The sequence below is a fragment of the uncultured Aquimarina sp. genome (assembly GCF_947492405.1).
In the GTDB taxonomy this organism is placed as follows: domain Bacteria; phylum Bacteroidota; class Bacteroidia; order Flavobacteriales; family Flavobacteriaceae; genus Aquimarina.
In genome coordinates this window covers 115343-173013 of sequence record NZ_CANLMP010000001.1, presented here as the reverse complement: position 1 = coordinate 173013, position 57671 = coordinate 115343, and the positions used below count along the sequence as shown (strand labels likewise).

27 protein-coding genes and 3 tRNA genes (2 of these 30 running past the window's edge) are annotated in these 57671 nt (G+C 34.0%); 7 read left to right on the top strand and 23 right to left on the bottom strand.

What is annotated here, in order from left to right; translation table 11 throughout:
- Positions 1-1348, bottom strand: the 5' portion of a protein-coding gene (locus tag Q0829_RS00715; protein ID WP_298538777.1) for a hypothetical protein. Its footprint begins 248 nt before the window's first position; only the first 1348 of its 1596 coding nucleotides appear in the window; its start codon is at positions 1346-1348; its stop codon lies beyond the left edge, outside the window.
- A gap of 284 nt (positions 1349-1632) precedes the next feature.
- Between Q0829_RS00715 and Q0829_RS00710 the strand changes: the two genes are divergently transcribed.
- The 3 genes from Q0829_RS00710 to Q0829_RS00700 all read left to right on the top strand — a co-directional run bounded on the left by Q0829_RS00710 (position 1633) and on the right by Q0829_RS00700 (position 1941).
- A tRNA-Ser gene (locus Q0829_RS00710) sits at positions 1633-1716 on the top strand.
- 60 nt (positions 1717-1776) lie between these two features.
- Positions 1777-1851, top strand: a tRNA-Pro gene (locus Q0829_RS00705).
- A gap of 16 nt (positions 1852-1867) precedes the next feature.
- Positions 1868-1941 (top strand) — tRNA-Arg (locus Q0829_RS00700).
- 133 nt (positions 1942-2074) lie between these two features.
- Here Q0829_RS00700 and Q0829_RS00695 read toward each other — a convergent pair.
- The 21 genes from Q0829_RS00695 to ccsA all read right to left on the bottom strand — a co-directional run bounded on the left by Q0829_RS00695 (position 2075) and on the right by ccsA (position 53055).
- The gene (locus Q0829_RS00695; protein WP_298538776.1) at positions 2075-2959 is read right to left on the bottom strand and encodes a glycosyl hydrolase family 17 protein; all 885 of its coding nucleotides are present in this window, start codon (positions 2957-2959) and stop codon (positions 2075-2077) included.
- A 25-nt stretch (positions 2960-2984) separates the two neighbouring features.
- Entirely contained in the window at positions 2985-4421 is a 1437-nt protein-coding gene (locus Q0829_RS00690) for an MFS transporter (protein WP_298538775.1), read from the bottom strand.
- A gap of 10 nt (positions 4422-4431) precedes the next feature.
- Positions 4432-5913 carry a glycoside hydrolase family 30 protein gene (locus tag Q0829_RS00685; protein WP_298538774.1) on the bottom strand — a complete coding sequence of 494 codons (1482 nt, stop codon included), beginning with the start codon at positions 5911-5913 and terminating at the stop codon, positions 4432-4434.
- 5 nt (positions 5914-5918) lie between these two features.
- On the bottom strand, positions 5919-7214 hold the full coding sequence (locus Q0829_RS00680) for a glycosyl hydrolase family 17 protein (protein ID WP_298538773.1): 1296 nt from the start codon (positions 7212-7214) through the stop codon (positions 5919-5921).
- Positions 7215-7220: 6 nt separating this feature from the next.
- Positions 7221-10685, bottom strand: coding sequence for a hypothetical protein (locus Q0829_RS00675; protein WP_298538772.1), 3465 nt, complete (start codon positions 10683-10685; stop codon positions 7221-7223).
- A gap of 122 nt (positions 10686-10807) precedes the next feature.
- Complete coding sequence (locus tag Q0829_RS00670; RefSeq protein WP_298538770.1) at positions 10808-13072, bottom strand: PKD domain-containing protein; 2265 nt, start codon at positions 13070-13072, stop codon at positions 10808-10810.
- 18 nt (positions 13073-13090) lie between these two features.
- Positions 13091-13945 carry a glycoside hydrolase family 16 protein gene (locus tag Q0829_RS00665; protein ID WP_298538769.1) on the bottom strand — a complete coding sequence of 285 codons (855 nt, stop codon included), beginning with the start codon at positions 13943-13945 and terminating at the stop codon, positions 13091-13093.
- 11 nt (positions 13946-13956) lie between these two features.
- Positions 13957-15414 (bottom strand): glycosyl hydrolase family 16, encoded by a 1458-nt coding sequence (locus tag Q0829_RS00660; RefSeq protein WP_298538768.1) that lies wholly within the window; start codon positions 15412-15414, stop codon positions 13957-13959.
- Between the two features lie 10 nt (positions 15415-15424).
- A complete protein-coding gene (locus Q0829_RS00655; protein WP_298538766.1) occupies positions 15425-18613 on the bottom strand; it encodes a glycoside hydrolase family 2 TIM barrel-domain containing protein in 3189 nt (1062 codons plus the stop codon).
- Positions 18614-18966: 353 nt separating this feature from the next.
- Positions 18967-21753: a triple tyrosine motif-containing protein gene (locus tag Q0829_RS00650; protein ID WP_298538765.1), complete on the bottom strand. Its 2787-nt coding sequence runs from the start codon at positions 21751-21753 to the stop codon at positions 18967-18969.
- Between the two features lie 396 nt (positions 21754-22149).
- On the bottom strand, positions 22150-25995 hold the full coding sequence (locus tag Q0829_RS00645) for a hypothetical protein (RefSeq protein ID WP_298538762.1): 3846 nt from the start codon (positions 25993-25995) through the stop codon (positions 22150-22152).
- A 494-nt stretch (positions 25996-26489) separates the two neighbouring features.
- Positions 26490-31403: a glycosyl hydrolase gene (locus tag Q0829_RS00640; RefSeq protein WP_298538759.1), complete on the bottom strand. Its 4914-nt coding sequence runs from the start codon at positions 31401-31403 to the stop codon at positions 26490-26492.
- 140 nt (positions 31404-31543) lie between these two features.
- Entirely contained in the window at positions 31544-35467 is a 3924-nt protein-coding gene (locus Q0829_RS00635; RefSeq protein ID WP_298538758.1) for a family 16 glycosylhydrolase, read from the bottom strand.
- Between the two features lie 320 nt (positions 35468-35787).
- The gene (locus tag Q0829_RS00630; RefSeq protein ID WP_298538757.1) at positions 35788-36543 is read right to left on the bottom strand and encodes a glycoside hydrolase family 16 protein; all 756 of its coding nucleotides are present in this window, start codon (positions 36541-36543) and stop codon (positions 35788-35790) included.
- A 143-nt stretch (positions 36544-36686) separates the two neighbouring features.
- A complete protein-coding gene (locus Q0829_RS00625) occupies positions 36687-38324 on the bottom strand; it encodes a glycoside hydrolase family 16 protein (protein WP_298538756.1) in 1638 nt (545 codons plus the stop codon).
- A gap of 51 nt (positions 38325-38375) precedes the next feature.
- Entirely contained in the window at positions 38376-40463 is a 2088-nt protein-coding gene (locus tag Q0829_RS00620; protein WP_298538753.1) for a hypothetical protein, read from the bottom strand.
- Positions 40464-40482: 19 nt separating this feature from the next.
- The gene (locus Q0829_RS00615; RefSeq protein ID WP_298538751.1) at positions 40483-41949 is read right to left on the bottom strand and encodes a RagB/SusD family nutrient uptake outer membrane protein; all 1467 of its coding nucleotides are present in this window, start codon (positions 41947-41949) and stop codon (positions 40483-40485) included.
- Positions 41950-41954: 5 nt separating this feature from the next.
- Entirely contained in the window at positions 41955-44993 is a 3039-nt protein-coding gene (locus tag Q0829_RS00610) for a TonB-dependent receptor (RefSeq protein WP_298538749.1), read from the bottom strand.
- Positions 44994-45245: 252 nt separating this feature from the next.
- On the bottom strand, positions 45246-48053 hold the full coding sequence (locus Q0829_RS00605; RefSeq protein WP_298538747.1) for a triple tyrosine motif-containing protein: 2808 nt from the start codon (positions 48051-48053) through the stop codon (positions 45246-45248).
- Complete coding sequence (locus Q0829_RS00600) at positions 48054-49700, bottom strand: solute:sodium symporter family transporter (RefSeq protein WP_298538744.1); 1647 nt, start codon at positions 49698-49700, stop codon at positions 48054-48056.
- A gap of 148 nt (positions 49701-49848) precedes the next feature.
- Complete coding sequence (gene ccsA / locus Q0829_RS00595) at positions 49849-53055, bottom strand: cytochrome c biogenesis protein CcsA (RefSeq protein WP_298538740.1); 3207 nt, start codon at positions 53053-53055, stop codon at positions 49849-49851.
- Positions 53056-53187: 132 nt separating this feature from the next.
- Between ccsA and Q0829_RS00590 the strand changes: the two genes are divergently transcribed.
- Genes Q0829_RS00590 through Q0829_RS00580 form a run of 3 tightly spaced genes read left to right on the top strand, consistent with a single transcriptional unit; the run spans position 53188 to position 55072 of the window.
- Positions 53188-53952, top strand: a complete 765-nt coding sequence (locus tag Q0829_RS00590) for a Rossmann-like and DUF2520 domain-containing protein (protein WP_298538736.1) — start codon at positions 53188-53190, stop codon at positions 53950-53952.
- Positions 53936-54460 (top strand): HAD family hydrolase, encoded by a 525-nt coding sequence (locus Q0829_RS00585; RefSeq protein ID WP_298538733.1) that lies wholly within the window; start codon positions 53936-53938, stop codon positions 54458-54460. The genes Q0829_RS00590 and Q0829_RS00585 overlap by 17 nt, the downstream gene beginning before the upstream one ends.
- Before the next feature lie 39 nt (positions 54461-54499).
- Entirely contained in the window at positions 54500-55072 is a 573-nt protein-coding gene (locus Q0829_RS00580) for a non-canonical purine NTP diphosphatase (RefSeq protein WP_298538731.1), read from the top strand.
- Here Q0829_RS00580 and Q0829_RS00575 read toward each other — a convergent pair.
- Positions 55069-55728, bottom strand: a complete 660-nt coding sequence (locus Q0829_RS00575; protein ID WP_298538729.1) for a CPBP family glutamic-type intramembrane protease — start codon at positions 55726-55728, stop codon at positions 55069-55071. The two genes, Q0829_RS00580 and Q0829_RS00575, sit on opposite strands and share 4 nt — an antisense overlap.
- Before the next feature lie 1197 nt (positions 55729-56925).
- Between Q0829_RS00575 and nhaC the strand changes: the two genes are divergently transcribed.
- On the top strand, positions 56926-57671 hold the 5' portion of the coding sequence (nhaC, locus tag Q0829_RS00570) for a Na+/H+ antiporter NhaC (protein ID WP_298538727.1). It continues 739 nt past the right edge of the window; 746 of the gene's 1485 nt are visible here — the first part of the coding sequence; its start codon is at positions 56926-56928; its stop codon lies beyond the right edge, outside the window.

The window sequence follows — 57671 nt, the reverse complement described above, 5'->3', positions numbered from 1 at the left end:
AAGATCTTTTTAAGTTCGTAAAATCATCTATGTGGAATAAGTAGTGTTTGCCTTTATTCTTAAAATTAATATATGACATACTTCGTTTTCCTCTGGCTCCTGTTTGGTATTTAGGCAACCTATGGAACCATTTAACAGCTCCTTCGGGAGAAAGTTTTGAAGTAATTATATCTCTATAAAAATATTTATAAGTCGTTCTTGAACCTGAAGAACTAGATGTAGTAAAAGATTCTACATATCGCTGTTCTCCATGGATTATAATACTTCCATCTTCATTATAAACCACATCATTTACTTTTAAGCTTTCAAAATCTTTCTTATCCTTTTCATCTTGAGTCCCTTCATTTATACGTTCTTCTCTTTTTAGAGCATACTGCTGAGCTATTTCTGAAGGAATATCGCTTTTTAAAACAGAATTAACAAGTCCTGTTTCATCTAAATTAGCGGAAAACAGACCTGTTGCTTCTAATTTATTATCATTATTTACATAAAAGCCAGAAACCCTTACTTTTCCTTGTTTGTCTAAACCAATAACCGCATCCATAATCGATTTACCTGCCAGTTCTATTTTACTTTTAACAATCTCCTTAGGATTTTCTTTAATTTTAAAAACTTCTGTTTTATATGTATTCTCTAACTTATTCTTATCTTCTGCCTGAGAATTAAATACAGAAGCAGTCATATAAAAGCTTCCTTCATTATCAATTGCAAAATCTTCATTTTCTAACCATTTACTCGCATAAGGTAATTTTACTTTTCGACTCCAAATTAATTTCAAACTAGAATCATATACACTAATCCCTATTTTATCTGCTTTATCGTCAGCAGTTTTCACTCTAAATAATACCAACAATTTTGTTCCATCAAATGATTTTTTAAAAACAAACTTGTTGATCCTTCCACCGGCATCAAAACCATATGTACTTTTAAAACCTACATCATTATTAATATTATCCTTATCACTACCTACAAGAACTGGTTTCTCTGCGATAATACCTGTAAGTGAAATTTTTTGCGCATATGCTTTATCTTTTACGGTATAAAACACAACAGCTTTTCCATTAAGGTTCATTACTGTCTGAAAATCTCCTTTATCTTCAATCACCTGCCTCTTTTTTACATCTTCCTTAAGATCTTCTAAAGAAAAACGTTGAATAGTCATATCATTCCGTCCTTTTTTAATAGCGACCATTCTGTCTCCAGAAGCAACGTAATATGAGTTAGCGCTTCTAATTCTTTTATACTTTTCCCCAATTTTAAAATTAAATTCTTTAGAAAGAACTGGTTTCTGTGCATATGAACATACACTTATAAAGATTATAAATAGAAGAAGGTACTTATTTTTCATTGTAAACGATTTTTTATCTGAGTGCATAACATTTATAATTAGGTCAAGTAACACAAATATATGATTCTTGATTGAAACCTGTATTTTTCAAAAGTTTTATACCTATTTTAATTTTTTTATAGATTTTTTTAAAAATGAAAAAACTGATTTTCAACTTTTTAAAAACACAACTTGTATAAAACGAAAATAATGATAAAAAAATGTTGCATTGTAGTCCCATAAAAGCTACATTTGCATCCGCATTTGAGATATTAATGCGGAGTTCATAACAAATTTTGAATTTAGGAGAGGTGCCAGAGTGGTAATGGAGCAGATTGCTAATCTGTCAACGCGTAAGTGTTGCCAGGGTTCGAATCCCTGTCTCTCCGCAATTATTTCAATAATTCTTTATATTTTAGAAGCGTTGAAATTTTTGAATAGTTACACTTCGGGGTGTAGCGTAGCCCGGTTATCGCGCCGCGTTTGGGACGCGGAGGTCGCAGGTTCGAATCCTGCCACCCCGACTAATACTAGAGTTACGGGCTCGTAGCTCAGCTGGATAGAGCACCTCCCTTCTAAGGAGGCGGTCATAGGTTCGAATCCTATCGGGCTCACAAAAAGTCTTACTTTTATAAGTAAGACTTTTTTGTTTTAAAGAAATATTTTTGCCCTATTTATTCAAATATTATCGTTAACCTGAAGAAAAAAATCTAAATTCTATATTCCAGATAGTTAACACTACTCTTTTTAATATTTCGGTTTTTCATTTTTATCCCAAATACCCCAATACGCTCCTACATCTCCTTCTGAACCCACTTTCCAGGATTCATCAAAGGATGAAAAAAAGAATATTTCGATATCATCTTCTTTTGACCATTTTTGTGTGTTCATAAAATACTTCATAGCATTTTCATGAGATGGAAATGCTCCCTCCAGGTTTGTTCCCTCACTTGGCCAGCCAGTTTCTGAAATAATTACCTTTTTGCCATTACCTGCACGAAGTGCTCTTTGATACATATCTTTCATATATAATAAAGAATAGTCTAGATCACAACCTTCCCAAAAAGGGTAACAGTTCGCTAGTATAATATCACAAGCATCGGTAATTCTAGGATGATCCACAAACTCATAATATGCATCTACATAACCCACTGGCACATCTTTTATTTTTGATTTAGCGTAATAAATATGATCTAGCAATTGTTGTTCAGTTAAGTCTCCTCTATACATGACTTCATTACCGACGGCTGCTATATCAACATAACCTTTTTCGCATAACTCAATAAGATTAGTAACTTCTTTTTGGTTTATATCTTCATCATCTCCTAGCCAAGCCCCAACCATTGTTTTTATGTTATATTCTCTAGCAATTTTGGGTATTAGTTCGTTTCCTTCTGTAGTAGAAAATGAACGCACCCATTTAGTATATGGCGCAATGATTTCTATTCGACGTCTTATTTGTGTTTCGGATAGTTGATCTCCTGGTTTTTGTCCTTCTTCATATGGGCTAAAACATAATCCGTGCATACCTTGAGCTAAAAACTTCTCAAATAAAGCTCTTAAATCTTCTTTGCTTTTACCTGCATAATCTATCGATGCTAATGCTAAAAATTTTTCAGTTCTTATTGACATTACTTTGCTCTATATTTTGAAAGGTTTATAACTCGCCTCGTCTCTTTACTAACTCCACTTTAATTTCTCTAGCCCTATCTTCAGTTAAGGTATATTTCCACATCACCCAAATCGCCAACGCTGCTGTTAGCGCAGGCAATACTATATCTGTAATTCGCATTCCTGTTAACGCTTCTGCAGTTTGAACAGAAGCCGTTGGGTCATACCCTAATACTTTTAAAATGATTCCGGAAAATACTAATGCAATACCTTGACCCACTTTTATCATCCACCAATAAATAGCCCCAAAAGTTCCTTCTTTTCTTGGCATTCCATTTTCCAGTTCGTCTAAATCACAAACATCAGCTGTCATAGACATCATCAATGTAAACAAGCATCCCATACCAAAAGCCATTAAAGGTATTGGTAGAAATATCATATAATAGTTTTCTGGATCAAATCCCCACCATTTTAAAATATATCCAATTATAGAAATTAAGGTAGCATAAATAAAGGCTTTCCGTTTTCCAAACTTGTTAGCCATCCAATTAATTATGGGAATTGCAATAAATGCTGTATATGCAGCTGTAACGGCAGGGAAAAGCGCTACCCACCATTTGGATGCTCCCCAATCACCATTGAACATATAAAAATTGATAATAAATACACCAAACTCTGCTACAATTTGAAAACCATTAAATACTAAAAATGTTGCTAAGCATAATTTAACAAATGGCTTATTTTTAAGAACCACTTTAATTCCTTTGAAAATTTTTCCTGTACTTTTGAAAACACTTTTAAATGAAATCTCTTCTCGACCTTCCATTTTACTGGCATCAATTCCGCGACAAAAGATAGCTGGCAAGATTCCTAAAATTATAATTACAAATCCAGCAATTAAGGCTACAGTACGCACTCCCTCTGGTTGAGAAGCGAATAGATCACCATCCGGTATTAATACATATAAAAAAGGTACTAACATCCAGGCAATTTGGCCAATTGTATTGGCAAAACTCATTAATCGAGTTCGTTCGTTATAATCAGAAGTCATTTCATAACCTAATGCTATTAATGGTGTAGAAAAAATGGTGTTTCCAAAAATTAAAAAAATGGAAAAAATGAGAAGATACCAAAAGTTGTACATTTCTGGATTGGTATCATGAACTTGCCATAAAATCATGAATATAGCACCTGATAAAATAGCTCCAACAAAAATATAAGGTCTTCTTCTCCCATATTTTGAACTTGTATTATCAGAAATATATCCCATAACAGGATCCGTAATAGCATCAAACAATCTAGGAACACCAACGATAAGACCTGCCAACACCGTATCCATACCAAAACCATCAGCAGATTTGAGAATTACCACAAAAACACCTAAAATACCGGGTATTAGATTATTTATTAAATGTCCTGCACCAAATGCAGCTTTTTGACCTACAGGAACTTTATCTTTTGTGGCAGTTTTAATATTTGACATAATTTTAATTTTAGTTAGCAATTACTATTGTTTGAATAGCCTTTGCATTAATTGAAATATCCTTTGATTTTTCACCTAAGATCAATGAAAACGGTTTTATATTCTCTGTAGGATTAAATAACACAATAACAATAGAACCATCCGAGTTTTTAACAGCAGTAATCATCACTTCATCATCAGAATTCTCAACATTTATCACTTTAGCTTCTGGACGAATATATTTACTGAAATGCGCCATGGTATAGTATAATGGTGTAAAGTATACCTCATCATTATCCGGATCTACAATAACTGGTGCGATACACCAATTTTTAAACCAGTTGGGACCTCCTTGTTTATCCAGTACCATATTCCAATCTACCCATCCATCTACCCAGTTATTCAAGCAACCAATGATATCTCTTGCATATCGATAAACCGGCACATACTTGGGGTGTAAATGTTTCTGATCTTCTGGAGCCCAATCCCATCCCCAATCTGTCGCTTCTTTAGACCAATACCAAGCATCATCTTTCCATTTAGGTACTTCTGCATCAATACAGGCTTCGGTTTGAATTAAATATTTATCTGGTGCTTTATGATGAGCATACTGCAATGCCTCAGGAAAAACTTCAAAAGTACTTTCATACCAATGCACAGCAGTACCATCATAATATTTAGAAGATGCTTCGTTTTCATACATTACATCCACCCATTCTTTTAAGCCTTCTCTGTTTTGATCATACCCTAGAATTTTAACATCGTCTTTACCATCTATTTCTAGTTTTGGTCCTAAATGATTTTGTACAAAATCTGTCATTTCTTTTGGCGTAAAGTGCATACTCTCCCAGTTATCACCATTACCATGAGGTTCATTTTCGACAGTAAATCCCCAAATATCTATTCCCTGTTCTTTATAGGCATCTATATACTTAGAAAAGAACAATGCCCAAGTATCATAATACTCAGGTAATAGTTTTCCACCGACCCAGTGTTTGTTATCTTTCATCCAAGGTGGTGCTGTCCAGGGAGAAGCAAAAATTTTAAAACCATCTTCTGAAACTTCCATGGCTTCTTGAATCATAGGGATTAAATCATCCATATCCTCTTTTATCGAAAAATCTTTCAGTTCTTTATCCTCATTAGGTGTATATGAATATTGACTTAATGAGAAGTCACAAGAGTTCATATGTGTTCTTGTGAGCGAATAATTAGCTCCTTCTTTTCCAAAGTACGCCCTGATGATCTTATTTCGATTTTCTTTACTTAACTTATTAAGCAAATAGGCAGAAGATTCTGTAAAAGCTCCTCCAAAACCTGTAATTATTTGATAGGTTTTATCAGGGTTTAACTTAATACTGGTTTTGGTTCCTGATGTAAAAAACTCTGACACTTTTACCATCTTATTACCACTTGCCGAAGTTTCATAAACCACTGCTTCTAGGTTTTGTTCACGTACACACCCAATCAGGGTTAAAACAACAATTGGCGCTATATACATCGTATTTTTCATCTTTTTTAAAAATCAGTAGCCGTTACTTTTTTTACAACAGGTAGTTCCACATTTTTCATCATTTCAATTTTATTACCCTTATAGGTTTTGATTATGGCATTACCTCCTCTGGTTAATCCTTCAAAACTACCTTTATCGACCAAATCCCAAAGTGCATATTTTGCTTTACCATCTACTGTGATTAGTCCAAAATGATTTTCTGAACCTTTCTTATTATGAGCATCTTTCCAGGGTTCATCAAATGCCTCAAAATAAAAGCAAGAAATACCTTCTTTATTAGTCCACTCTCTCATGTATTTGTAATACAATGCTTCTTTAAACTCATCGGTAGCTTTGGATCCATTTGGTCCATAATGTCCATTAGATACAGTAGCCCAACCGGTTTCTCCTATATGAATTGGTTTTTTCACACCTAAACTCTCCATATAATGTACTACCGCTTTATATTGGCTCTGTGCAAATTTTAAAGCTCTTTGCATAGCAGCTTCTATTTTTTCTTCTGAAGACAAGCCGTTTTCATCATCGCTAATTCCCCAGAATTCAGGGTTATAATGAGTATTGTGATATGGGTATGTATGCATAGATATATAATCAACTGCTCTGATCAAATCTTCTAAGTCTTTAACTCTATAACTTTCTTCTCCTCCTCCCCAGGATGCAAAATCATCAGAAGAAGTAATCCATAGATCCTTAGAAAGTTTACCTTCTTTCTTTAAATTCTGTAAATAATTAACCCATTTTAATATCACATTTGGTTCTACATAATAGCTGGTTGCCCATTTAATCATAGCTTCATTACCCACTGCAATTACTTTTACAATATCAGGGTACTGATTTGCCAACGCAACGGCTCTATCTATCTCATCTGTATTTTTCACACTTTCTGTAGTATGATCTGGTTCTTTATCTGTCCAAGCATTTTTGCAATCAATCCAAGCACCAAGCATAACATACATTTCGAAAGTTTCATCTTCTGTTTTTAGTTGTCGAATAGCTTTTAACAAATTAGAAGCTTGAGCTAATTGAACATTATAGGTTCTCAAAATTTTGATATTCATCGCCTGCAAAATTCTCATATCTTCCTTAAGCTGTAAAATTGTAGGCTGAAACTCTCTAGATGATTTACGATAACCTCCATAGGATATCGCTAAGTAGTTTGGGTTACCTAAAATATCTTCTGCGGTTATGCTTTTTTTAGGTTGCATAGCTAATTTTGGATTGGATTTGGGTTTATGTTCTTGATTGCAAGACAGCATAAGCATGGTAAATACTACTACTACTATGTTGCGTCTTAATATCATTTGATTTTACTTTAAAATAGTTTTCTCAATATTTACTTTTATACTTTCTATTTCGCCAGTCCTTTTAAATAGTTTTTTACTAATCAAAACATCCAGATTTAAACCAATATGTGAAACAATCGAGCCATCGATATAGGTTATTTCTATACTGTTCTCTCCCGATAATGAATACACCACAGGCACTTGGCAATATGTAAAAGCCAATTCGTGTTTGTATAATTGTAATTGTTTTTTATTTTGATTTATATCCGTATAGTGAAACATTTTCGGATCTTTTAAGAACTCACCTATTCTTAACAAACATGGATTAAATTGCAGCTCACTATTTTTAACTGACACACCTAATTCTCCTAAACGACTTAGGATATCTTCTTTTACTTGCCCTGTCATTCCCGGTTGTTGTGCTCCTTTGCCTGCTGGTGTATGTGAGTAAGGATCCGTCGGGAAGGCACCATACAATTCTGGAGATTTATGAACTCCAATACCTTCGTTAATTTCATAATAGTGCTCTAATAACCTGCCTACTACTTCATCTGATTCATTATTATTTATTGCTACTAAACAACACTCTTGTACTGCTAGTAATAGTTTTGAAACCATATGCCAATAAATAGATCCTAATCCTTCGTAACCGTAAAACGTTCCGGAACGACCTGTAAAGGATTTATGATTAAATACTTTTTCGAAGGTATCTAATACCAAACCTCTATATTTTTCGACTAAAAGATCATATCCCTTAGTAGATAGGTTTTCTAACTCCTGTTTTAAACTTTCTGCATTATTAAAACTTCCATTAAAATGATAATTTCCGTTTACATCTTTTTCAATGATTTGTGTATTGTTATCTATAAGCAATTGCTTTAGTAATCTTGAGTTTTCTACATATTCCTTCGGAATGATATTCTTTTCCGTGAATTTTGGCAATTCTTTATTTGGATATAACAAGTAGCTATATTGATCTTGCCTAAATAAACTACTATTCTTCATAGCATCTAACAGACTTAAACTATCTTTTGAGGATAAATACCCAGAACTTAGCACTGCTACCTGACCTTCAAGCATTTCATCTAAATAGGTAATAGAAATTTCGTTTTCATTTTCTACTGTCATTAGATTATATGCCTGATACATATGATCACCCCTCTTATTTGCATTTATTGAATGATTTAAATATTTCAATGTCAAATCAATAAAAGCTTTTAAATCATCTATCGCGAGTGTTTCTTTTTTTCCAGAAAATGCATCCTCATAAATGTTGGCTCTATAATTACCTCCAGCCATTCCTAAGTCATCAAGGATTTTCTTTCTTTCTCTATTTGATAAATTTTTGGATAAAAGCTCTTCGTGATCTCTGAAGGTCTTATTTATATTATTGTAAAAAGTTAAAAGTTCTTTAGAAACTTCAATGTCTCTATCTTCTATATTTTTAAAAACATTTTTAAAGAATTTTAGGAACCGTCTCAAGTAATAAAGTGTTACCATAGACACTCCATTTCCTACCAAAGCATTATTGGCATCATTCCATTCTGGACGCTGCGTATTTAACCAAATTCCTCCTTCAGGGATAAAATTAGATAACTTAGCTAATGTTGTAGCCAATATCTTTTCTATAAAATTCACCTTATGAATGAAGTTGTTTTTGTCTCGTAGCAATACTCCGTCTGCTCCAAATTCGGCACGTTTTTCTTGTATCTTTTTATCTAGATTGTAATCAAACTCAATTGTATCTTTAGGGTTCTTTAAAAGATCGTCATAGGGTTTGATTTTATAAGGCACATTAGCATATACAAACATGTCTTCATTAAGGAAGTTTTTCAGTCTTTTTGGATAGTGATCCTGAAAGAATTCTAAGAATTTTAATAAATAAATAATTTGATGATCCCCCCAATAACCAATATAAGACCAAGGATCGTGCTCCTCAATAACTTCCCAATCTATACCTCCTTTTGTAACTCTATAAGGGTTATATCCATCAAAAGTACTGGCGTTTAGAAATTTGTGAATCATATTTTCCACAAACTCTGGATAAGAATGTGCTAAAGCTTCCCAATTTTGAAAAATATCCCTCCAGTTACCTTCATAATCCAAAATCTTAGATCCATCTATTTCGCTTTGGGTATTTATTGAAAATTTATTCCAAGGGCGACTTGGGTCACCGTGGCGTCTACTAAACTTAAGAGGCATATACTCTAGCGCTAATCTTCTAAAATTTTTATCTTCATTTTGGTGCGCTATTTCTCTAAGTTCAAAAAGTGTAAAAGTATCTGGAAAATCTTTTAATAATGCCTCATTCTTACTATATACTTTCTTATTAGCGGATGCGAAATAATTGGTGAAATCTTGTTTTTCTATTGTATAATTGATATCAAAAACACCTCCTCTCATGATATTGAATAAGGTGTTCGCGTAATGTCTTGCATTCCTTCTTTTATCCGCAGTAAATTGGATTCCATCCGATGCAGCTACTAAATTGATCAGACATTCTGTTCCTAGTTGAATATCATTATTAACCTTCTCGATTAAATTGTTATCATTTTTAAGTTTTTCTGAAATTCTGATTACTTGAGAAGGTCCCTGATTAACATTAGCTACTACTATCCAGTTTTTTATTTCTGTTGGTTGAAGAGAAATATTACAATTAACAAAATATGCACCTTTTTCTGCTTTTATATCCACTTCTTCATATGTGTCTATTCCATTCCTATAATCATTCAACTGTAATGTTGATAAGAGGTATTTGGAGTTTTCTAAACCTTTAGACCAAACAATATTTGCCTTTAAAGCTTCGCTTGGTTCCGCACGATCCACTATAATAGCACTAAGGGCGTAAATACCAAGTTTACTATCCTGTAGAAGCTCACTTCTTTTATAAGCATCTACTAAGTTACTTCGTATTCCTTGCAAATCTGTATTGACTCCATAAGGCATAATATTTTGCAATCCATCTAATATTTCGACATCTATTACTTCGTTGGAGTTATTTGTTAATCTGCTTTTTCTAACAAAACCATACTCATTACTTGAGCTCCACATATATGTATAGGTCAACCCTATATCATGGTTTATTTCTTCAAATAGAATTTTATTTCCATAAGCATTTTTATAAATATTCCTAGAATATTGGTACGTCCCCGAATAACGCTCAGAAAAAGGTTCCCATATGAATAGTCTCCCATTTTTTCTTATTCTAAAAATGGACTTACTTCCTGTAATATCATAGGATTCGGTAATCTTATCATCTGTATAATACGGGAATATTGCGTTATCTGAATCTTTTCTACCTGCAGATATCCCTCCATTACTAGATATAAACATCCAATGATTAGAATCGCTAACGATACTCATAAAAAAAGGACGCATTACATCACTATTAGAGATCATATAAAATGTTTCATTATCTATAGTAATGTGTTCAAGTTTTACCTCTTTATTCTTTATTTTTCCAGATACTAACACAGAGTCGTTTATCATTTTTTATGTGCTTCGGTTTAAAAAGTTGCTTCTTAAAGCATTTATTTTTCAAGCTTAAAGAGATTGAAGAAACATTCAACCTCTTCTAATTTTTACGAGTTTAATAAGTATTCAGATGTAAACTATTCTAGTCTTATATCATCAAAATAATATGTACCTCCTGCTGTTATTGCGCTATCAGTCTGATCATTATCTGGTTTTATAACTAAATGATTATATGTTGTTGGTGATGCTGGTAAATTGATAAATGTAAATTCGACTTCCGTCCATTCATCTGCATTCGCAATAGTTACAAATACCGGAGCTGGATTACCAATACTTCCATCGTTAGGTATTACAGCTAATTCAAAACGCATTACTACGTTTGCTTTAGTAGAATAGACTTTAGCTTTAAAAGTCATTGTTGTAGTCAAATCAAAATTATCGAACGTATTTTGAACTCCTGCAAAAAAATCTGAACCAGTAGGTTTATCTACTTTTAAAACAAAATCAGAAGTATTAATACCTGTTTGAAAAGGATTTGCGACGAGTTCTGAAGTAAGACCTGCTCCAAAATTAACATCTGAAAGAAAAGTTTCACAGCCTTCAAAATCTAATGGAAGAGATGTTGCTGCAACTAGTGTTGCGGTACATCCTCCACCTCCTGTACCACCAGAGCTGTATAGTCTAAAATCATCAATAAAATAAGTCTCTGTTGTATTTGTATTTAACTCGAAAAACAATATGATTTTATCATACTTTCCGCTTTCTCCACTTGCAAAATTAAACGTCAATTCTTCCCAACCGCTAGCTACTGTTGTAACAGCTCCTACTTCTACATTAATCCCACTGTTGGTCTTATCTTCGAGTTTTACCAAAACATTTGTGCCTGCATTAGGAGACCAAACTTTTAACTTAAACCCTGAATTCGCATTAAAATCAAATTTAGCATCAAAATCAATTTGATTGTTAGCAAATAATGCAGCTCCAGATCGATCTATTTGACCAACTTTACATGATGTGTTTACATCATTATCAAAATCCGGATTATCAACCCAAGATAAACCTGCATCAAATGAGCTTATACTGGCAGTTGGATCCGTTTGGAATGTTAAATCAAAATCTGATGCAGCTAATGATTGGCTAGTCTCTGGAGTGCAAGGATCTGCAACTATTACTGAAACTTGCTCAATATCATCCAGATAAAATATACCGGCTGCAGTACCAGGACCGTCTACAAAAATGACCATATCGTTATAAGAAGCTGATGAGTTGAGTGCAAACGTTAATTCTTCCCAACCAGAACCTCCATGGTTTTGTGCGTTCTCCACAGGTGCTTCTGTGCCGTCTTCAAATTTTAATAAAATTGGTAACGCTTGATTAGAGAATATTTTCATTTTAACTCCTTTATCAACAGAAAAGTCAATCGCAGTATCTAGGTTAAAGAAAGCATTCTCAAAGTTAGCACCTACATTTGTGATCTGCCCAACCATCGTAGGTTCACTATTGACACCAGATAATTCTGGATTATCTACAACAGTAAACGATACATTACCAACAATTTTAGTAGTGTAGTCAATTCCATCGCAGTCAAAATCTATTGGAATTTCTAATAAGGTATCCGTACAAGGAATATCTGCTGTATTAATTTGAGAAATATCATCTATGTAGAATGTTCCTGCCGTAGTGCCTGGTCCATCAACAAAAATGGTAAGTTTTGAAAATGCATCAGAAGAATCGAATGTAAAGTAAATTTCCTCCCAACCTGTTCCTCCATGACTTGCAGTTGTCTCTATAAAAGTACTTCCTTCTTCGAGTTTTAATAGCACATCAATCGGAGTATCTGACCAAAAAATAACTTTTATAGACTTTTGTTCGGATAAGCTTAACGGTTCTCCTAAATTAAAGACAATACCTTCAAACAATGCTCCACTATTAGTAATAGCACCAACATTAGATGCGCTCGTATTTGCTCCCGATAAGTCTGGATTTTCTACAACCTGAAAAGATGTACCTTCAAAAACTTCAGCCTGATAATTAACATTCTCCACATCAAAATTGATAGGGAATGTTACCGGTACCGGAATGTTTATAAATATTTCATCTTGGAAAGTACCTTCTGCACCAGCTACATTTTTTGCGGTTAATATTACAGTATAGTTACCCGTTGGATATGTTTTAGTTGGATTAACTTCGGTAGAAGTTGTACCGTCTCCAAAATCCCAGATATAGGTATCTGCATTTTCAGAAAGGTTAATAAAAGACACTATACCTGTATCTGTATTTATGGTTTGTGCAAAAGTTGCAGTAACCGTTGGTAAGTTGGTATCATCATCTTCGCAACCAAAAAAGACAACAGTTGCCACTAAAAGCAAAATTATTTTGGTTCTTTTGATAAATAGTTTCATAATTTCTTAATAATTAAATTAGTTTACTCCGTTGGTATATACTCTTACATAATCTACGACCATAGTTTGGGGAAAGACCGTTTCTTCATTTGGTGGTCCAGGTAAGTTACCACCAATAGCCAGATTTAAAATAATATAGAACTGCCTGTCATTAAATACCCATTCACCCTCTCCATCTGTTTCTTCATCTACATCTTCAGGAGTTATCTGGTTATACAGTACGTTATCTATATAATAGTTTATATAGTCTGGTCCCCATTCTATTCCATAAATATGGAAATCCGTATCTACTCTGCTATTCTCTAATGTATACGCTTTTGATATTGAATTTTCGCCTGAGTATACAGGTCCGTGGATAGTGCCAAATATTTCTGTTGGTGCATCACCTGTATTCTCCATAATATCTATCTCACCTATCTGTGGCCAGATACTACCATCACTATCGTCTCCTAATAACCAAAAGGCTGGCCACATTCCTTGACCAAAAGGCAAACGTATGCGGGCCTCGAAACGACCATAGCGTTGCTGGATTTTTCCTTTAGTCTGCAATCTTGCAGAGGTATACTGTGCTCCGTTAAAATTCTCCTCGCGGGCAGTGATCAATAAAAAACCATTCTCTACAGTAACATTTTCAGGCCTGTTCGTATAGAATTGTAGTTCATTATTCCCCCATCCTGGAATACCTTGTTCTGAACCATCGCCGATGTCAAAATTCCAAAAAGAGGTATCAATTTGGCCGTCTATATCAAAATTATCTTCTGCTACTAAATTATTGAAAGTGGCTACTGTTTGAGTATCATCAGTTCCGCAACCAATCATAAAAAGGCAGGCAATAAAAAGAGATCCAATTATCTTATTTAAATTCTTATTCATTTTTTATTTTTTTACTCTCTATAGAAATATATATTATCAATTACGAACGAACTCCCATTTGATATAAAAGCTACTCTTGCTACGTTATTCAAGTTAGGAGACCCTGGAAACCCTCCTCCTGTTGGTTCTGTAAATGAATTTATTGGTATGTCTACGCCAACCCAAATACCTTCTGAAAGTTCTGAACTAGGAACAGTGAATCCGCCCCCTGTATCATCTACACCTCCATCAGAATTATCTGCTCCAAAGTCAATTAGCTGAACGGTGAATAGCGGATTTGTTGGACTACTTAATTGTACGTCTACGTGTAGATGTGTCATAGTAGACACATCATTTGTTCCATCCCAGCCAAGCCCTACAAAACCTAAATTTTCATAGGTAACAATCTGATCTCCATTAAAATTTTGTGTTTGAACCTGTACATTTGGATCATTGAATATGGCAAAATTCAAATTAGTAACACTGGTATATGCTTCACTAAATATGGAGATAACATCTGCAGGATCTCTTGATGGCGGTATATCTGCACTAACAAAAGCACCCCCTACTTCTAAACTCAAAGATCCTTCTGCCAGCACACCATTAAGTTGTCCAGTAATGGTTGTAGTCCCCTCACCAACGATTTCAATTGATCCAAGTTCATTAACAAATGCTACATTCGTATTAGAGGATGAAAAATCGAAATAGCTTGGTGCAGGTACAACTGTAATATTTTCTCCTGTTGATCCATTAAAAGTTGCTCCTAAATCAGTAACTAGTCTTGTTGAACCTACAAAACCTTGCTCCATTAAATCCTCACCAGAAAATATAGATGGTCTTAATTGGGCTATTGTGCCTAAGTTCTCAAATCTTAATTCATCCATCCAAAAGGTAAAGCCTATCTCATTTCCGTTAGGCACTGAATCGATGATATCTAAACCTCCGGCTGAGAAAATAAACATACCACTTTCTTGAACTAATTTTGAAGGATCCGGAATTGGTACAATGTATTTTCGCCAATCTGTAGATAGCTGAATATTTGATCGTTCCACTGCAAATTTATTCTCTCCAAAATCAGTCCCAAAGCCCACAAGTCCAATAGTTGCTGTAATGGAGCCTTTTGCCCAAAAGGATAAAGCTGTATATCCTGTTAAATCCCTTCCTTCTCCTCTATCTAGAAATATACCTCCTACAAAACTTCCGTTTGGGTCATTTGGAGCAGGAACATCAATTCTTATCGAAGAGTTTCCCTCAAAAGCGACTTCATCATCCGTACCAAAAGCCTCTGGGTTTGCTCCAAGGGCAGGGTCAAACGACACAAAAAATCTATCTGTAAGACTTATTGGACTATCTGTAAAAATATCGGCAGTATTTGGAAAGGTAGCGAAAACTGCTTCGTCTGAGAGATCTCTATCACAACCAGATAGGATTATCATAACCAATATTAAAGAGCATATGGTTTTTAAATTGATATGTTTTATATTCTTCATTTTTATGGTATTATTTTCCTATGTTAATGTGTACGTATGTTCTTATCTCCCATTCACTACCGTCATCAAATCCTACTGGACTTAATACTGGTTCAGGGGGAAATGTGTTTGGTGGTACCGCTATTGGTGAGTAACGGGGAGAGAACTCATTTAATGAACGCCAAGTACCTCGAATCCCGATTCTGGTAGTGGGTAGAACGAACCAATCTGGTTTACCGATAGATGTTGATATATCTAACATTAATTGCACTGGATATGTCAAGTTGAAATCTCGATGATAATCATATGGTCCCCAATCATTTATTTTGAAAGTATGTTGAAATTTCCATTTATTATAAATCACACGAATGTCTCCTCCAATCCTATCAATTTCTCTAGAATCGCTCCCATTCGATTGACCATTTCCTGCAAATAAATTGGCTATTAGGGCTAAATCAGGGGTCATTTTAGATACAATACGTGAATTAACTTCCCATAAATCCGTAGCAGGTACGGAGTTGGGAAACGCAAAAATGGTTCGATCTGCTAAAAAACCAATATGCGCATCCATTGTTGTTGGAAGGTTCCAGTATACAAATCCTAAATTAAATGCAAGTTTAGCATCTTCTGATCTATCGTTATCCCATTGATAAAACCAAGAACCTGGTGTAGGGTCATAGGTTAATAATAATTCTCCAGCTGTTGTTTTTCTATTTGCTCTTACTACAAAAGGATCTGCCAGTATGTTTCTTAACCTTGCAGTTCCACCCGCATCATTTGGTATGGCATCTACTAATGGCTCTTGCCATAGAAAGTTGGGAGCTATTTGCCAATTTCCGACGGTATATGTAAAACCTGTTAAAAAACTATTTTGGTTTCCACTTCCATTGTCTCTTAACTTCCATCCTGCAAATGATTGCGTTTGATCAGCTCCTCCATTCGCTACCAATCCAGTGGTAGCACCTTGGGCATACCAATTAAACTTTCCTTTAGAAAAAGTAACCTTTGCCTTTGCTCCCCAATTATCGTCAGAATTTACTTTATCCTCATATACAACATAATTTCCTGACTCTCCTCTTATATCTTGATATGCTATATCATTTAATGGACTACCTGCCCATATTCCTCCTAGTGTAACCCCGAATGCGCCAAAGTCTCTATCTACCACTAGAGTAGCTCTCTCTGTAGGCCAAGGTGGAATTACACCACTTCTTACTTGATTTGCATCTAAAACACGACTTCCACTTTCATCTAAATCTATACTAGTATCAAAATCCCTATGATAAATACCTGTGATATCGAACTTTTTTATTTTGGTACTATACTTTAGTAATGCAGTAGGGTTAGCACCCCACCATACTTGCGGCCCAAAAGCAGCTTTTAAACCATTTAAACTACCCTTACCGTTAAGCTCCATCCCTAAAATTTCACCATTATAGATATCTAAGTTTGGACCATAATTAGCCTCTGGATATAAACCAAAAAAATCACCTTCATATCCCCAATGGTAATGCCCTGTTCTATAAAATCCTTTTATATCAACAATTTTGGTGTTCCATTCATATTCTGCGTTATAGACACGTAGTCTATTAAAATCTGCTATTTCGACATCTAAATTATTTCCTCCTTCTACCCCTTGGACTACCACTGGTCTACCAACACTTTCATAAAATAATTCATTAATAGGATTCTCGGCTACATTGCCCAGAATATTAAAATTAACATTGGCTCGCATACTTGGTGTAGGCCTTCCTTCTACACCAATGTAATATGACTGCATATGATCAAAACCTAATTGATTAGGAAATACATTTGCATTTGGATCTTCATTTTTTGGAGTTGTAATCAATTTACCTCCTGTATTAAACGTAGTAAACTCCGCTCTTAACTGACTTATTCGTATTTTTCCTGTACTCTCGGATTGCAATGCAGCCTTATCTCCTCTTGCTCTTAACATCCCATCCATTATTTGAATGTTGTTAAAATAATTATCTATAAAGTCAAGGGTCATTCCATTTTCATATGGATTCAATCTATGCGCTTCTTTTAAAGCGTAATACGCAGCACGTGGATATAATTCATAAAGCCCTCTTTCATTAGTTGGTCCTTTAGCACAAATACCAAACCATTCTTCGTTCATATTATTATCGCTTTCTTTAGCCTGATCTCGGTTATAACCTCCATTAGCCCAGGAGGCAGCATTATCATGAATATCTAAATTTTCAGTTTGTTTATATTTCCACCATCCGTCACTAAATTGAAAAGTAAAACCACCAATAGAATTATTGGCTTTTCCCAATCCTGCAGCATTTTTATAAATTTCTTTCCAATTACCTAAATTATAGTAAGCCTGAGAGTATTGATCTTCCTTATTGTCTCTTGCATTAAAAGCGTCTGCTCCAAATTCGGAAAATAAAACAGGTAGATTTAATTCATCCTTAACTTTTTGAAACGCATCTCCAAAAGAAATTCCGCGATACATATTAGTTCCATAGATATCGATATCTGTACATTCCTCTTTTACAATATCTAAAAAGCCCAAATCACCGTTACAAATAGCTACTGGAATATTAGGATCTATCTTTTTAACTTCTTTAGTCGCCTCGTTAAACGCTCGATACAAAAATCGAGCAGCTAATCTACCTGTATCTCCTTTATCTGCAATAGGTATATCCTCTGTTTCGGCACCAGACCAAAACAAATGATAGTTATTCTCATTACCTAACATATAAATTAACAATCCAGGTGTCCCTTTATAAGTATTTGCCATATCTCTGGCTTCTTTCATTAAGACTTCTTTTGTATTGGGATCAGCATAATCTGTTTGCGGAACCCAAGCACCATTTATGGTTAGTCCATATGCGCCAAAAGTAACATTGAGCATGGTGTAAATACCATAATTCTCGTAGATGTATTTAATCCACTTGGGTTTAAGATTGTATGTACGAATAGCGTTAACCCCCATATTCTTCAATAAGGACATTTCGCCATCTATTGCTGCTTTGATGATATCATCGGACTTTGCCCAAATTCCGGGATCAGTTATGGTAGATCCAATTGGAACATAATCCCAATTAACCCCATTGATCACAAAATCTTTTCCATTGACAACTAATTTTATCCCTTCATCATTATTTACTATTGATACCTGATTAGTCTGCGCGCTACCTGCAATCGTAAACAAGAAAAAAATTATTAATTGTAGAAAGTTATTTCTCATTATACCTGTTGTTTTTAAAAATGACTGTAAAAAATGTGTAGAAACTTTTATCCTTGTATTTGCCCCAAATACTACTTAGCATTATTTAATAAATGTTACATTAATAAGTAATTGATTGTATTGTGTTTCCCGTTTATTGACTTAGTAAACTTATTTTAAAAAACTGCGATATCTTCAAAAAACACCTCAACAAAAAACATACATGGCAACAGAAAGGTTATTTTTTTGCACTTTTACTACTTTAAAGCCTTTTACTCAAAGGTTTTAATAAAAGATTAAACAAGCGTTAAAAAAGATTATTACACAGTTTTGTATAGGTAATGTTGAGGTGTCAAAACTTTTTGTATAGGTAGTTATAGTTCCAGAATATAGCTCACCAGGTTTTCTTCGTGTTGTAGGTTTAATTTTTTACGAAGTCGATAGCGTTTAATCTCGACACTTCGAGCTGATATATTAAATAATGGTGCTATTTCTTTAGAAGATAAATTAAGACGTAAATAAGCACATAGTTTCAAATCATTTGGAGATAAATCTGGGTGTATTTTTTTAAGCTTTTTCAAAAATTTCCTATCCACATTATTGAATGCTTCTTTAAACATTTCCCAGTTGTCATTATGATCAAGACTCTTATCGATAATACTCATTACAGGTGTAACAGAACTTTTATCCGAAATTTTAGAAAGTTGTTTTTTAATTTGGGTAAGTAATTCATTCTTTTTTGCAACATCTATTGTAGACGCAGCTAATTCTTTACTCTTGTCTTTAAATTCTTGCTTTAATTGTTCGTTCTTAATCTTAATAATTTCTTTTTCATTTTGCACTCTGGTCAGCTCTAGTTCTCTTTTATTTTTTTCAATTAATTCCTCTTGTTTCTTTCTATAATATCGCTTATACATTATATGCATGAAAATTGAAAACAAAATAGTCGCTAATAGATAGATTGCCAACATTAAATTAGTAAAATACCACGGTTTTTCAATCTTAAATGAATAACTAGCCGTATTATTAGATACTTTGTCCCCTATTCTAGATCTAACATTAAAAGTATAATTTCCAAAGGGGAGATTTTCAAAAAATGCGTTAGGATTTTCGGACCAATCGCTCCAATCATCGTAAATCCCTAATAATTGAAATTGATATTTTGGTTTGATAAACTTATTAAACTCTGGAGCATAAAACGAGATTTTCAAATTATTTTCTGTACTCTTAAAATCCCCTTCTATATTCTTATTTATAAATTTTATTTGCTCTTTATTTTTTTTAATACTACCGTTAGTAATATTATCTATATGAACTGTAAAATTCTTAGACTCGAGGTTACTAATATCTACGGTAATATATCCTGAGCTTGTACCGAATAAATACGTGTTTTTATTATCAAAGCGCATGATACTTTCATATCCAGCTACACTTTTACGATCTTCTTTTGTTAACGGTATCTTGTTAATCTTTGATGTATTTGTAAGCATCTCTTGAGACACAAAACTTATATTAGAATTTGTAAAAACCCACAAATTATTATCCTTTTTATCTAAAATTATTTTTCCTGAAACGTATTCTCCACCAGAATAAATTGTACTCAAAAGGCTGTCTTTGATAAATTTTTCTCTGGACTTATCATATTTTAGAATTCCTTCCTTATAAGCAAATAGTAAATTATCATCATACTCTGTAAGCCCTGAATTAGACCCTCTTATTGATGTATCTATAACAACATTTTTTGTCTCAATGAAATTAGTATCTACTCTTATTCTAAAAACACCATTATACTCGTGATTTACAAAAATTTCATCTTTAAAAACCTCAAAATATCGAGACGAATTATTAAAACCTTTAATCTTATTTCTTAATTGCCAATTGTTATTTGCTTTTTCTAAAATATAAAGGCCATCATAATTCCCTTGCAATAAAACATTTGCATTATCTTTTAACTCATTTATATTCCAAGTTCCAGGAATATCAGAAATTTTTTTTGCTTGATCTTTCTCAATAACAAATGTCCCTTCGTTGTGTCCACAAAACAGTGTCTGATCGATTTCACGCAGACACCAAACTTGCCCCTGAGTACCTTTTATAAATTTAAAGTCATCATTACTTTTTATTTTCTTATAGAAAAGTCCTTGATTTGTTCCTAGATATAAATTGTTATCATAAATAGCAGAGGTATAGACACTGCCTAAAACTCCTAAATTATCACTATATATCTTAAAAGGTGAATTTAGATTAATATAACTAATTCCGTTATCTAGACCTAGCCATATATTATTATCAATATCTTCGAAAAGTGATAAAATAGTGTTGTTTAACAATCCTTTATTTTGATCAACTTGATACAATAAGTCACCCTTGCTATTTAGATAAATTAACCCATGTGAAATTGTCCCTAAAACAAAACTATTATCTTTCCTACGGATCGCATTATAGATACTTATTTCGGATAGTAAACTTTCTGCTCTTATATTCCATTTGGTTATACTGTCATTATTAAACCTATAAAAACCATTATCTCTTGTTAAGACTAAAAAGTTTTCATCGGCATCAAAAATATTAACTACTTCTCTATTTTTAAAGACTTCATCTTGGGCAACTAGAATACCTTTACCATATTCAATTTTGAATAGTCCTTTACCGATGATCTGAAAATAGATACTTCGATCAACTTCAAATATTTTAGTTATTTTTTTATCAGAATCTATGGTATTAACAGATCCATTTTTAATGTTATAAATATATATTCTATTCAAAGATTGAAAAACTATACCATCATCGATATCAATTATATTCCAAAACTCCTCATCATCAACTAGTTCTATATCCATTTTATCGGATAACGAAGTATAATGCAAGATTCCTAAAATGTCTTTCTGCCAATAACCAAATTGCATATAACATCCAGTATAAATCCTATCTCCGATAACCTTTACAGATCTTATAATAGATTCATTTGGTGAAGAATACAACTTCCAAGCTGAACCATTAAACTCTAATAGTCCTTTATTATTTGCTATATAAATTAATTTTTCTGAAGACTGAGAAATAGCCCAATTCTGATTTTCTGCATGATAATCTTTAGGTAAATAATTTTGAATAGGCGGTAGCTCCTGCGCTTTAAGACAAGTACAGAAAAGAACTATTAACAAAAATGATATTATTCTATTAAATCCCAAATAAGAAAAGAAACATATTGTTAATACAATAATACGAATTATTAATTCAATGCAAGATTCACATATATTCTGACCTGATCATAGAATATAATTGTATATCTAAATAAAAACAGTGAATCTTAACAATCCATAATAATTGAAGGCCTTACCACATAAACTTGTTATTCTTTTTTCATGTTGAAATATAAATATCTTTCACGCACAATAAGCTTGGTTCGTTGGTTGATGTTTTCCAAAATAGTATTATTAACCCTATGACGCATCTCACAGGTAATTTTAAGTTCGATAGAAAATATTAGAACAAAGAAAACCTGTAGAACAAAATTCCACAGGTTTTTATATATTTTGATTTTCTTTTATTCGACCTGATTAATTTATAGTCGAAAATTGAATTGTTTCTGTATTCTCAGATGAATCACCTTTTAGTATCAATATATAGTTGGTCATTGACTGAATATTAGTCTGTACAGACATATCAATAGTTATCGTATTACATCCTTCATCTAAGCTTTCTGTAACGGCTGGTCCTACCACTGTTCCATCCATTCTATAAATTTCACATGTAACGGGCTGAGCTCTATTCACAGCAATATCTACATTCATTTGCCCTGAACGACTTACAGGAATTGGAAATGCTGTAGCAGCAAAACTCTCGCTAAGACAAGGATCTAATGCTACATTTATAGTAACATTATCTTCTGCCACACATCCGTTCTTAGTTACAGTAACTGTATAGGTTGTGGTTACATCTGGCGATACAATTATTGAAGCTGTAGTAGCTCCAGTAGACCAGAGATAAGATTCTACATCTCCAGATGCAGTAGCGGTTAAAGAAACTTCTGATGCTTCTTCTTGATCTATTGATATATCATCTCCTGCATCAACTGATATATCGGTAACTGAAATAACTACTTCGTCTGAAGCCTCACATCCACTCTGATTCACAACTACCGAATATGTCGTTTCCTGAGTTGGTGTTACTGTTATATATTGTGTAGTTTCTCCTGTAGACCACAAATAAGAATCTGCAATTCCGGCATTTAGTTCTACTTCTTCTTCTCCGCAAATATTTATATCAACTCCTAAGCTAACGCTAGCTTCATTTACGATCACATTTACCTCATCTGTTGTTATACAATCTACACAGTTAGAAACCGTTACAGAATACGTAGTATTTTCTGTTGGAGATACGGTAATACTTGATGTTGTTTCTCCTGTTGACCACAGATATTCGACTCCGTTCGTTTCAGTAGTAATACAATCTCCGAAATTGATATTAAAATCTCCAATTCCGCCATTATCACTTATGATCTCAAACCATCCTGAAGCTCCACTTTTAGCGATTTCGGTTTCATAGGTATTTGCTCCGTTTCCTAACTGAAAAGCAGGTCCCATTCTTTTAACAACAAATACTTCATCACCTTCTACTTGCGATATTGTTCCTGTTAATTCGGTATAATATACCCAATCAGATGCATCTTCATTATTACAAAAGTGATCTTTTGGGCTTTCCACAGGAGCTATGCTAGTTTTACCAGAATAGATTACATCAACTTCATAATTAGTTTTTGAATAATAATAATCATACATAGTCCCTTTTAAAGTAGCCGTTCCATCTTCAAATTCACTCCATACTAAATCTACGTTTGATAACCATCTTCGTTTACCTCCTGAATTTATCCAGGCTACAAAATTATGATCGCCTCTACAATAATCTGTGTTTTGAATAACATACTCGACACAACTTTCGCATTCTCCTTCTCCAGTTACAGCAGCACTTAGTGTAATTTCTTCACCTATACAAATAAATTCATCTGCTCCTGCGTCTACAGTAATTACTTCAACCTCTTCGATTGTAAAAATTCCAAGGTCAACAGGACAGTCTTCATTACCCCATCGTACCCATAAATTGTAATCTCCAACTTCTAGGTCATTAAAACTAAATGAACCTGAATCATCCGGAACTTCTGTATACGTAACTCCACCATCAATAGAAAATTCAATATGTGTACGTTCTTCTACATCTTCAAAAGTTAATTCAATATCTCCTGTAGGATCTGTACAATCTGCATTGGTAAGAATTACTTCGGCAACCGGAGCTAATCTAACATGTAGGTCTACACTATTAGAATACACAAAGTCTCCGCATTCTTCACTCTTTGCACCCCTTCTATACCATAAAGAACCTGATTCTATACGAGGAGCGGTATAATTTATTCCGTTAGCTCCATCGATGTCTTCCCAAGATTGTCCTTGTTCTCTTTTAACCTGCCATTGGTATACTATTGTCAAACCAGTTTCATCTTCAAGATCATTTCCTGTAAACTCTTCCGGATCAAAGGCTTCACAGTTTACTTGTGTTTCCTCTATTTGACCACCATCTTCAAGTTCTTTAGTATATGTAACTTTTACACTATCCGTTGCTTCACAATCATTACAATTTTTTACTGTTACAGAGTAAGAACCTGCTTCATTAACAGTGATACTTTCGGTTGTTTCTCCAGTAGACCATAAATAAGTAAGGTTATCCTCATCTGTTGTAATACAATCTCCAAAATTAATATTGAAATCTCCTCTGCAATATTCTTGATCCGTAGTATCAAACCATCCACAAGCACCAAATTTACCCGCATCAGTTTCAGTTTGGTTAGCTCCATTCCCCATTTGGAATGCTGGTCCTCTTCTTGATAAGTTAACCGACCAAGAACCATCAGTACTTTTTACTGTACCAGTTAATCCTGTATAATAAGTCCATCCGGTACTGTCTTCATCATTACAAACGTGATCTTTTGGACTATCTGCAGGAGTGCTTACAGTTTTTCCTGTAAATAGTGCATCTACTTCATACGTTTTTTGTTCTAAAGTATGATCGTATACGGTTCCCGAAAGTTTTGCCGTACCATCTACAAATTCTTCCCATTGAAGATTTACGTTAGAAAACCATCTTGGATTATGACCATCAGTCAGCCACATCACATAGTTTTCATTTCGTTTACAATTATCTGTATTTAATATACTATACCCTACACATTCATTACAATCTTGATTTCCTTCTACTGAAGCTGTTAAGGTTACTTCTTCTCCTTCACAAACTTCTACATCTTCACCTGCATCTACAGTAATTGATTGGTCTTCTATATTAACCACCCCAAGATCTATAGGGCATTCATCATTACCCCAACGTACCCAAACATCATAACTTCCCGACGCTAAATTTTTAAAGGTAAAAATAGACGAATCATCTGGAACGGTTTTATAAGAGTTTCCTCCATCTAATGAAAATTCTATATGTGTTCTTCCGTTGGTATCTCCAAATGTAAAAGTGATCGCTCCATCTTGTTTCCCACAATTAGTATTCTTCACACTTACATCTGCTTTTGGCGCAACTTTGACATGAATATCAACAATATTAGAATAATAATAGTCGTGACAACCTTCTATTTTAACAGCTCTTCTGTACCAAACAGATCCTGATTCTCTATAAGCAGGTTGATAATTTACAGCGTTTGCACCTGTGATGTTTTGCCATTGTCCTCCTCTATTTTCTTTAATCTGCCATTGGTATTTCACATTTCTATGATCTCCACTCGTTACAGCGGTCCCCACAAATTCTTCAGGTGTAAATCCACCACAATTTCTTTGTGTACTCTCAATTCTCCCAGCATTAAGTTCACAATTGTTATTACGTAAAACTTTTACTTTATATTTTTCCCAAGAACCAATTCTAGATCTATTACAGTTCATAGGTTTTTTTCCATTCTCTGAGGAAACATACTTTCCATTACTCCCTTTCAAGGCAATTTTACCATTTCCTAATTGAATTACCTTAAATTTTTGCCAAGCTCCTAAATGTCTTACATTACAATGCATAGCCTTTTTCCCATTTTCAGAAGAAAGGTATTTTCCATTATTTCCTTTTAGAGCAATCTTACCATTTCCGGCATCTACTACTATAAATTTCTCCCAGGAACCTATTCTTGTTCTATTAGCTATTATTGGTTTTTTTCCATTCTCTGAAGATACATATCTACCATTATTAGCTATTAATACTATCGTAGATCCAGCCGTAATATTTGTATAGCTATCCTCTACACTATCGAAAGAGTTGATTTTGTTTCCTGCTTGTGTTGTAAATGACACAAAACATAATAAGGAAAGTAATATGCTAATCATATCACGCCTTTTTGGTTTGTAATACTCAAAAGTAATTTTCATCATGCGGTTGGTTTTGTTGTTAATGATTTATGTTAGTATGCAAATAAAAAATGCTCAAAACTTTAAAAGAAAAGAGCAAAAAATAAATAATGAAAATCAGAAATAAATAGAAAAATGACAGTTAAACACTAACTATCAACACGTTAAAAACGATATAACTAAAAAATTTACCCCTATTTCCCCGTACAAATATTATGATTTATTGAACGCTAAAGAAGAAAAAAAAACGAAAAACGTTAAAAAACAGGATTTCACTACAAAATGTTAAAATCTATAATTAAATGTTAAAATGTAGTATAAAACTTACCTTTTTTCACCACAATACATTTCATCGAAAAATCTACATCAAACATCTATATCGAAGGATGTTATGAGGTCTTAGAAATACTTGTGTAGGAAAATTAATTTGTTCTAATTGTGAAAACATCAAATAAAAAGAAAAGTGATCTAAAATTCATAAACCACTTTTCTTTTAACTTTTATAAATAAGAAAACTACTTTTTTAATAGTTTAAAACTTTTTGTTGAAGAGTTACCATATAGCTTTAAGAAGTACAATCCAGTTTCTTTATGACTCATATCTAATTCTACTTTTTGCTCTTTTTTGTTTATTGGAAGATCTACAATTACTTTTCCAGAAATATCTATTATTCTGTATCTAAAATATTCGTATTCTGCTGGTAAAACCATTTGTGCTAGATCTGATATCGGGTTTGGAAACACCAATACTTCAGAAATAGTATTGTCGAATACCTGTGATCTATTACTATTACAAGAACCTACTATAAAATCATTCTTTGCATTCGATGTATTATCTTCTCCTCCAGTTGGTAAGCTGTAAGTGTAATAAAAATATATCTTCTGACCTTCAGCAGCCTGAATTTGGAAAGGAACTTCTGGTTGTGCGAAATACCCTGGATAACCTCCATTAGGATCCATACCATAATACAGTATTAAAACGGTATCTCCTATTCCAGATTGTGATGGTAAAAATGTTAAGGTTGGATTGTATGAATCTCCAGATACTTCGGTTGTAAAATCCCCATTTGAAGCGGGTAAAACACAAGAACTTGTAGTTTCATTAACGGTTACATTTGCTGTGGCGGTCACAGAACCTTCAGTAAGGTTTATAGAAAAAGTACCAATCGTAGTTGCGCTGTAAAGTCCATTTGAATCTATGATTCCACCAGTAGATGACCAGGTAGGTGTCGACGGATACAAGTTGCCATATTGGTCTAAGGCAACATATGTAAATGCAATTGTATCATTAACAAATACAGATGATGTCTCTGGAGAGATTTGTAAACTCGTTAACACTGGCGGTTCATTAATCGTAATCGTTGTTGATCCAGAAATACCATCAAACGAGGCTATTACTTCAAAACTCCCGGTTTGAGACGCAGTATATAGACCATTAGTGTTTATCATACCACCATTAGCAGACCAAGTTGGCGATATCGGAAAAGAATTCCCAAATTGATCCAATCCATTTGCTATAAATTGTAAGGTACTTCCACTAGTAATAGATGAATTTTCTGGAGACACTTTAATAGAACTAAGCACTGGTAAAGGAGGAGGTCCGCAATCACCTACGATAAAATTATGCATCTCATCAGCAGTATTCCTTTCTCCTCCTTCTGGTACACTGTATGTATAATAAAAGTATACTGCTTGACCCTGATTAGCATTTATCTGAAAAGGTACTCCAGGAGTTACCATATATCCAGGGTATCCTCCACCAGGATTGGTGCCATAATATAAGATAACCACAGAGTCACCTATACCTGGTAATTGAGGTTCAAAAGTAATTGTGGGATTATTTGTATCTCCCGAAGTACTATAGGTATAGTCTCCATTTACAGGACCACCAATACATATTCCTCCTATAACATCAGTAACCGTAACGGTTACTGAAGCTGAAATACTACCTTCAGATGCATTGATGGTATAACTTCCAGGAAGCGAAGCAGCATAAACACCTTGTCCGTTAATTACTCCTCCTGTGGCTGACCAACTTACATTCGTAGACATTTGGTTTCCATTTTGATCAAAACCTTGAGCGGTAAATTGTTGTGTTTCATTTACAGAAAGATTCACATTAGAAGGAGATATTACGATACTAGACAATACCGAACTACTATCTGAAACTATCATCAATGCTGTTCCTGTTATGGAACCACTGGTAGCCCGAATTGTAAAATTTCCTTCTGTAGTTGCAGTATACAAACCATTTATATCTATAATTCCTCCGGTTGCTGACCAGGTTGGGGTAATTGTAAAAGGGTTTCCATATTGATCAAAACCCTGAGCTATATATTCTTGAGTATCTCCAACATTTAATGTGCTGTTTAGCGGAGTAACCACGATGCTTGTTAGTACTTCATCTGTGGATGGTCCTATATATTCAAAAGTCATCTTTCCTAAATTGAATCCACCATTACCAATACCTACTCGAATTACCTGTTCACCAGCTATCAAATTAACATCTTCGGTCACAACGTTTTGCCACACATCCCAATTGGATCCTGTAAATGGTACTAAAATATCATTGCTGATTTTAGCTCCATCACGTTCAAACCAGAAAGGGCCTCCTCCATTCGTATCTCCTGAAGCATATCGCATTGTAACTCGATAACGTCCTGCATTTTCGGCATTGACAGTATATTCCATCCATTCTCCAGAACCGATCCAACCTACTGTAAACCCTTCATTATTGGTACTGTTAGCATCCACTCCTTCAGTAGGTCGAAAATTACCTTGGTTAAAAGCATCATTATCAGAATAAGTAATATCTTGTCCATTTCCACCTTCGAAAACATCAAAAAGACCCGCTTCAATAGTTCCCGGAAGATTAACAGCTGTTCCACCATAAGGAATTTGAGCTCCTACCTGTATTGATAACACATTAGAAATAGCTAAATTATTGCCAACATAAGCCTTGGCAAATACTTTTGGGAAACCAACAGAAAGAGTACCTGTATTTATCTCGTAAGGAGCTGATGTATTGGTACCTATTAATGCTTCTCCAATATAAAATTCTACTTTGGTAATACCATTTCCGGTTACCTCAGCAGTTAAGTTTGCATTACCTCCTACTGGAACTATTGAGACGTCAGAAGATAATGTTACAGCAATATCAACATCTCTGCTAGTCGCCATACTATTGGCTGGTACTGTTAAATTATATCCATCAGAAAAACTTACGGTAATTTGGGAATTACTATAGTTATGCGCGACATATGTAAATGTTCCGTTGTCATTAAACACCGAAGCTATTGGGTAATCTGCAGTTATTTCTTCGGCTACCTGTCCCAGAGAAGCCATGGTATGTAACCAGTGATATGTTTGCGCATCAGAAATACCTACTTTAATTCCACGATCGGGATAAGACCTATATAGTGATAAAGCCAATTGTGGATCTGTAAAAGAAAGAAATTTCCAATAGGTGTCGTACCATAGATTCATATTAGGGACGTTGCTTAATACTTCTGTATTTTGTGTCATTTCCTGCCATACTCTATCTACATAATCCGTTCGATGACCAAGATAAAGTGAACCTCCATGAATTGGATACAGCTGTATCCCGTATGAAGCTGCGACATCTTCTGTCCACCAGGTGCCATTGTCATATCCGCTAGCCCAAACTCTTGCTACCATTTCGTAGGCATATTCTGGTTGAAAACTACGCTGTTCTACATCGAACCAATACTCCTGAATCGTTGATAATTCTGTAGTGTATAGGTAAATCCCCAGATCTCTCAACTCTTTATTATTAGTTATTGTTCCCCAATGAATCAATGCAGAATTAAATTGCATAGACTCTGAAGTAGATTCCTGATCATTGCCAAGTGGTTCTGAAGAAAAACCATTGGCCCAACTATGTCCAGCATAAGGACTGAAATTTCTAAGAAACGGAAACATACTGTCCGTTCTTGATGGATTAGCAGCGTCCCTTACTAGTAGATTTATCATGTCTCCCCATTGTTCATTCCAGCCTGGATTAAATTGCTCTATAGCCGCCGCTGCATGAATGAAATACCCCCAATGAAAATGATGATCGTTAAGGTTTACATCTTGTCGATGTCCCGCAGGATAACCTAGTAAAGCACTCCAATCTGAATTGTAATAGAAAAGAAAAGCGACTTCATCACTTTCTGCAGATAACCAATCTTCTAGCCTATTTTTTACTGTTGTAACCAAAAGATCTCTTGCTTCAATATTACCAATTTGATCAGCTATTCTCGCTGCTTGTATCAAACGATTCATATCCTGACCTTGATTATATGAATCTGTCCATAGTGGTAATCCATCATTCTTTATTTGATCAATTTTCTGGGCTAAAGAACCAGGATCAAAACCATCTGTATACTTGCCGAGATCAGGTAAGGTTGGTAAGATACCACTAAAGGTATTTTCTACTATAAAACTATTAGAGACTAAAGTTTTGATCGTACCTCTCACTGACGGATATATGTTTCCGGTTGGTTGGGAAGAATCAGATGCAAGACGATCCCATTGATGAGGCAATAATCCTTGTAATACTTTTGTATTACTTCCCTCTTTTACATCTGGAGTTACCGTAAATGTTGTTCTTACTTTACCTGTACTCTCATTGTAATCCCAATCAACAGTTGTTTTATCAGGGAATACAAAAGCGTATTGCTCATACTCCGCAATAGCCGTATTTATATCAACTCCAAAGGGTAATAGTACCATTGACCAATAATTTTTTCCATTTAATGTAGAAGTATATACTCCATTATTTCCAACCCAACTGGATCCAGCAGGTGCAAAAACCACATAATTTGAATTACTCATATTGTTCTGAATAATCAGCTTATTTCCATCGGGAGTCACTCCATTTCCATTAAAATTGACAGCTACTTTTGCAGGTCCCGCAGTACTGCTTTTTTCAAAATATACAAAAGGAGAACCTATAGTAACTGTGCTATAAAACTGGTTCCCCCAATTCATCGTTACACTCCAATCTGAATGATCTGAAGCACTAGAACTAGTTACTCCTAAATCCTCGGTACCGACCACAATGGATTCAACACCGCTCATAGGTTCTCGATAATCGTTTGGTCCAGAAGTTAACGGAATCGTATAATTGATATTAAGACCTGTAGACAAAGATCTAAACGATAATGGGTAGTTAAAGGCTTTTGCTCCATGATCTGTTTTTATCATATCGGACCACCAGTCATTTGTAGGAACAGGTTTTGATGCCGCTACCCCAGAAATCCAAGGAGCTCCAGAAGGGAAGCTATTTCTTCCGGCTGCATCTACTCCAGGAAACACTGTGGTATAACTACCGCTTCCTACGGGTACAATCTGAGCCTCCATATCTGGTGCTAAAAAAATGATATAGAGCCCCATTATAATTAATATAAATACATTCTTTTTCATGCTATAAATAGTATTTGAGTTTGTGTGAAATATCCTTAATATTTGCATTAAAAAACTAGAAATTAAAGCTTATAGATTTAGTATTTCGAAATCTAAGAAAACAAGGAGCGTTCATACCAGAATCGCTCCTTAGCAAAACATTAGTTCTTAAGTATTTTATGAATTGAAGATTCTCTATTCTGACTATACGTCTTTACTATATAAAAACCCTTAGACAAAGAACTGACATCCAAACTCTGGTGAGTTTGTGTCATGTTTACAGTGCTAGTTCGCAACAATTCACCAGCTATATTATATATACTAATCTGGTGTACTTTATCTAAACCTGATAATGTAATTATATCATTCATAGGGTTTGGAAAAACAGTTATATCAACTGGATTCTTTTCATCAATGATACCTGATCTGTTTGTGCAAGATCCAACTACAAAATCATGTTTGGATGCTGCTGTGTTATTTTCTCCTCCAGTTGGCAAACTATAAGTATAATAGAAATATATCTGATCTCCAGAATTTGCATTAATCTGAAATGGAACATTTGGAGTAACCAGGTATCCAGGATATGGTCCTGTGGTGGAAGTACTATAATAAAGGATACAAATGGTATCTCCCATTCCTGTAATTTCAGGAACAAAAGTTATTGTAGGGTTTGTAGTATCTGATGAAACCTCATAGCTATACTGAGTATTTGCTGCTAATCCATTACAATTATTAACAGTTGTATCTTCTGAAACCCCAAACTCTATATAATTGATATTCAAACCATTTGAATCAAAAACAATTAGCAATTCATGATTTCCACTAGGTATTGAAATTCCAGTCACTGAAACTGTTTCATACGATTGCCAACTTCCTGTATTTGGTACTGATATCACTTCCGTAATGGTAGTTCCATCCAGCTCTAAATGAAATTTACCATTGCCATTAGGGGAGGCTACACGGAAGTCGATATCATAACTATTGTTAGAAACTGTAGCATTTATATCATATGCCAACCACTCACTGGTTTCAATCCAACCAACATTGTATGAGCCTCCAAGAATATCTCCTGTATTCTCTATATCTACATTATCTTGTCGATAAGCACCTCCTGTATTTCCTAATGTTAGGTCGTGATATCCTATTCCTTCTCCTCCTTCTTTATAATCCTCAGCTTGTATTGTTCCGGGAATAGTTTCAAATGAATTCGTATTTTCATTTACTGTAATTGATGCTGTACCAGAAACCGATCCACTTGATGCAGTAATAGTATAGGTTCCATCATATGAACCAGTATACAAACCATTAGCATTTATAGAACCTCCAGTGGCTGTCCAACTAAAGTCAGTAGTGAATGACTCTCCATTTTGATCAAAACCTTGTGCACTGAACTGCGCTGTTTCTCCTTGATTAATTGTGGAGCTATCAGAAACAACCACTATCGATGATAAAATTGGTGTTTGGGTTACTTCTTCCTTACTTAAGGATCTTAAATTGTCAATATAAAATGTATCACCACTATTGTTATTGGGGTCAAATAACAATACAATAGTATCGATTTGCGCATCACTTACTACTAAATCCGGAGTTCCTGTTAGTACAAATTCTAACGTATGCCAGCTATTTTGTTCTTTTACAACAGCTTGATATACACTATGTCGACCGGATGGAAAATTAGCCGGAGTAGATATAGAACTAGCTTCTAATTGCCAACTAATCACAGTCCCAACCGCTGCGCTTGTATACACATCCATTGCAAATCTCTTATCTTCAGTAACATAAACACTAGCATCATTGACGAAATTGGTGTCAAAAAATAAAACATCATATAATTCTCCATTATTTCTAACATACCTTCCTGCTAGTGATGAATTATTCACTTCATTTGCACCAGGGTTTCCAACATTTTCTAGGTAGCTACCAGTTGTTGTATTATTTAATGAAAGATTATTTACTCCGTTATAATTATGAATCATTTCCGAGAATTCATAAGACGGTAGATATTTAGTAATTCCATATCTTAAGTTGTCAAAATAATATGTTGTGGATGTATTAGAATTAGGATCAAAAAGAATTGAAACCTCATCCACAGATAAATTAGATGTTCCTGCATCTGGCGATGTAGTATAACTAAATGCTATCGTATGCCATTGATTTTGTTCTTTAACAACACTAGTATATTGACTATTTCTTCCTGAAGGAAAATCACTATTTGATCCTTCACGGTTTTCTAAACTCAAAGAAATTTCAGTTCCTACCGGTGCCGATGTATAGACATCCATAAAAAAGATATTGTCTCCATCGATAAAAGGACTTGAATCTTCTATAGCACCTGTATTAAAGCTAACAACATCATATAATTCAAAAGCTCCTCTTTCGTATTGTGCTACATTAATACTATTATTAATATCATTTGGACTTGGATTGATAACATTGGGAGTATACTCTCCATTTTCAAAAAACAATTCCAATTGATTTATCCCATCATAATCGGCTATAATAATTTCTTCTAACAAAGTAGGATCAGGCGCATCCATTTTCCTCATGTTATCAATGAATACAGTATGTCCCGTAAAACTATTTGGATCAATTAATAATACTAATTGATCTACATCTAAAGCTCCAACGCTAGCATCGGGTCTATCTAACAATTCGAATTCTAAAGTCTCCCAACGATTCTGTGATATTGTCTTAGCACTGTATCTACTATGGCGACCTGCTGGCCAATCTCCAGCAGATAGTGTACTATTCTCTATCTGTAAAACAAACTCCGTTCCGATTGGAGCATCGCTGTATACATCCAACCAAATGGACTTTTCTCCGGAAGTATACTCCAAAGCATTCCCAATATTCGTAGTTGTCATATACAAACCATCATATTGTGCACCAGTAGCTCGTACATACCTTCCTACGATTGAAGAATTGTTTACACCACTTGCTCCCGGATTTGCCACAGATTCATTTAAAGCGCCGTCTGTAGTTGAAGTATATGTTACGTTTCTATTTCCTTCAAAATCCTCAAAGACATATTCTAAGGTTTTAATTGGGTTAACAGAAACACTCATCTTAAATTCATTGATACCACATTCTGGAACATTTACCACAACTTTCACATCTCCTTCTGTGATGCCCCAATCAACTAAAATAGTATTCGTTCCTTGACCAGAAGTAATACTAGCTCCACTAGGTACAGTCCAACTATAAGAAGCTCCTTCAGTTGGTGTAATTGTATAAGGTTTACCAATTTCACCTTCATATACATTGTTATCTCCTATAAGCTGTGTATTAAAAGTACCACTGTACACTCTAACATAGTCAACTTCCATTTGTGTTGGATAATCTGCTGGTGTTGGTGGAATATTTCCAGTATATGGAGTACTAGGACCTCCTACCGCCACATTAAGAATAAGATACCAATCTCCTTCGCTAAACGGCCAAGGATCTACTGTATTCGCTGGTGTAACTGTATGATACAATTGGTCATCTACATACCAGCGTATTTCTGTTGGTTCCCACTCTACTGCATATTCATGAAATCCAACAGAAAGATCTAATCCTGCATTAAATTCTCTACCATTAAATTGCCAGCCTCCGTTAGAATAATGTACAGTACCTCCAACACTTTCCGGATTTTTATGTTGAGATTCCATAATATCTATTTCTCCGGTAAAAGGCCAATTACCATTCTCTGGTAACATCCAGAAGGCAGGCCAAATCCCTCCTGCAGAAGGTAATTTTATGCTAGCTTCGTAACGGCCATATTTAGAATTAAATTTTCCCGATGTAATCAACTTTGAAGAAGTAAATTGCTTACCTCCTGCTGATTCATTTTTAGTGGTAATTATCAAATTCCCGTTTTGTACAGTTGTATTCTCTGGTTGATACCATTGTTCCTCGGCATTACCCCACCCACAAAGCGTAGGACATCCATCGCCATTGTCAAAACTCCATTTGGTAAGATCTACTGAATTACCAGAAAATTCATCATTGAATATAAGTTCCGAACATTGCGAATATCCTATTTCTACAAGAAATAGCAACGTTATACAGGTTAAAGTGGTTTTAAAGAATATATTTGTTTTCATAATTAAAATGGTTTGTGTGTTTAAGTTAATTTTCGAAATTCCGTATACGTAATACAAGCCGTATATATTCTTTTTGATATATACGTCATAACTATTTTCCATATCCAGATTGTTTCAACCAAACAATCCGAACACTAAATATGTTTTTCCCAAGTAGTCCTGATAAACAGAAATACAGTTACGTACTTCAATTATCTATTTCCGTATTTGATATTTAAAAAATATCATAATCTTAAATCCGATTCCAGTTGTATAATGAATATATACGCTGCTGAAACCAAGGGTAGAGCTGAATTAATTATTCCTTGTTGTAGTGATGTTTATTTCCAGATTTTGATGTAATCAATCTCAAATTGCTTTGGAAAGATAGTATCATCAACTTCTGGACCCCCAAAATTACCACCAATGGCAAGGTTTATTATTATATAAAATGGCTTGTCAAAAGGCCAAGTTTTATCATTTTTTATTTCTGGAGAAAATGTATAAACCAGTTTATTATCTATATAAAATTCTATTGTGTCTTTAGTCCATTTCGTTTTATAGATATGAAATCCTTCTTCTATAGTGTCAATTAACGTTTTCTTTGAGTTAATAGTATTTCCAAAACTTTGTCTTGTATGTAAGGATGTATAGATCGTATGAGGTTCTTTCCCTACATATTCCATAATATCTATTTCTCCGCAATCCGGCCAGCCTGTATCGTCAATATCTGCTCCTAACATCCAAATCGCAGGCCAGAGACCATGTCCCGTGGGTAATTTAGCACGAACTTCTATGGTACCATATTGGAACTCTATCTTATCTTTGGTAGTTAGTCTACTGGATTTGTAAACATCACCTGTTTTGGTAGCAGTTATAATTAAATTACCTTGTTCTAACTTTGCATTTTCCTCAGTATAAATTTGTCTTTCGTTATTACCCCAACCGCATAAGTCAGGACATCCATCTCCTAGTTGATAATTCCAAGATGAAGTATCTAATTGATTACCATTAAATTGTTCTTCCCAAATAACAGTATCAACATTTCCACATGAAATCATTATTAAAAATATAATATAGGTTAGGTTTTTAATCATTTGTATTTTAAAATTAAATGTAAATATTTCGTTTAAACCAACATATCTAGTCACTATCTTATAATGACATAATCTGTTTTTGGGGAAGGCTATGTGTGGTAAATAGCCTTCCTTTCTAAAACAATTTAAAACTAAGTGTATATCTATTGATAAACTCTTACATAATCAATTTCCATAGTAGACTCTATGAATGCAGGATCTATGGCTCCTCCAAAAGTTCCTCCCATCGCTACGTTAAGTATCAGGAAGAAATCATTATTATAAAATGGTAAATTATTAGAATAAGGAAATGTGTGATATGGAGTATCATCAATAGAAAAAACAATTTCTGTTGATGACCATTCTACGCTATATACATGAAAATCTGTCGATGCTCCAGCAATATTAGTTTCTTCAAAAATTGCGTTTCCTCCGTTATTTCCAGGAAAATGAAGTGCACTGGACACTACATCTTGATTGTTTCCGACATGTTCCATAATATCAATTTCTCCACAATTGGGCCAACCTACTTCTGTGATATTGGATCCTAACATCCAGATTGCAGGCCAGGTACCACCACCGGTTGGCAATTTTGCACGTACATCCACCTTACCATAAGTAAACGAAAACAAATCCTGGGTTTTTATCCTTGCAGAGGTATATCCTCCATTCTCAGCTCTTGCTGTTATTTTAAGTACTCCATCTTCTACAATTATATTACTAGGATCATCCGTATACGATTGAGATTCATTATTCCCCCATCCATTATCTCCTGTTCCAAGATCATATGTCCAATTTGCTGTACTAGGAGCTCCAACGGTATCAAATTCATCTGACCAAACTATTGTATCAAAAGGTGGTTCTGCAATATCATCGGTTCCACCAGGTTCTTCTGAGGTTATTATAAGCCACCAGTCAAACTCATTATTACCATCTGTAGTTCTTAAGATTAGCTCGTTTGCAGGTTGTTCGGCAAACCTAAAAAGCTCATAACTATGATTGCCTCCGGTATAATATCCAATAAAACCTATTCCTGTTAAATTAAGGGACTCTACACCTCCTGGTGCACTTACAGACCAAGAAGTGGAATAATCATTTAATGGATAATTTTCTATATCTGCTCCATTAGGATCTATACTATGTGGTCCTAATTCATCTATCAGATTGACTCTTCCAAATACAGTTCCTGATGGATCTTCTGTAGGATCATCGTTTTCACTATTTGTGATATGTGTAAATGTTCCATCCGCATTAAAAAGATAACGGTCATCATACATACCAACAGTTGCTTTATCATTTGGAGGTGCAGAAAAGAAACCTGATGGTTCCGTACCTCCAACGGGGCCAAGACCAAAATGTCCTGGAGCTTCACTTTTAATTCTCCAGGGTCCTGATGTAAGCATTGTAATTAACTCTATCGGTGGCTCATACAATACCAGTACATCTACTTCTACGGTAGTACTGGATGATACTCCACCTGTTCCTACTGCTATAACAGTTACCACATAGGTGCTTACTCCTGTAACAGAAAAGTTATATGATCTATTTCCTGATGGAGATGATTCTGCAGTTCCATTAAAAACATACGTATATGTAATAGCATTGTCGGCGGTAGCACTAAAATTTACGGTACCACTTCCATCTCCGTTTGGATTATTAGGATCAGCTCCTACAACATCAATAGTAACTTGTATATTGGATGGCGCTACAATTTCACCTACAGATACATCATCTTCTTGACAGCCGCTGAACAAAAAAGCCAGTAGTATAAAAATTCCTAAACTATATTTTAATTTTTTCATCTATTTAATTTTTTATTATCGTCGATCATCTAAAGATTCTATAAATAAAATTCATCTAATTAGTTTATAAGTCCAATATGCTCCTCCTATATCTATTGTTACTTCCATAGTATTATTGTTATCCATAAGCGTAACATTATATGTGATCGATGCCGGAACAGGTACATTTGGTAATTCACCTCCATTGACTACTTTAGGTAATCCCAAGTAAGCACCCACACCATTTAGCGTAATTATACCTGATTCTTCATTAAAAGTATATGAAGCAGTTCCAGATCCATCATGTGGAGAAACTGGTGCTCCGCATTGATCTGATGCCACTCCTTGCCAAGCTTCTAACCAGGTTTCAGATCCTAAAACATTATTAAAACTTCCATCGGCAGAGAACACATACTCATCATCAAAATAGCAAGCTCTAGTTGTTACATCCTCTAAACTATTTGCGAAAAAATCACCTGTTCCAGGACCTGGTCCTACCTTAAAAGCTCCTGCTTCTGGTGCAAGTCTCCAAGTTCCAGCAATCAATGGTGTTTCTCGTATGAGTTGATAGGTCCAAAAGGCTCCTCCAATATCAATTATTACTTCCATTCTGTTGTTACTATTAGAAAGTGTAACATTATACGTAATAGATGATGGGACAGAAACGTTGGGTAATTCTCCTCCATTTACTACTTTAGGTAATCCCAAATAAGCACCAGTACCGTTAAGAGTAATGGTACCCGCACCTTGATCATATATATAAGTAGCTGCGCTAGATCCATTATGTGGTGCAACTGGCGTTCCACATTGATCCGGTGAAGCGCCTTGCCATCCTTCAAGCCAAGTTTCAGATCCTAAAATATTACTAAAACTTCCATCGACAGAGAACACATATTCATCATCAAAATAGCAAGCTCTTGTTGTTACATCCTCTAAACTATTTGCGAAAAAATCACCTGTTCCAGGACCTGGTCCTACTTTAAAAGCTCCTGCTTCTGGTGCCAGTTTCCAAATCCCTTCTAATCCGGATGCTGGCTCGGGAGGTTTATGGAAATAAACATTATCAACAAAAACTATTGCTGTTCCGGAAGGTGCCCCCACATATATTAATTGAGCAATATTGCTTCTCGTAGTTAATCCGGTGAAATCAGCTAATGGAATATCTAAACTCACCCATTCTCCATTATCGGGATTAGCTATTGTTATTTCATGTTCTACATCATCTCCCCCATCAAAAACTCCATTTGCACCAAAATCAACTAATTTAATCTTAAACTCTGTCAAATTTGGGGACCAGATATCGGTATGAAAATGAGTCATTGAACTGGCATCAATCGTAGTGGTTGTAGTTTCTATCCCCACAAAGTTAAGAGCACTGTACTTTTTAGTTGGGTTTCCATCTATCTCAACATCTTCAAAAGTAGTATCCGACCAGGGTGTACGCCAGGTATCTACATTTACATCTGTATACGCATCACTAAACATTGAGACAACATCTTGTGCTCCTCTGGCTGGAGGTCTTGGAGCTGATACTATAGGTTGTAAAATTTCTGTTACTACAAACTCTTCTGTATATTCTGTTGTAGCGATCGCTCCGCCTTTAGCAACTACTCTAATTGTATAAGTTCCTGCTTCTTGATATATATAAGAGGCTGTTTCACCTATATTAGCGGTCACCGGAGTATCATTTCCGATTTCGCCAAAATATACATCAAAAGACATGGCGTTATCTGCAGTAGCCATTACATTTACTTGTTTAGATACAGCAGCATCATTTTCTATAGTAACTACTAAATTTTCTGGTGGGTTAAATGACACAACTACTTCCTGTGTAACTTCAGTTGTTAATCCTGTTATTCCATTACCTACCAATCTTAAATTATAAGTTCCCTCCGCATAGGTATGTGTAGTACTTTCTCCTAGCTTAACATTTTCAGGTTCCACAGTATCATCTCCGTAATAAATGTCAAAAGACACTACTCCATCTCCGTTTGGTGTTACAGTTACTAATCCCGTATTATCCTGAGTGATCTGTAAAAGTGCTGCTATATTTGACGGAGCTTCCACATTATTTAGATAATCTAGGTTATCGTCTTCAGCACAGCTCAATACAAGGAGTAAGGATAGACATGCGCTGAATATATATTTTAAAAGTTTCATCTTCTTCTCGTTTTTGTTTTTAATATCCTGGGTTTTGTTCCCATCTATTTCCTGCCAACTGAATTTCAATTAATGGTATAGGAAATAATTCATGCTTTCCTGTTACAAAGCCATCTATTTCGGTTGCGGCTCTTCCTGTTCTTACTAAATCAAAAAAATGATGTCCTTCTCCAACCAGTTCTACTCTTCGTTCTTGATATATGGCATCGGTTAATGCAGCTCCTGTAGCTGTAACATCTCCTAACTGAGCTCTGCTTCTAACTCTATTTAGATATATCAGGGCTTGTCCGTCGTTACTTGGTGACTTTTTATTATGTGCTTCTGCAGCCATTAACAAAACATCTGCAAATCGAATTGCTCTATAATTATTAGGATTTGTTAGATTAGCATCTCCGGTATTAAGATCTCCCTGACGAGCAATATATTTTCTATTAAAATATCCTGTATGCTCAAAACCTGTAGAAAAAGTGGCACCTTGATCCGCTGCCCATGCATCTATATCTAAAATAGCGACATCAAGTCTAATATCTCCAGCTTCGAATGTATCTACAACTTCTTGTGTAGGAATATTAAAACTGAAGCCTGACTCAAATAGTGGTCCTGAGTAATTTCTTATTCCATTAAAACCAACTGCTACATTACCTTCACTACATTGTAAACATCCGAAACCTGCTCCTTCTTCATCTGTATATTGTACTTCGAAAACAGATTCGATATTATTTTCTCCTTCTTGTTCGAAGATAGATTCGTAATCAGTAACCAAATCATAAGGTCCTGCGATTACTTGATCTAAAACGGTAGCAGCTTCAGAAAATTTATCTTGAAATAAATACACTTTACCTAATAAGGCTCTGGCAGCTCCTTGAGTTACGCGCCCAGTTTCTGCCTGTATTGCTGGTAAATTATCTGCTGCAAACTGTAAATCTTCTTCTATAAGAGCATACACATCTTCTTTTGGAGCTCTATCAAAATCTGTTTCTTCTCCAAAGAGAATTCTTCTATCAATGGCTAAAGGCACATCTCCAAACCATTTTACCAATTCAAAATAATAATAAGCTCTTAGAAAACGTGTCTGAGCAATTACTTCTTCCTTACCAGCAAAATCAGTTTTATCCTGAAATTCCATGATATAATTAGCTCTATTCACACCTGCATACATCCAACTCCATATATCTCTGAGTTGTGCATTAACGGGTGTATGCACCATGTCATCTATTTCTTGTATCCCAGGGGTATCTGATGCACTTTCCCCCCCTGCTAATGTGTTATCCGATGCTATCTCTCCTAACATTACATTCAGGTAAGTGGACTGAAGTAGATCATATGCTCCTATCAAAGCACTCTGATAATCTTCCTCACTATTAAAAAAGTCTTCTGAATTTTCATCCTCTGAAGCGACATCCACAAAATCGTCACTACAAGAAACGATCATAGTTAATAGTACAAAAAAGACTATCGATTTGATATTATATTTTATCTTTTTCATTTTGATTAAAATTTAAGATTCACACCTAATAAATATGTTCTTGGCACTGGATAAAACCCTTGATCTATACCCGCTCCAATAGGAGTAGCTGTATTAGGATCTGGATTTGATTGATATGCAGAGGGATCATATCCTTTATATTCTGTAAAGGTGTACAAGTTGTTTATTGAAGCATATATTCTAAATTTATCTATACCGATGGGTTTCATGTATTGATTAGGGAACGTATACCCTAATTGTACATTCTGTATCCTTAAATATGAGCCATCTTCTACATAAAAACTAGAAAACAAACTATTAGAATTAGCAGCTGTTGTTACTCTATGAAAAGAATCTGTAGAACCTTCACCTGTCCAGCGTCCTAAAAATGCATTGCTCCTATTTACTAGGGGTTGATTACGTTCATAGTTTCTTACCATATCATTTCCTACTGATGCGAATGCATAAGTGGTAAAATCAAAGTTTTTATAATCTAAGCCAATATTCAATCCCATGGTAGCATCTGGAATAGGATTACCAATATCTGTTCTATCATCAGAATTGATTTGTCCATCACCATTCATATCTACATATCTAAGATCTCCTGGAGCTGCATTTGTCTGAGTAGCATGTGCGTCGACCTCTGTCTGATTTTGAAAAACTCCATCTGTTTGTAATCCATAGAAGTATCCAATAGGCTTACCTGCCTCCATTCTGGAAGGAGGATCTTGACCAACACCAAAAGAACCACCTGCTATAAAATCACTATCACTGTTAACTGATATCACTTCATTTTCTAACAGTGTAATGTTATAACTAATATTGAATTTTAAATTTTCTGACAACTGATCGCTATAAGCAACTTTAAATTCATACCCCTTATTTTCTACAATACCTGCATTGATTGTAGGTGGTGATGATCCTGGTGCAGCAACCCCAAGAATACCTGAAACAGGTGCTACAACCAATAAATCTTCTGTTCGCTTTTTAAAATAGTCAAATGTAATATCAATTTTATTATTTAATAATCTTGTATCCAACCCTATATCAAGTGTTTTTTGTCTTTCCCATTTAATTTCTGGATTAGAAAGTGCTCCAATAGCTTCACCTATTATCAACTCATCATTAATAACATAAGATCCTTCTCCATTTAACAAGGATATAAATTGGAAATCTTTTATTCTATCATTACCAATCACACCATAACTAGCCCTAAGTTTTAAGAAGTTCAACCAACTATTATTACTTAAAAAAGATTCATCGGACATTACCCAACCAACTGAAGCTGATGGGAAATATCCAAACTTATTTTTCGGTCCAAATTTTGTTGAACCATCTCTTCTGATTACTGCTGATAGTAAATATTTACCTTTATATCCATATTGTAATCTTGAAAAATATGATAATAATCTACTATCAAAAGTATTTCCTCCATTTTGAAAATTATCCACTACATCCGATGCCTGAGAAATATTAGCATTAGAAAATGAATTATCGATAATATCAAAACCTGTTAAACCCGTAAAGGTTCCCGTCGTCTTGAATACAGACATCCCTAAAAGCACTTTTACGTCATGATCATCTGCAAACATCTTTTCATACTTTAAAAAATTATCCCAAGTATAGTCTCTAAAGAAATTCTTGGACTCTGTAACGCTACTTCTATCTACATTAAACACTTTTCCAGATCCATAAAACACTTCTGGTGAGAGTACTTTCGAATCAACTTCAGAGTAATTAAACTGATATCTGGATTCTACTGTAAAATCAGTTAGGAAATTATATTTCAACCCAAATGTTGCTCCTATCCTATTCACTCTGGTATCATTAAACGTATTTTCTATCTGTGCAATCGGGTTAATTACTTCATTACCCAATCCTTCTGCTAATGTGAAATCTCCGTTTTCATCTCTTACAGTTAAGGTAGGCGCCATATTTAATGCATTAAACAATACGGAACCTAAAGTATTTTCTAATAATGTTTTTCTATTGGTTTGTGTAAAAATACCCGAGGTTGTGAACTTCAAGTTTTTAGTAAAATCCAAGCTATAATTTAATCTTCCTGTAAAACGTTCGAAATTAGCATCACTCCCACCAACAATACCATCTTGTGTTAAATAAGAAACTCCTGCAGAATATGTAGAATTCTGACCACCACCGGTAGCGCTGAAATTAATATTAGAAATTACTGCTGTTCTAAAAATTTCATCTTGCCAATCTGTACCTTCTCCCAATTCGGATAAATCGGCAAACGGTGGAGTATCGCCTCCAGCAGCAAACGACTCATTTATGATAATACCATATTCTGTAGCATTAAGGACCGGAAGTCTCCTTGTCGTTTCCTGAAAACCCGTATACGAATCAAATTCGAATTTTAAATCTGTATTCCTAAATCCTGTTTTGGTAGTTATAAGAATAACACCATTTGCTGCTCTTACTCCATAAATACCTGCTGTTGCATCTTTTAATACATTTATACTTTCGATATCATTGGGATTCAGAACACTGAGATCTTCTATTACATTACCATCCACAAGAATTAAAGGCCTACTATCTCCATTAGTAGATATTCCTCGTATTGATATGGTAGCGCTACTACCAGGAGCTCCAGATTGCGATGTAATATTTACACCAGCTACTTGTCCCTGCAGTGCCTGCTCTACTCTTACTACATTAAGTTCTTCTATAGTTTCGGATCCTATTACAGAAACCGCGCCTGTAATTTCCTTTTTTGTTTGAGTACCATATCCAATTACAATAACCTGTTCTAGTGACTGACTATCTTCTTCCATGATAACATTGATAACAAAATTTTGCTCAACTGTTATTTCCTGTGTAGTAAATCCTACATAGGAAAACACAACTACACTTCCCACTGCTACATTATCTAATGTATATTTTCCATTAAAATCTGTTACTGCTCCGTTTGATGTATTTTTAACGATAACATTAACTCCAGGGAGTTCTAATCCGTTTGCATCCTTTACGTTCCCCCGAATTTGAATTTCTTGTGCATTGATAACTGTGCTTAAAAAGACAGCTATTAAGAAATAAGTAATTTTCATAAATGCTTTAGTTTGATTTACTCAAATTTACCTATGAACATTAAGAAATTGTTAATAAACAACCCCAACAAAAATCCTACAGCATTGCATAAAAATTAAAAAATTAGTGAATTTTATACACAAAACATCAATAAAAACAGTAAGTAATGAGGATTTCACAACTCTTAAAAAAAAGTAAAGAAAGTGGTATTGTAGCACTACTATAACGTTAGAGTATAGGTAATGTAGTGGTATTTTAAAGGTGTGTAGGGGTTAAATTTCCAAAATATAGTTTACTAAACTGTCTGAATGTTCTAATTGTAGTTTTTTTCTTAGACGATAACGTTTTATTTCTACGCTTTTAACTGAGATATTAGCTAATGAAGCAATTTCTTTAGATGATAAATTTAATCTTAAGTATGTACAAAATCGTAAGTCGTGCGGAGTTAAATTATCATGTTTTGCCTTAAGTTTCTTTATAAAGTCTTTATCTACATTATTGAAAGCTTCTTCAAAATGTTTCCAATCGTCCTTATTATTTAAGCTTCTATCAATGATTTGTTCTACATTCTTTACCCCACTTCTTTCAAATTCTGATTTTTGAAGCTCTTTTTTGATAGTCGTAAGGATTTCATTTTTCTTAATAATATTCATTGTAGACGAAGCAAGTTCACGATTTTTACTCTCTATATCCTGTGTCAATTTTTCATTAGTGAGTTTCATTATTTCTCGTTCACTTTCCAGTTCTTTGAGTTCTAATTGCTTTTTATTCTCTTCTACCAGTTTCCCTCTTTGCTTGGTATAATAGCGCTTATACGCTCTATGCATAACTAATAATAGAATTAATAATAAAACAGAATAAATTATAATAGCTACTACTGAAAAATACCAGGGCTTATCAATAATAAACGTATACTCTACAATATTTTCACTTAAAATATTACCTGTTTTTGCTCTAACTTTAAACGTGTACTCTCCGAATGGTAAATTTTCAAATACTTTAGTGGTTTTAGAAGTCCAGCCACTCCAGTCTTCATAAAAACCTTCTAACTTATACTGAAACTTGGAAATAAGGAATTTATCATATTCGGGAATTGTATACACAAAAGAAATAGTATTAACATCAGATTTGAATACGGGAGGTGAATCAGAAATTCCAATCTGTTTAAATTCTGTAGTTTTTTGTTTTACTGAAACTTTTTCTAGAATAATGGTATGCTCTTTTGAATTTACTCTAGATAAATCCAAAATCATATATCCATAAGTAGTTCCTAATAAATATTTCTCCTCTTCAAGATGCATAATGTTTTCGAAACCACTCATTTCTTTTCTTAGTAGGTAAGGAATGGGCACTTTAGTTACTTCTAAATTATCTGAAAATTGGCTTTGAGAAATATACCCTAATTCTTCATCAGTAAAACTCCAGAGTTCTCCAGCATTATCTTTTAATAGCCTTCCAATATCTTCTTTTTCACCTTCAAAAACCTGGTTTACAACATTTTCTTGATCAAATGCTTTGTTTTCATAGTTATAGAAAGACACTCCTCCTTGATGTGCATAAAAAAAATTGTTTTTATATTTTGTTATGCTTGAGTGTTTCCCTTTTATGGTTACTGTGTCTTTAATGACTTCTAATACTTTGGAAAACTCATCATCTACTGTAATACTAAAAAGCCCTTTGTATTCGTGATTGACCCATAATTTACCATCATATATTTCTAAATATCGAGCAGAGTAATCGAATCCTTCAACTTTTTGTTTTAATCGCCATTTCCCATTACTTTTTTCCAGCACGCTTAATCCTTCATAATTGCCTTGCAACAGCCAGTCGGGATGATCATCTATGGTTCGAAAAATCCAAGTTCCCTGAATCCAACTAATAAACTCGGATGTATTTTTTTTTATTAAAAAAGTACCATCATTATGCCCACAAAACAGCTTATTATCATAAGAAAAAAGGTTCCAAACCTGCCCTTTAGTACCTTCAACAAAACGGAATGATTCATTCTTATTAATACTTTTGTAAAACACTCCTTGATTTGTTCCCAGGTATAAAGAACCTTCAAAAACAATTGAGGTATATACGGTACCGATAGTACCTTTATCATCATTAAAACTTTGAACAGGCGATTTTATATTTACACAATTCACACCTTTATCCAATGCCAACCATATATTCCCATCCATATCTTCAAAGGAAGATAAAACTGTATTATTACTTAAGCCTTTATTCTGATTAATTTGATATACAATCTCTCCTTTTTCTGAAAGATATATTAGTCCTTTGGAAATGGTTCCTAAAACAAAACTGCCATCCTTAAGTGTTATACTACTATAAATGGTAGAATTGTTCAATAAGTCATCAAAGGGTGTACTCCACCCACGAATCTCACCATTAGCAAGCTCAAAGAAACCTTTAGTACTTGTTAGCAATAGAATTCCGTTTTGAGATTTCGAAATATTTACTATTTTATCACTAACTACTTCTGCATTATCAATAACTAATGTTGGGTTACCTTTTTCGATTTTATAGATTCCATTATTAACATCCTGATAATATATTATCCCATCAACATTGAATATATTAGTAATGGCATTTCTAGATTCTATAATTGAGATCTCCTGATTGTGAACGTTATAAAGATAAATTCTATGAAGAGATTGAAATAAAATCCAATCGTCTTGATTGACAATATGCCAAAACTGCTCATCTTCGATAAGGGTTTCTGTTATGTTCTCACTTAATGAAGTATACTCAAGCTTTCCGAGGTCATTTTTTTCCCAGTAGCCAAAATTCATGTAGAACCCTGTATAAATACGTTCTCCAATAACTTTGACCGATCTCATTACAGTTTCATTCGGCGTTGGGTAAAGCTCCCAGTTTGCTCCATTGAACTCTAAAAGCCCTTCGTTATTTGCTACATAAATATATTTATTATCAGCTTGAGAAATTGACCAGTTCTGGATTCCTCCTTCATATTCATCTGGCAAATAAACTTCTATCGGCGGTAATTCCTGAGCAGAAATTATGGCCGAGAAAAAAAGGTATAGAAATAAAAATGTCTCTTTAATATATTTCAATTAGTTAAAATAGATATAAGTAGATATCACTATTAGGCATACAATAGCTCCAACTACTTTTGTATATTTCCAAGGGGTAATATCCACTTCTTTGGTATACTCCTGTTCGTATGCTTCCTCTCTTGGATACAATTTACCAATAATTAACATGATAATGATATTCACTACAAAAAGAATTGCCATTACGTGCAGGAAGTGTGGATAAGCAGCTGTTTCTATCTTTCCTAATTCTGCAAGATCAGTTATTCCATTAGCTTTAGCAGCTTCCACTGCATTACCTTGAAGAATCGGTTTTATAATAAACTGACTGATTATATATAGTACAGATCCAGATATAATACCAACTTTACCTGCAATTGCCGGAACTTTCTTTGTAAGATATCCTACTACTATTATTGTCAAAATAGGAATACTATATATTCCATTTACTTCCTGCAAATAATCAAAAAGACTACCGGCATTTGCAATAAACGGAGCAACTACCATTGCCAGGATTGCCAATAAAATACCAAAACTCTTTCCTGCCTTTACTACTTGCTTTTCATTTGCTTCTTTATTGATATATTCTTTATAAATATCTAAACCAAATAAAGTAACTGAACTATTTAAAGCACTATTAAAAGAACTTAATATTGCTCCAAACAATACTGCTGCAAAGAAACCGACTAAAGAAACCGGTAACACTTTACTAACTAAAGTAGGATATGCTTCATCTGCCACTTCTAACTCTCCATTAAAAAGGTGAAAAGCTATGATTCCTGGTAAAACAACAATAATTGGACCTAATATTTTTAAGAATGATCCTAATAATAATCCTTTTTGGCCTTCTTTTAGATTTTTAGCACCGAGAGCTCTCTGGATAATAGCCTGATTAGTTCCCCAATAGAATAATTGGACCAGCATCATTCCTGTAAATATAGTTGCAAATGGAATCGAGGAATCACTATCTCCAATAACTTTGAATTTTTCCGGGTTTGTGGTCATTAATGTACTAATCCCCTCTGAGATACTTCCGCCACCTATTTCTAACAAACCAAAAACAGGAATCATGATACCTCCTATTAATAATCCAACAGCATTGATTGTGTCTGATACCGCTACCGCCTTTAATCCACCAAATATTGCATAAATAGATCCAATAACACCAATACCAATAACACAAATCCATATGGAAGCACTTTTAGAAACTCCTAACAATTCAGGAACATCAAACATGGTACTAATAGCTAGAGATCCTGAGTATAAAACAATAGGTAGAAATACTACAACATAACCTGTTAAAAATAATCCAGATGTAATTGCTTTCGTTGTAGTATCATAACGTCTTTCTAAAAACTGCGGAACCGTTGTTATTCCTCCTTTTAGATATCTTGGTAATAAAAAAACTGCTGTAATCACCATCGCAATAGCTGCAAGTGTTTCCCAAGCCATCACTAAAATACCTTCTGAATATGCAGCTCCGTTGAGCCCTACAATTTGCTCTGTAGATAAATTTGTCAGCAATAAAGAACCTGCAATGACCACAGCAGTTAAGCTACGACCTCCTAGAAAATAACCATCAGAAGATGTTTCGTCGGTTTTTCTTGTAGCCAGATACGATATGATGGCAACTAAAAGTGTGAACCCTACAAAAGAAATAATACCCATATTGAAATTTTAATGATTTATTAAGAATCATAAAAATATCAGATATTATTGAGGTAATGTTAACGATAAAGCCAAAAAATTAACACTGTATAGTTTTTGTATAGTTAGCATTAAGAATAAAGCAATGATACATAGATAATTACAAAAACTACTTCTTATAATGTACAGTATATCTCCAATAAGAGAATGCTCCTAATATTGCCCATGCAAGGAAACTATAGTATACTGCGGATGGAGTTACTACTTGATCACCACTAGCATAAGAATGCAATCCTTTTAAATAAAAATTCACTCCAAAGTATGTCATTAATATAGAAGAAACCGCAAATACGGACATCAAATTAAAGAACCATCTTCCTCTTAGACGAGGAACCAATCGCATATGAATTACAAAAGCATATACCATAATACTAACCAGTGCCCAAGTTTCTTTTGGATCCCAACCCCAATAACGTCCCCAACTTTCATTGGCCCACATTCCTCCTAAAAAATTACCAATAGTCAACATTACAAGACCAATAGTCAAAGCCATTTCGTTAATAATGGTGATCTCTTTAATATTGAGATCCATTCTCTTTTTATTAGACTTCGTAGTTAAGATCATTAATAATAATGAAAGCACTCCTAAGATAGCTCCTACGAAGAAAGGACCATAACTCGCCACAATGATCGATACATGAATCAATACCCAATAAGAATCCAATACAGGTTGTAGATTTGCAATAGCCGGATCTGTCCAGTTTTGGTGAGCAAAAAATAGGATAATGGCAGCTACAAAAGCAGTTGCAGCAATAGTCAGATTACTTTTCTTACCAAATGCCAAACCTAGTGCCATCGTTGCCCACGCTACATAAATCATGGATTCATATGCATCACTCCATGGCGCATGTCCAGACACATACCATCTGATAATCAATCCAGAAGTATGCGTCATAAAAATAAGAACTATCAAACCGATGAATCCGTTAATTATGTATTTAAACACCTTTTCAGGTATCACTATAGTAAACAACATAAAAAACCTTAAAGTCAAGCCTTTAGAAGTAATGAATATTTTAAAAATCACAAAAAACATTAAAAACAAACTCACCAGAGCATAATATCTATACAATGTTCTGAAAATATCATATTTGTTCAATGCTATTTCAGCTTGAATTTTATCATCAGCTGGCATAACCTCACTACCAAACTTTGTCTGAAATGATTTAATACTATCAATATATTGATCTGGTTTACTGTAATCTCCTGAATTTCTTGCTTCCTGTAGTGATTGTATATAAATAGGAATGATTTGTCTTGTATACACAGAATCCATTCCGGTAAACTTATGCTCATTGAGTTCTGGTACAGAAACCCATTTATTACCTATGTTTCCCGGAACCGGAAATATTTTAAGAATTCCACCACCTAATGCCTGGTTTAAAAGGTAAAACTTTTCGTGGGTTTTCAAAAAATCCTTCTCAAAACTACTTGGTGTATTCGTGCTACTTGCTTTTTCTAAATAAGGATCTAACTTATAAGAACCATCTTGTTCTACTAGATCTATAAGAGAAACTCTTCTTTCTGATGAAGATACACCCAATATCTTCCTGATACTGTCATTCTCTCTTTTAATTTCTATAATAGGGATACTATACCATATAAATGGATTCTCTACCATCGATACAAAAACCTGATCAGCTGTTAATCCTTCATATGTGTCTTTTTTACTTAATTTACGCAATAATTCTGAAGAAAAAGTATTCACAGGCTTCATCCTACCTCGCTCATCCTGTATCACAATACTACCAAATTTAGCAGCATGTTCTTTACTTACGGCATTTGCTTTAATTATAGAATCCAGTTTCGCTTTTCCTGGTAAAGTCTGAAGGTGATTTACATGATCCGTCTGTTCTTGTGCAAAAGAAAACGTAGCAACAAACAGCGCTAACAATACAGTCATTTCTTTCTTCTTTGTCTTCACTTTATTAAGCATTTGTTCTAGATCCTTAAATCTAGATCCTCTGGTAAATAAAATTAACATTAATCCAAGATATAACAGCATATAACCTGCATAGGTAATCATTGTACCCCAATAATCATGATTTACAGATAACACCGTTCCTTTTTCATCTGGATCAAAAGAGGCCTGAAAAAAACGATATCCTTTATGATCCAGCACGTGATTCATATATATATCATATGGCCGAGGAGTAGTATTTTCTTCAACAATGTCTACTTTGCTCATAAACGACTTATATACTTTTTCTGTCCCCGGTTGTTTTTCGGCTATAAAATCATTTAACTTTAATGCAAAAGGAAGCTCCAATCTCTTTGAACCGTAGCTAAAGTACATATCCAAACCTCCCAAAGAAACCTTTTTCATATCATTAGCATATCCCTTTCCTCCTAGTAATTTCACTTCTTTGGTTTCTCCATTAGTAGTTACATCAAAAATAAGTGCATCTTGTTGACCTTTTTCTTTCACCTCAATTGGAATAATATCATACTTTCCTGTAATTACAGGCTCTGGAATTACAAATTGCATTCCAGCGGTTTGATATAATGATCGAAGCATAAGCGGCTGTAAACTATCTTTCATCACCAAGCCTTGCTTTTGGTCAGCCATTCTCATATAAGAACCATCAAAAGGTGACTCTATGTAATACTCATCATTTTCATAGGTTATATTGATCGCTCCTTTTGTAGGTATATTAAAAGCAACCAAAATATTATGGATATTAGAAACTTCTCCTTCTTTTAAATAATGATCATGTCTATTACCATCTCCTGCCTCAACTATTTTAAGATAATTCTCTCCATCTTCTGTCTCCACCAATCCCATTTCTGCTCCAGTGATATATTCTTTATATTGAATGGTTACTGGTTGTTGATTATAATCGGTATCTATTCTAAAATTATTATCCGTAGCTTGTGTTAATTCTAATTGTTCTGAAACTACACGTCTTCGTGGTTCTCCATTAATCTCTCCGTCAAGAAATGTGGTTAAATACGTACGTTCCGACAAAAAATCTGAAGTGGTTTCCCCTTCTCGTATGGGCATTACACCTTCATAACTAATATACCTGGTAACAAAAGCACCTAAGAGTATTAAAATAAAGGAAAGATGTAGTAATAACGTAGCCCATTTATCTTTTTTATATAATTGATAACGTACTATGTTTCCACAGAAATTAATCATAAAAAAAGCCATAATCGCTTCGAACCACCAGGTATTATAAACCCAAATTCTGGCTGCAGTAGTGCCATAACCATCTTCTAAAAAAGTACCTACAGCCATAGAGGCTGCAAAAACTATAAACAGGATCGCCATTAATCTGGTAGAAAATAAAACACTTGCCAACTTCTTTTGCATCGTAATTTTTTTAGCTCGGCAAATTTAATGTTTTTGAGAGGATAATCAGACATTCTAATTATCCTATTTATTGGTTTTAACAGAACTATAAAACTTGTCTAATTTTTAAAGTATCTTCCTTATTTTAGCCAAATGATTACAATTGTTATCCTTGGTGCAGGAAATGTAGCGCAACATTTGTATACAGCTTTTTTAAATCAAAGTTCTGTAGCAATAATACAATGCTATAACAGAAAAGGAATACGAATACATAAAGATCAAAAAGCAGCTACTATTACTAATGATCTAAATAAGTTGAAAAAAGCTGACCTATACATTTTAGCTATCAGTGATGATGCCATAAAAAAGGTATCAAACACCTTACCTTTCCAGAATAGGTTAGTTGTCCATACTTCTGGTAGTGTACCAATTAAAGCTATTGATGATAAAAATTCTCGTGGAGTTTTCTATCCATTACAAACATTTAGTGCTACAAAAAAGATTGATTATAGCAAAATTCCTTTTTGTATAGAAGCAGATCGACAAAAAGATGTTATTGTTCTAAAAAATCTAGCTTCTATATTATCACAAAAAGTATACGATATTTCCTCTGATCAAAGAAATGTATTACACGTAGCGGCAGTGTTCGTCAATAATTTTACGAATTATATGTTTTCTGTCGGAAATGAGATCTGTAATGAAAATAAGGTCCCTTTTGAAATTTTACATCCACTGATTCAAGAAACCGCTAAAAAAATAATTGAGATCGAACCCGATATTGCTCAAACTGGACCCGCTATTCGTAATGATGTTCTGACAATTGATCGACATCTGGAAATTCTAAAAGACGACTCACAAAAACAATTATACAAAATGCTTACCAAAGCAATACAATCTAAATATGGAAAAGAGTTATAAAGAATATTTAAAACATATCACCACTTTTATCTTTGATTTCGACGGTGTTCTTACCGATGGAACGGTAATCATCAATACTAATGGAGAGTTATTGAGAACTATGAATATCAAGGATGGATATGCATTAAAGACTGCCGTACAACAAGGTTTTAATCTATGTATCATATCTGGCGGAAAAAATGAAGGAGTTAGAAAGAGATTAGAAGGTTTAGAAATTAAAGATATCTACCTGGGAGCTCATCATAAAGTTGATCAGCTAAACGAATATATGAGCAATAAGAATATCAAAATCGAAAATGTATTATATATGGGTGATGATATTCCGGATTTACCTGTAATGAAAATGGTAGGATTACCAACCTGTCCGCAAGATGCCGTAGCAGAAATAAAAGAAGTTTCTAAATATGTTTCCTTTAAAAAAGGAGGAAAAGGTTGCGTTAGAGATGTCATCGAGCAAGTACTTAAAGTACAAGGAAAATGGGTTGAGAATTATGATGCCAAAGCCTAAATATTTTATCAAACTAACTCAAAAAAAGATATTTCTTAAATGAAACTAGTTTTTGCCACAAACAATCCCAATAAACTAAAAGAAGTACAAGCGTTGGTTCCATCTCATATTCAATTACTAAGCTTAGTAGATATAGGTTGCACCGAAGATATTCCTGAAACATCCCCAACAATTGAAGGTAATGCAATACAAAAGGCTCAATATATAAAAGAAAATTATGGATATGATTGCTTTGCAGATGACACAGGATTAGAAGTAGATATTCTAAATGGTGATCCTGGTGTATTTTCTGCTCGGTATGCGGGAGAAGCTAAGGATTCTAATGCTAATATGGATAAACTCCTAAACAACCTAAAGGAAAAAAAAGATCGTAAAGCCCAATTTAAAACAGTTGTAGCGCTTCATATTAATAATAAGTTAGAAACGTTTACGGGTATTTGCCCAGGAACTATAACTATTAAAAAAAGAGGTACGAAAGGTTTTGGATATGATCCGATTTTTTTACCAAATGGATACAATGAAACATTTGCAGAACTTCCACTGGAAGAAAAAAACAATATTAGTCATCGAGCGAAGGCAGTGAAAAAATTGGTAGCATTTTTAAACAACTAATCTGCGCCGGGAAATGCTAACATCTCCCCCATCCCCACAGTAAAAAGCCAATTTCCATAAATTGCGTGTTCTATAGACACCAAAGTAGTTGATTTTGTCCTTTGATAAGTAAATGCAAATAATAAACCTCCCAGAAAAGTAAGTAGCTGCACTAGAAAACTTCTTAAGAATATATGAGCTAATGAAAAAAGGATCGCGTTTATAAAAATAAACAACCATTTATTTTTGATCAAGGACTCATATCGATCATAAAAAAATGTTCGATATATAATTTCTTGTGGCCAAACGGATAAGAAGGTATAAACAAACAAAATAACAATCCACAAAATTGGTTTCTTAATTACTACAGAAAATAGTTTATCCGGAGCTATCCAAAAAACATATAGACTAGTAATTATAATCACAATGGCCAACTTAATAACAGTCTCTCGCCAAAATGGTTTCCAATAAATTTTATCTGGAAACTTTATTTTTAATAAGCTTGATCTCTTGAGGTGAAACAAAATATAAATAAACCCAATAACTACGAACCCCACTTTTATGAACGGAGGGTATGAAAATAAGAAGCTAACTGGTAGTAGAATAAATAGACAGAATAATTCCAGTCCTCGGGCAAAAGTAGGTTGCATCGTTTTGTTTTCTACTAATTTCAGCATAAAAAATGAAACAAGTAATTTTTTAACAAATAAAAAAGCCTCCGGGCAAGAGGCTTTTAGTAAGGAAATCAAATTTGGGGATTATTTAATTTACAATCTTGGGGTAATTGGTATCTGATATACCATAAAAACTAATTCAACTTATATCAATCATTAACAACACTTCAAAAGTACTGCAACATACTAAAAACATCAAGAAATCACTTATACAAAAACATAAAAATATCGTTTAAATGCGTTTTTAATCGACGAAATACAATTTTAAATTTATAAAATGATTCATTAGCTATTTAAAACCAATGATGAAATAAGAATTTTCCTAATAATATTGAAGAAGAAGTTATCGGTTTAGATATTATAAATGAAGAAAAATTATATCATAAAAAAAAGCCTCTTGGGGTATGAGGCTTATTAGTAGGTAAATTTAATTTGGGCAAAAAAAGTTTAGTTCTCTAAATTTTTAGAGTTATCTAATTATTTCAGGGCGAAATAACAAAACTAATTCTATTTGTAACTCTAATTCTTTCACATTTCAAAAGTACAAGATACACGATAACTTTATATAAAATACGGTAATAAGATTACACAAATAATCGACAAAAAACATATTAAATCGATAAAACACAAATAATTGATTAAAAAACAACAATATCACTTGAAAAGTAAGATTTTTACTAAACCATACAGTATACTGAACAGGTATTGAAAATGGACAAACCAATTTCAATTACATATTCATCAATCAATATAAAACCTAAATTTCCTAATAGCGCTGGTTTTATTTAACATTAAAAAAATTATGATTTACTCAAACATTAATTCAATATTGGAAAAACAAAAAAAAGCCTCATTTCTGAGGCTTTATAACTTGTCAAATTTAACTTTGGGGGAAATCAAATTTGTAGGGGCAAAAAAACATAAACAATCAATTCCAATTTTTCTCTTTCGGTATATATTTAATTTCTTAATATCTTTCCTTTGATGACACAAAAGTATTTTAACATCATATGTCCACAAAAATAATGGAACAAATTTACATTAAATAATCGACAAAATGCATTTTTATTCGATTATATGCATTTTAATTTATTTTACAACAATACACACTAATCCTTTTAACAATTAAACGAAAGGAATACGTTGCATAAATTTTATTAATATCGTAACATTACATCCTTAAAATTTCGAATATTATATATGGAAAGCCAAAATATCACTCCTACTGATCCCCAAAACGAAGAAGTTATTGAAAATAAAGAATTAAACATATGGGAAGCACTAATTCCCATTATTGCATTAGTAGGTATGTTGTTTTATAACGTATACTATGCTTTTGGCGATGATGCGTTAAGTGGTAGTAATCAATTTATACTGCTATTAGGCGCAGCTGTAGCTGCCATAGTAGGTTTCTTTAATAAGGTATCCTACAAACAAATGATGGAAGAAGTTGCTCGCAACGTAAAATCTACAACTGGAGCATTACTCATATTGTTAATGGTTGGATCATTAGCTGGTACTTGGCTCATAAGTGGTATTATTCCAACAATGATTTATTACGGATTACAAATTCTTAATCCTACTATTTTCCTAGCTGCTTGCGTAATTATCTGTGCGATTATTTCCATAGCTACAGGTAGTTCCTGGACAACCTCTGCTACAGTAGGTATTGCATTAATTGGAATTGGAGATACATTAGGAATTTCTTTAGGAATGACGGCTGGTGCTGTTATTTCCGGAGCATATTTTGGTGATAAAATGTCTCCTTTATCTGATACTACAAATCTTGCTCCTGCTATGGCTGGTGGAGAATTATTTTCTCATATAAAATACATGACATACACTACAGTACCAACGATAGTGATCACGTTAATTATATTTATCATAATTGGATTCACGCTTGATACCACCGGTACTCCTGAAATTGGGGAACAACTAACAGCTAT

What these genes read in the sequence shown, in the direction of transcription:
- Q0829_RS00695 (WP_298538776.1), bottom strand. Translation starts at nt 2,959, where the DNA reads ATGTCAATAAGAACTGAAAAATTTTTAGCATTAGCATCGATAGATTAT.
- Q0829_RS00690 (WP_298538775.1), bottom strand. Translation starts at nt 4,421, where the DNA reads ATGTCAAATATTAAAACTGCCACAAAAGATAAAGTTCCTGTAGGTCAA.
- Q0829_RS00685 (WP_298538774.1), bottom strand. Translation starts at nt 5,913, where the DNA reads ATGAAAAATACGATGTATATAGCGCCAATTGTTGTTTTAACCCTGATT.
- Q0829_RS00680 (WP_298538773.1), bottom strand. Translation starts at nt 7,214, where the DNA reads ATGATATTAAGACGCAACATAGTAGTAGTAGTATTTACCATGCTTATG.
- Q0829_RS00675 (WP_298538772.1), bottom strand. Translation starts at nt 10,685, where the DNA reads ATGATAAACGACTCTGTGTTAGTATCTGGAAAAATAAAGAATAAAGAG.
- Q0829_RS00670 (WP_298538770.1), bottom strand. Translation starts at nt 13,072, where the DNA reads ATGAAACTATTTATCAAAAGAACCAAAATAATTTTGCTTTTAGTGGCA.
- Q0829_RS00665 (WP_298538769.1), bottom strand. Translation starts at nt 13,945, where the DNA reads ATGAATAAGAATTTAAATAAGATAATTGGATCTCTTTTTATTGCCTGC.
- Q0829_RS00660 (WP_298538768.1), bottom strand. Translation starts at nt 15,414, where the DNA reads ATGAAGAATATAAAACATATCAATTTAAAAACCATATGCTCTTTAATA.
- Q0829_RS00655 (WP_298538766.1), bottom strand. Translation starts at nt 18,613, where the DNA reads ATGAGAAATAACTTTCTACAATTAATAATTTTTTTCTTGTTTACGATT.
- Q0829_RS00645 (WP_298538762.1), bottom strand. Translation starts at nt 25,995, where the DNA reads ATGAAAATTACTTTTGAGTATTACAAACCAAAAAGGCGTGATATGATT.
- Q0829_RS00640 (WP_298538759.1), bottom strand. Translation starts at nt 31,403, where the DNA reads ATGAAAAAGAATGTATTTATATTAATTATAATGGGGCTCTATATCATT.
- Q0829_RS00635 (WP_298538758.1), bottom strand. Translation starts at nt 35,467, where the DNA reads ATGAAAACAAATATATTCTTTAAAACCACTTTAACCTGTATAACGTTG.
- Q0829_RS00630 (WP_298538757.1), bottom strand. Translation starts at nt 36,543, where the DNA reads ATGATTAAAAACCTAACCTATATTATATTTTTAATAATGATTTCATGT.
- Q0829_RS00625 (WP_298538756.1), bottom strand. Translation starts at nt 38,324, where the DNA reads ATGAAAAAATTAAAATATAGTTTAGGAATTTTTATACTACTGGCTTTT.
- Q0829_RS00620 (WP_298538753.1), bottom strand. Translation starts at nt 40,463, where the DNA reads ATGAAACTTTTAAAATATATATTCAGCGCATGTCTATCCTTACTCCTT.
- Q0829_RS00615 (WP_298538751.1), bottom strand. Translation starts at nt 41,949, where the DNA reads ATGAAAAAGATAAAATATAATATCAAATCGATAGTCTTTTTTGTACTA.
- Q0829_RS00610 (WP_298538749.1), bottom strand. Translation starts at nt 44,993, where the DNA reads ATGAAAATTACTTATTTCTTAATAGCTGTCTTTTTAAGCACAGTTATC.
- Q0829_RS00600 (WP_298538744.1), bottom strand. Translation starts at nt 49,700, where the DNA reads ATGGGTATTATTTCTTTTGTAGGGTTCACACTTTTAGTTGCCATCATA.
- ccsA (WP_298538740.1), bottom strand. Translation starts at nt 53,055, where the DNA reads ATGCAAAAGAAGTTGGCAAGTGTTTTATTTTCTACCAGATTAATGGCG.
- Q0829_RS00590 (WP_298538736.1), top strand. Translation starts at nt 53,188, where the DNA reads ATGATTACAATTGTTATCCTTGGTGCAGGAAATGTAGCGCAACATTTG.
- Q0829_RS00585 (WP_298538733.1), top strand. Translation starts at nt 53,936, where the DNA reads ATGGAAAAGAGTTATAAAGAATATTTAAAACATATCACCACTTTTATC.
- Q0829_RS00580 (WP_298538731.1), top strand. Translation starts at nt 54,500, where the DNA reads ATGAAACTAGTTTTTGCCACAAACAATCCCAATAAACTAAAAGAAGTA.
- Q0829_RS00575 (WP_298538729.1), bottom strand. Translation starts at nt 55,728, where the DNA reads ATGCTGAAATTAGTAGAAAACAAAACGATGCAACCTACTTTTGCCCGA.